This is a genomic window from Bradyrhizobium sp. 195, assembly GCF_023101665.1.
GTDB lineage: Bacteria > Pseudomonadota > Alphaproteobacteria > Rhizobiales > Xanthobacteraceae > Bradyrhizobium.
The window spans coordinates 7,329,969-7,385,782 of sequence record NZ_CP082161.1 but is presented as its reverse complement, the minus strand read 5'-3'; the positions used below and the strand labels follow the sequence as shown (position 1 = coordinate 7,385,782).

General features: G+C 64.2%; 53 protein-coding genes (2 of these 53 cut by a window edge). 32 read left to right on the top strand and 21 right to left on the bottom strand.

Annotated elements, in window-relative coordinates; genetic code table 11:
* From IVB26_RS34420 to IVB26_RS34390, 7 genes are all read left to right on the top strand, one after another.
* Positions 1-254 carry the 3' portion of a DUF3551 domain-containing protein gene (locus tag IVB26_RS34420; RefSeq protein WP_247969396.1) on the top strand. Its footprint begins 25 nt before the window's first position, so 254 of the gene's 279 nt are visible here — the last part of the coding sequence; its start codon lies off the left edge, out of view; its stop codon occupies positions 252-254.
* 33 nt (positions 255-287) lie between these two features.
* Complete coding sequence (locus tag IVB26_RS34415) at positions 288-557, top strand: DUF3551 domain-containing protein (RefSeq protein WP_247969395.1); 270 nt, start codon at positions 288-290, stop codon at positions 555-557.
* A 233-nt stretch (positions 558-790) separates the two neighbouring features.
* Positions 791-2,596, top strand: coding sequence for a long-chain-acyl-CoA synthetase (locus tag IVB26_RS34410; RefSeq protein ID WP_247969394.1), 1,806 nt, complete (start codon positions 791-793; stop codon positions 2,594-2,596).
* Between the two features lie 141 nt (positions 2,597-2,737).
* Positions 2,738-2,983 carry an acyl carrier protein gene (locus IVB26_RS34405; protein WP_247969393.1) on the top strand — a complete coding sequence of 82 codons (246 nt, stop codon included), beginning with the start codon at positions 2,738-2,740 and terminating at the stop codon, positions 2,981-2,983.
* Complete coding sequence (locus tag IVB26_RS34400; protein ID WP_247969392.1) at positions 2,970-4,352, top strand: class I adenylate-forming enzyme family protein; 1,383 nt, start codon at positions 2,970-2,972, stop codon at positions 4,350-4,352. The genes IVB26_RS34405 and IVB26_RS34400 overlap by 14 nt, the downstream gene beginning before the upstream one ends.
* Complete coding sequence (locus IVB26_RS34395; RefSeq protein ID WP_247969391.1) at positions 4,345-5,070, top strand: SDR family NAD(P)-dependent oxidoreductase; 726 nt, start codon at positions 4,345-4,347, stop codon at positions 5,068-5,070. Before IVB26_RS34400 ends, IVB26_RS34395 begins: the two co-directional genes overlap by 8 nt.
* Positions 5,071-5,196: 126 nt before the next feature.
* On the top strand, positions 5,197-5,406 hold the full coding sequence (locus IVB26_RS34390; RefSeq protein ID WP_246919012.1) for a hypothetical protein: 210 nt from the start codon (positions 5,197-5,199) through the stop codon (positions 5,404-5,406).
* Positions 5,407-5,411: 5 nt separating this feature from the next.
* Here the strand turns inward: IVB26_RS34390 and IVB26_RS34385 are convergent, their stop codons facing one another.
* Positions 5,412-5,810 carry a hypothetical protein gene (locus IVB26_RS34385; protein WP_247969390.1) on the bottom strand — a complete coding sequence of 133 codons (399 nt, stop codon included), beginning with the start codon at positions 5,808-5,810 and terminating at the stop codon, positions 5,412-5,414.
* 213 nt (positions 5,811-6,023) lie between these two features.
* On the opposite strand from IVB26_RS34385, the gene IVB26_RS34380 reads away from it, so the two are divergent.
* The gene (locus IVB26_RS34380; RefSeq protein ID WP_247969389.1) at positions 6,024-7,169 is read left to right on the top strand and encodes a DUF3095 domain-containing protein; all 1,146 of its coding nucleotides are present in this window, start codon (positions 6,024-6,026) and stop codon (positions 7,167-7,169) included.
* A gap of 146 nt (positions 7,170-7,315) precedes the next feature.
* On the opposite strand, the gene IVB26_RS34375 is transcribed toward IVB26_RS34380, so the two are convergent.
* The 3 genes from IVB26_RS34375 to IVB26_RS34365 form a co-directional block, all read right to left on the bottom strand.
* Positions 7,316-7,753, bottom strand: coding sequence for a DUF2147 domain-containing protein (locus IVB26_RS34375; protein ID WP_247969388.1), 438 nt, complete (start codon positions 7,751-7,753; stop codon positions 7,316-7,318).
* Between the two features lie 110 nt (positions 7,754-7,863).
* Positions 7,864-9,249, bottom strand: a complete 1,386-nt coding sequence (locus tag IVB26_RS34370) for an MATE family efflux transporter (RefSeq protein ID WP_247969387.1) — start codon at positions 9,247-9,249, stop codon at positions 7,864-7,866.
* 84 nt (positions 9,250-9,333) lie between these two features.
* Positions 9,334-9,861, bottom strand: a complete 528-nt coding sequence (locus IVB26_RS34365; protein ID WP_247969386.1) for a GNAT family N-acetyltransferase — start codon at positions 9,859-9,861, stop codon at positions 9,334-9,336.
* Positions 9,862-10,104: 243 nt separating this feature from the next.
* Between IVB26_RS34365 and IVB26_RS34360 the strand changes: the two genes are divergently transcribed.
* From IVB26_RS34360 to IVB26_RS34310, 11 genes are all read left to right on the top strand, one after another.
* The gene (locus IVB26_RS34360; RefSeq protein WP_028139981.1) at positions 10,105-10,701 is read left to right on the top strand and encodes a superoxide dismutase; all 597 of its coding nucleotides are present in this window, start codon (positions 10,105-10,107) and stop codon (positions 10,699-10,701) included.
* 260 nt (positions 10,702-10,961) lie between these two features.
* Positions 10,962-11,573, top strand: coding sequence for a permease (locus IVB26_RS34355; protein ID WP_247969385.1), 612 nt, complete (start codon positions 10,962-10,964; stop codon positions 11,571-11,573).
* Positions 11,570-12,070 (top strand): hypothetical protein, encoded by a 501-nt coding sequence (locus IVB26_RS34350; RefSeq protein ID WP_247969384.1) that lies wholly within the window; start codon positions 11,570-11,572, stop codon positions 12,068-12,070. Before IVB26_RS34355 ends, IVB26_RS34350 begins: the two co-directional genes overlap by 4 nt.
* A 42-nt stretch (positions 12,071-12,112) precedes the next feature.
* Positions 12,113-12,361 carry a hypothetical protein gene (locus IVB26_RS34345; protein ID WP_247969383.1) on the top strand — a complete coding sequence of 83 codons (249 nt, stop codon included), beginning with the start codon at positions 12,113-12,115 and terminating at the stop codon, positions 12,359-12,361.
* 2 nt (positions 12,362-12,363) lie between these two features.
* Positions 12,364-13,116, top strand: coding sequence for a metal ABC transporter ATP-binding protein (locus IVB26_RS34340; protein ID WP_246926909.1), 753 nt, complete (start codon positions 12,364-12,366; stop codon positions 13,114-13,116).
* A 6-nt stretch (positions 13,117-13,122) separates the two neighbouring features.
* On the top strand, positions 13,123-13,992 hold the full coding sequence (locus IVB26_RS34335; protein ID WP_247969382.1) for a metal ABC transporter permease: 870 nt from the start codon (positions 13,123-13,125) through the stop codon (positions 13,990-13,992).
* Between the two features lie 2 nt (positions 13,993-13,994).
* Positions 13,995-14,858, top strand: coding sequence for a metal ABC transporter substrate-binding protein (locus tag IVB26_RS34330; RefSeq protein ID WP_247969381.1), 864 nt, complete (start codon positions 13,995-13,997; stop codon positions 14,856-14,858).
* Positions 14,859-14,911: 53 nt separating this feature from the next.
* Entirely contained in the window at positions 14,912-15,958 is a 1,047-nt protein-coding gene (locus IVB26_RS34325; protein WP_247969380.1) for a CobW family GTP-binding protein, read from the top strand.
* Complete coding sequence (locus IVB26_RS34320; RefSeq protein WP_247969379.1) at positions 15,958-16,977, top strand: WD40 repeat domain-containing protein; 1,020 nt, start codon at positions 15,958-15,960, stop codon at positions 16,975-16,977. Before IVB26_RS34325 ends, IVB26_RS34320 begins: the two co-directional genes overlap by 1 nt.
* Before the next feature lie 154 nt (positions 16,978-17,131).
* Positions 17,132-17,848: an MgtC/SapB family protein gene (locus tag IVB26_RS34315; RefSeq protein WP_247969378.1), complete on the top strand. Its 717-nt coding sequence runs from the start codon at positions 17,132-17,134 to the stop codon at positions 17,846-17,848.
* Positions 17,849-17,950: 102 nt separating this feature from the next.
* Positions 17,951-18,283: a hypothetical protein gene (locus IVB26_RS34310; protein WP_247973345.1), complete on the top strand. Its 333-nt coding sequence runs from the start codon at positions 17,951-17,953 to the stop codon at positions 18,281-18,283.
* Between the two features lie 162 nt (positions 18,284-18,445).
* Here the strand turns inward: IVB26_RS34310 and IVB26_RS34305 are convergent, their stop codons facing one another.
* From IVB26_RS34305 to IVB26_RS34285, 5 genes are all read right to left on the bottom strand, one after another.
* Entirely contained in the window at positions 18,446-19,888 is a 1,443-nt protein-coding gene (locus tag IVB26_RS34305; protein ID WP_247969377.1) for a homospermidine synthase, read from the bottom strand.
* Between the two features lie 49 nt (positions 19,889-19,937).
* Positions 19,938-20,327 carry a RidA family protein gene (locus IVB26_RS34300; protein WP_247969376.1) on the bottom strand — a complete coding sequence of 130 codons (390 nt, stop codon included), beginning with the start codon at positions 20,325-20,327 and terminating at the stop codon, positions 19,938-19,940.
* A 145-nt stretch (positions 20,328-20,472) separates the two neighbouring features.
* A complete protein-coding gene (locus IVB26_RS34295) occupies positions 20,473-21,060 on the bottom strand; it encodes a GNAT family N-acetyltransferase (protein WP_247969375.1) in 588 nt (195 codons plus the stop codon).
* 132 nt (positions 21,061-21,192) lie between these two features.
* Positions 21,193-22,335, bottom strand: coding sequence for a type III PLP-dependent enzyme (locus IVB26_RS34290; protein WP_247969374.1), 1,143 nt, complete (start codon positions 22,333-22,335; stop codon positions 21,193-21,195).
* Between the two features lie 672 nt (positions 22,336-23,007).
* Positions 23,008-23,262, bottom strand: a complete 255-nt coding sequence (locus IVB26_RS34285) for a hypothetical protein (RefSeq protein ID WP_247321349.1) — start codon at positions 23,260-23,262, stop codon at positions 23,008-23,010.
* Between the two features lie 139 nt (positions 23,263-23,401).
* Here IVB26_RS34285 and IVB26_RS34280 point away from each other — a divergent pair, with 139 nt between their 5' ends.
* The 4 genes from IVB26_RS34280 to IVB26_RS34265 all read left to right on the top strand — a co-directional run bounded on the left by IVB26_RS34280 (position 23,402) and on the right by IVB26_RS34265 (position 27,851).
* On the top strand, positions 23,402-25,483 hold the full coding sequence (locus IVB26_RS34280; protein WP_247969373.1) for a M3 family metallopeptidase: 2,082 nt from the start codon (positions 23,402-23,404) through the stop codon (positions 25,481-25,483).
* Positions 25,483-26,121 carry a DUF1007 family protein gene (locus IVB26_RS34275; RefSeq protein WP_247969372.1) on the top strand — a complete coding sequence of 213 codons (639 nt, stop codon included), beginning with the start codon at positions 25,483-25,485 and terminating at the stop codon, positions 26,119-26,121. The genes IVB26_RS34280 and IVB26_RS34275 overlap by 1 nt, the downstream gene beginning before the upstream one ends.
* Positions 26,112-27,242, top strand: coding sequence for a nickel/cobalt transporter (locus IVB26_RS34270; protein WP_247969371.1), 1,131 nt, complete (start codon positions 26,112-26,114; stop codon positions 27,240-27,242). Before IVB26_RS34275 ends, IVB26_RS34270 begins: the two co-directional genes overlap by 10 nt.
* A gap of 171 nt (positions 27,243-27,413) precedes the next feature.
* Positions 27,414-27,851, top strand: coding sequence for an acyl-CoA thioesterase (locus IVB26_RS34265; RefSeq protein WP_247969370.1), 438 nt, complete (start codon positions 27,414-27,416; stop codon positions 27,849-27,851).
* A 7-nt stretch (positions 27,852-27,858) separates the two neighbouring features.
* Here IVB26_RS34265 and IVB26_RS34260 read toward each other — a convergent pair whose 3' ends face one another.
* The gene (locus IVB26_RS34260) at positions 27,859-28,257 is read right to left on the bottom strand and encodes an MAPEG family protein (protein ID WP_246931184.1); all 399 of its coding nucleotides are present in this window, start codon (positions 28,255-28,257) and stop codon (positions 27,859-27,861) included.
* A gap of 81 nt (positions 28,258-28,338) precedes the next feature.
* Between IVB26_RS34260 and hemH the strand changes: the two genes are divergently transcribed.
* From hemH to IVB26_RS34240, 4 genes are all read left to right on the top strand, one after another.
* The gene (gene hemH, locus IVB26_RS34255) at positions 28,339-29,376 is read left to right on the top strand and encodes a ferrochelatase (RefSeq protein WP_247969369.1); all 1,038 of its coding nucleotides are present in this window, start codon (positions 28,339-28,341) and stop codon (positions 29,374-29,376) included.
* A 10-nt stretch (positions 29,377-29,386) separates the two neighbouring features.
* Complete coding sequence (locus tag IVB26_RS34250) at positions 29,387-30,364, top strand: ABC transporter substrate-binding protein (RefSeq protein ID WP_247969368.1); 978 nt, start codon at positions 29,387-29,389, stop codon at positions 30,362-30,364.
* 228 nt (positions 30,365-30,592) lie between these two features.
* Positions 30,593-31,597, top strand: a complete 1,005-nt coding sequence (locus tag IVB26_RS34245) for an SPFH domain-containing protein (RefSeq protein WP_247969367.1) — start codon at positions 30,593-30,595, stop codon at positions 31,595-31,597.
* Between the two features lie 54 nt (positions 31,598-31,651).
* Positions 31,652-32,095 (top strand): NfeD family protein, encoded by a 444-nt coding sequence (locus IVB26_RS34240; RefSeq protein WP_247969366.1) that lies wholly within the window; start codon positions 31,652-31,654, stop codon positions 32,093-32,095.
* Between the two features lie 114 nt (positions 32,096-32,209).
* Here the strand turns inward: IVB26_RS34240 and IVB26_RS34235 are convergent, their stop codons facing one another.
* The gene (locus IVB26_RS34235) at positions 32,210-32,551 is read right to left on the bottom strand and encodes a winged helix-turn-helix transcriptional regulator (protein ID WP_247969365.1); all 342 of its coding nucleotides are present in this window, start codon (positions 32,549-32,551) and stop codon (positions 32,210-32,212) included.
* A 71-nt stretch (positions 32,552-32,622) separates the two neighbouring features.
* On the opposite strand from IVB26_RS34235, the gene IVB26_RS34230 reads away from it, so the two are divergent.
* Positions 32,623-33,174: a carboxymuconolactone decarboxylase family protein gene (locus tag IVB26_RS34230; RefSeq protein ID WP_247969364.1), complete on the top strand. Its 552-nt coding sequence runs from the start codon at positions 32,623-32,625 to the stop codon at positions 33,172-33,174.
* A 249-nt stretch (positions 33,175-33,423) separates the two neighbouring features.
* Here the strand turns inward: IVB26_RS34230 and IVB26_RS34225 are convergent, their stop codons facing one another.
* Positions 33,424-34,431: a KpsF/GutQ family sugar-phosphate isomerase gene (locus tag IVB26_RS34225; protein WP_247969363.1), complete on the bottom strand. Its 1,008-nt coding sequence runs from the start codon at positions 34,429-34,431 to the stop codon at positions 33,424-33,426.
* 192 nt (positions 34,432-34,623) lie between these two features.
* On the opposite strand from IVB26_RS34225, the gene IVB26_RS34220 reads away from it, so the two are divergent.
* Complete coding sequence (locus tag IVB26_RS34220; RefSeq protein WP_247969362.1) at positions 34,624-36,369, top strand: outer membrane beta-barrel protein; 1,746 nt, start codon at positions 34,624-34,626, stop codon at positions 36,367-36,369.
* A gap of 43 nt (positions 36,370-36,412) precedes the next feature.
* Here the strand turns inward: IVB26_RS34220 and IVB26_RS34215 are convergent, their stop codons facing one another.
* The 4 genes from IVB26_RS34215 to gltB form a co-directional block, all read right to left on the bottom strand.
* Positions 36,413-38,269, bottom strand: coding sequence for a caspase family protein (locus IVB26_RS34215; RefSeq protein WP_247969361.1), 1,857 nt, complete (start codon positions 38,267-38,269; stop codon positions 36,413-36,415).
* Between the two features lies 1 nt (position 38,270).
* Positions 38,271-38,903, bottom strand: coding sequence for a hypothetical protein (locus IVB26_RS34210; protein ID WP_247969360.1), 633 nt, complete (start codon positions 38,901-38,903; stop codon positions 38,271-38,273).
* Positions 38,904-39,126: 223 nt separating this feature from the next.
* A complete protein-coding gene (locus tag IVB26_RS34205) occupies positions 39,127-40,578 on the bottom strand; it encodes a glutamate synthase subunit beta (protein WP_247969359.1) in 1,452 nt (483 codons plus the stop codon).
* A 144-nt stretch (positions 40,579-40,722) separates the two neighbouring features.
* Positions 40,723-45,468, bottom strand: coding sequence for a glutamate synthase large subunit (gene gltB / locus IVB26_RS34200; protein WP_247969358.1), 4,746 nt, complete (start codon positions 45,466-45,468; stop codon positions 40,723-40,725).
* Between the two features lie 491 nt (positions 45,469-45,959).
* Between gltB and IVB26_RS34195 the strand changes: the two genes are divergently transcribed.
* Positions 45,960-46,754: a hypothetical protein gene (locus IVB26_RS34195; protein ID WP_247969357.1), complete on the top strand. Its 795-nt coding sequence runs from the start codon at positions 45,960-45,962 to the stop codon at positions 46,752-46,754.
* A gap of 244 nt (positions 46,755-46,998) precedes the next feature.
* Here the strand turns inward: IVB26_RS34195 and IVB26_RS34190 are convergent, their stop codons facing one another.
* Both IVB26_RS34190 and IVB26_RS34185 read right to left on the bottom strand, forming a co-directional pair.
* A complete protein-coding gene (locus IVB26_RS34190) occupies positions 46,999-47,769 on the bottom strand; it encodes an alpha/beta fold hydrolase (RefSeq protein WP_247969356.1) in 771 nt (256 codons plus the stop codon).
* A 281-nt stretch (positions 47,770-48,050) separates the two neighbouring features.
* Positions 48,051-48,518, bottom strand: a complete 468-nt coding sequence (locus tag IVB26_RS34185) for an Hsp20 family protein (protein ID WP_246926073.1) — start codon at positions 48,516-48,518, stop codon at positions 48,051-48,053.
* A 219-nt stretch (positions 48,519-48,737) separates the two neighbouring features.
* Between IVB26_RS34185 and IVB26_RS34180 the strand changes: the two genes are divergently transcribed.
* Positions 48,738-49,685: an alpha/beta fold hydrolase gene (locus IVB26_RS34180; RefSeq protein WP_247969355.1), complete on the top strand. Its 948-nt coding sequence runs from the start codon at positions 48,738-48,740 to the stop codon at positions 49,683-49,685.
* 136 nt (positions 49,686-49,821) lie between these two features.
* On the opposite strand, the gene IVB26_RS34175 is transcribed toward IVB26_RS34180, so the two are convergent.
* Complete coding sequence (locus IVB26_RS34175; protein WP_247969354.1) at positions 49,822-52,593, bottom strand: di-heme-cytochrome C peroxidase; 2,772 nt, start codon at positions 52,591-52,593, stop codon at positions 49,822-49,824.
* 230 nt (positions 52,594-52,823) lie between these two features.
* Complete coding sequence (locus IVB26_RS34170; RefSeq protein ID WP_247969353.1) at positions 52,824-54,620, bottom strand: adenylate/guanylate cyclase domain-containing protein; 1,797 nt, start codon at positions 54,618-54,620, stop codon at positions 52,824-52,826.
* Positions 54,621-54,842: 222 nt separating this feature from the next.
* On the opposite strand from IVB26_RS34170, the gene IVB26_RS34165 reads away from it, so the two are divergent.
* Positions 54,843-55,475 carry a LysE family translocator gene (locus tag IVB26_RS34165; RefSeq protein ID WP_247969352.1) on the top strand — a complete coding sequence of 211 codons (633 nt, stop codon included), beginning with the start codon at positions 54,843-54,845 and terminating at the stop codon, positions 55,473-55,475.
* A 118-nt stretch (positions 55,476-55,593) separates the two neighbouring features.
* On the opposite strand, the gene IVB26_RS34160 is transcribed toward IVB26_RS34165, so the two are convergent.
* Positions 55,594-55,814: the end of a sulfite exporter TauE/SafE family protein gene (locus tag IVB26_RS34160; RefSeq protein ID WP_247969351.1), read on the bottom strand. It continues 532 nt past the right edge of the window; the window shows 221 of its 753 coding nt (coding positions 533-753); the start codon falls outside the window, past its right edge — the gene reads right to left on this strand; its stop codon occupies positions 55,594-55,596.

The following is a 55,814-nucleotide window of genomic DNA, read 5'->3' as shown; positions in this document are numbered from 1 at the left end:
CCGCGATTGCGACGCTGTTCGTCGCGGCAGATGCCGGCGCCCAAACCTATGATCCGCGCTACCCGGTGTGCATGCACGTTTACACGCCCGGCGGTGGCTTCGGCGGTGGTGGCGGCGACTATTTCGACTGCTCTTTCACCTCGCTGCCGCAGTGCCGCGCGACCGCATCGGGCCGCTCGGCGAGCTGCGACCTCAACCCCTATTACGCCTTCGACCAGCCGCCGCCGCGCCGGCGCCACAAGAAGGTGCAATAGCGATCCGCGGCGCAGCGTAAAGGAATACTGCTCATGCGCTTCTCGTTCGGCCTGATCATGACTGCTGGCGCACTGCTGACGGCCGCGCCGTCGCATGCGCAGACCTTTGATCCGCGTTACCCCGTCTGCATGCACGTTTATTCAGGTGCGAACGGGGGAGGTGGGGAGTGGTACGACTGCTCCTTCACCTCGTTGCCGCAGTGCCGCGCCACCGCTTTCGGCCGTTCCGCGATCTGTGACCTCAATCCGTATTATCCGCTCAATGCAGCGCCGCCGCGCTTCCGTCACAGGCAAACCGGCTAGCGCGGAAGGCGCGGCACACTCCTGCTTCAGTGCAGTGCTGCCGCCGCTCTCCCGATCTCCGCGATTCCATCACCTTGGGCCAGAGATTTTCGCGCACGATCCCCTTGGACTGGTAAGGGATGACTAGCGTTAATCGCGCGCTAACCGTGTTTTACCCCACCTCTTAACACCTGGGCAGGGCGCGCCGGCTAAGCTTGGAGGAACAGCAGCCACGGCCCGAAAGAACGAACGGCATGACGACCGGTGTCATCGAGCAACCGAAAACCGCGCGCGCGCCGTCGGCTTCAAAGATCTGGCTGAAGGCCATTGAGCTCACCGCGCGCATCGAGACACTGCCAGGCCGCCTGTTCGCCGACGTCGTCGATGACTGGGCGCAGCGCCAGCCCGACCGGGTCGCGCTGGTCACCGATGACAGAAGTCTCGACTATTCAGGTCTGTCGAAGCGCATCAATCGCTACGCGCGCTGGGCGCGCTCGCTCGGCGTGGCCAAGGGTGATACCGTCGCGTTGATCATGCCGAACGGCATCGACTATGTCGCGGCATGGCTCGGCATCAGCCGGGTTGGCGGGGTGATCGCGCTCCTCAACACCAAGCTGGTCGGGCAATCGCTCGCGCATTGCATTGACGTCGCCCGGCCCGCTCATATCATCGTGGCGCATGAGCTGACGGGGGTGTTGGAGAGCGCTACGCCGCATCTGAAAACGCAGGCCAAGGTGTGGACGCATGGCGATGCCCGTGGCGATCGCGCGATCGACGTCGCGCTGGCGGCGCTGGACGAGGCGCCGCTGTCGCCGGAGGAGCACGGCGAGGTCACCATCGATGACCGTGCGCTGCTGATCTACACCTCAGGCACCACCGGCCTGCCGAAAGCCGCCAGCATCAGTCACCGCCGCATTCTCAATTGGGGTTTCTGGTTCGCCGGCCTCACCGGCGCGACGCCTCAGGATCGGCTCTATGACTGCCTGCCGTTGTTCCACTCGGTCGGCGGCATCGTCGCGCCGTGCAGCATGCTTGCTGCCGGTGGCTCGGTGGTGATCGCTGAGAAATTCTCCGCCTCGCATTTCTGGTCCGACATTGTGCGCCACGACTGCACGCTGTTTCAGTATATCGGCGAGCTCTGCCGTTATCTGCTCAAGGCGCCGCCGTCGGAATACGAGAATCGTCATCGTCTCCGGCTCGTCTGCGGCAACGGCCTGCGCGGCGACATCTGGGGCGACTTTCAGGATCGTTTCGCCATTCCCCGTATCCTCGAATTCTATGCGGCGACGGAAGGCAATTTCTCGCTGTTCAACGTCGAGGGCCAGCGAGGGGCGATTGGTCGCATCCCGCCGCTGCTCGCGCATCGCTTCCCTGCCAATCTCGTCAAGCTCGACCCGGACAGCGGCATGCCGCTGCGCAACGAAGAGGGATTGTGCCTCGCCTGCGACCGCGGCGAGGCCGGCGAAGCCATCGGCCGCATCGGTACCGCCGATGAGGGCGGCGGCCGCTTCGAGGGCTACACCGACACCGGCGAGACCGAAAAGAAGATTCTTCGCGATGTGTTTGCCAGGGGCGATGCCTGGTTCCGCACCGGCGATCTGATGCGGATTGACGACAAGGGCTTCTTCCATTTCGTCGATCGCATCGGGGACACTTTCCGCTGGAAAGGCGAGAACGTCGCGACCTCGGAGGTGAATGACGCAATGCGCGACTTCACCGGCGTGGTCGATGCGACCACCTACGGCGTCAGCATTTCCGGCACCGACGGCCGCGCCGGCATGAGTGCGATCGTCGTCAACGAGGGTTTTGACATTGCCGCGTTGCCCGCACATCTCGCGCAGCGGCTGCCGGCCTATGCATGCCCGGTTTTCATCCGCATCTCCTGCGAGATCGATGCGACCGAGACGTTCAAGCAGAAGAAGGGCGATCTCGCGCGGGAAGGCTTCGATCCAGCCGCGATCTCCGATCCGTTGTTCATGGCAGACCCGGAATCCGGGGCCTATGTGGCGTTGGACGCGGAGGCCTATGCGCGGATCCTGGACGGCTCGATCAGGCTGTAGATCCCGCCAAAATCCGCAGATAGGTCCAATTTTACCTGAATTGTCCAAGAAGGCATTTACTTCTGTCGGGTAAACAAGCGGCCATGGGGAGGCGGCCAGCAAGAGCCGCCGCAACACCAACGATAACAAAGCGAGCCAGCCATGTCGGTAAGGTCTAAGGTCATTGAGGCGATCCAGCAGATCGCCAGAGAGCAGCACGTCACGCTTCCCGCTCTTTCGGACGATCTGTCCCTGCACGAGACGGGCTTCGACTCGCTCGCCTTCGCCATTCTGGTCGCGCGTCTCGAGGACGACACCGGCGTCGACCCCTTCACCATTTCCGAGGACGCAGCATTCCCCGCCACGGTGGGCGATTTCGTGCGGGCCTACGAAAATGTCCCCGCGTGAGATCTTTGCGCTCCGCGACCATCTCGGCGCGGAGCTGAAGGGCCGCACGATCTCCGATGCGCACGATGTCGTGTCGCTGACCGAGATCCTGTCGCAGACGGTTCTGGGCGGCCGCCTTCGCGAGCTGTCGGGTCGCGCCGTGCTGCTCAAACTATCCGACCAGCTTCGCTCCGGCCTTGCCATGATCGAGCTCGATGGCATCGCCCGTCGCATGCTGCTGTGTCCACCCGATCTCAACCCGGCACATCTCGACGCGCTGATCGCGGATGCCGAGATTGACGCCGTCGTCACCGACGAGCCCGACCGCTGGGCCGACACGGGCATCGCGCTCGTCGTCACCGCACACTTGCCGCTTGAAGCCACCGCGCCGGTCAGGTCCGAACGCGCCACGGAATGGCTGATGCTCACCTCGGGCACGTCGGGCGTACCGAAAATCGCGGGCCATACACTGGAGGCGCTCACCGGTGCGATCGTCGCCGAAGGTCCCGCGCGCGGACCGGCGCCGGTGTGGGCGACATTCTACGACATTCGCCGCTACGGCGGCCTGCAAATCTTCCTTCGCGCCGTTCTCTCCGGCGGCTCGATGGTGTTGTCGGACCCGCATGAGGCGCTCGGTGATCACGTGACGCGGCTGAAGGCGCGTGGCGTCTCGCACATCTCCGGCACGCCTTCGCATTGGCGCAAGCTCCTGATGAGCGGTTCGGCCACGCAATTCGCGCCTCGCTACGTCCGCCTCTCCGGTGAAATCGCCGACCAGGCGGTGCTCGACGGCCTGAAGGCGGCATTTCCAAATTCCTCCGTCGGTCATGCCTATGCCTCCACCGAAGCCGGTGTCGGCTTCGCCGTGAATGACGGGCTGGAAGGTTTTCCGGCCGACTATCTCGGCAATCGCAACGGTGTCGAGATGAAAGTGGTCGACGGCTCGCTCCGTATCCGTTCGACGCGCACCGCGCATGCCTATGTCGGCCGCAATGCCGCCCCGCTTACCGATGACGACGGATTTGTCGACAGCGGCGACATCGTCGAGCTGCGCGGTGAGCGCTACTATTTTGTCGGCCGCCGCGGCGGCATCATCAATATCGGTGGGCTGAAGGTCCATCCCGAAGAGATCGAGGCGGTGATCAACCGCCATCCCGACGTGCGGATGTCTCGGGCCAAGTCGCGGAAGAGCCCGATCACCGGCGGCATCGTGGTCGCCGACGTGATCCTCACTGAGGGCACTGATCCGGCGCGCGCGAAAGAGATCCGCGACCAGATCCTGGAGCGGTGCCGCGCCCAGCTTGCCTCGCACAAGGTGCCGGCGGTGATCCGCTTCGTCGAGGCGCTCGATGTCACCCCGGCCGGAAAATTGGCGCGAACCGATGCATAATAACGTTCTCGTCACTGGCGGCAGTCGCGGCATTGGTCTTTCGATCGGCAGACGCCTCGCTGGCGCCGGCTACAACGTGATCGCGGCGGCGCGGCGTGAGAGCGAAGAGCTCAAGGCTGCGATTGCCGGGTCTGACGGGCGCCTGCATTTCCGCGCCTGCGACCTCGCCGTGATCGACGCGATTCCGGCTTTTGCAAAACTGGTGCGCAACGAATTCGGCCCGGTCTACGGCCTCGTCAACAATGCCGGCCTCGGTACCGAAGGCCTGCTCGCCACCATGCATAATTCCGAGATCGAAGCGCTGGTGCAGCTCAACGTGCTGTCGCCGATCATCCTCACCAAATATGTGGCGCGGCAGATGATGGCGGACGGCGCCGGCCGCATCATCAACATCTCCTCGATCATCGCGACCACCGGCTATAACGGCCTGTCCGTCTATGGCGCGACCAAGGCCGCGGCCACCGGCTTCACCCGCTCGCTGGCGCGCGAGGTCGGCAAGGTCGGCATCACCGTGAACGCGATCGCGCCGGGCTTCATCGACACCGAACTCACGCACAATCTTTCCGACGAGGGGCGCAAACGCATCGCCAGCCGCAGCGCGCTGCGCCGCCTGCCGGAGACGGACGACGTCGCGCGCATGGTGGAATACCTGCTCGGCGAGGGCGGCCGCAATGTCACCGGGACCGTGTTCACGGTCGACGCCGGGAATACGGCGTAAGCGGAACCCTGCGATCATAATTGCGTTGATCCGGCACAATGACATTCAGCCGGATTTGGTCGTAAGATGCCTCGCAATCGATTGGGTTACGTCAATCGATCTGCCCTAATCGACAGAGAGCAGTCCATGGCCATCCCAAACATGACCGCTTCAAATCAGGGCCGGACGGAGCAATCCTGCGCGAAGCTGGATGATGTCCATTGCCCGCCGATGACGCATCAGAATTCCGGCGGTCACGGCCATGAAATGTACCCGCAGCAATTCGTGCGCCTGGTCGGCTGCCACGACGCCTCTCTCGATAGCTTGCGCAAGCGTCAGGACGAGAAGCTGCACTAGCTTGCTCAGGTCCGGCGCTTCGGCAAGTCCCTCGGCAGGTCAACTCGTTCGTGTGAAAACTCCGGCGGCCCTTCGGTGAGCCGGCGGATGCGGCGCTCGCGTTCGTCGGCCGGCAATGCGGGATCGAGCAGTGCCTCGATCTCGTGGACTGCGATCTCTTCGATCCTGGTGGCGTCCGAGGCGATCGAGTGCCCCGTTGCGGGGACCGGCGGCGCGATCTTCAGACCCAGCTCGATCAGTTTGCAGATTGCATCCGAGCGGGTGAGGCGGTGGGCTTCGGCCCAGGCATCGACGGCCTGCGTCAGTCTTTCGGGCAGCCTAACTGCGCTGACCGGGTCGATGCCGGTGCGCCGGCCGACCGGAGAGGTGGAGTCCTTGTTGCCGAAATTGGACACCGCGATCATCCCATGCAACCCTTGGAGCTGGAGCAACGATAGCCGCACTCCCCGGCCGGTCGTTTGATGCCGATCAATGACCTCCGCTGCGGCATTGCAACGCGGTCGCATCTTGTTGTTCGGGCCTGTTTCGGCCAATGATCGAAAGGGGGGCGCCGGCCGGCGAACCCGGATCGATTCTGTCCCGTATCTGTTTCGCATTCCAACAATCCAGCATCCCCGATGACCTCAGGCGAATCCTTCTATGGCGGCATTCCCGTCTTCCGCGGCTTCACCAGCCTGATGGACCCTGCCCTCTATGCGCCGCTGCCGGACGACTGGAGTATCGGCGTTGCCGATATCGTCGATTCCACCAAGGCGATCGCGGCACAGCGCTACAAGGCGGTGAATATGGCCGGCGCCGCCGTGATCGCGGCGGTGACGAACGCGCTGGAGGGACGCGAATTCCCCTTCGTGTTCGGCGGCGACGGCGCCAGCTTTGCTGTGGCGCCTCGCGATCTCGAACCTGCCCGCGAGGCGCTGGCTGCAACCGCGACCTGGGTGCGGGAGGATCTCGATTTGACGATGCGCGTCGCGCTGGTGCCGGTCAGCGCCATTCGAGCGCATGGCCTCGACGTGCGCGTCGCGCGCTTCGGCCCCTCGGCAAACCTGTCCTACGCAATGTTCTCCGGCGGCGGCCTCGCCTGGGCCGACGCTGCGATGAAGCGCGGGGAGTTTGCCGTCCCCGAAGCGCCGGCGGGCACGCAGCCCGATCTCTCGGGCCTGTCCTGCCGCTTCGAGGTGATCCCGGCCTCACGTGGGCTGATCCTGTCGGTGCTGGTGATGCCCGCTCGCGGCGTCGATCCGCATGCTTTTCGCAAGGTGATCGAGGACATCATCCACCTCGTCGAACGCAGCCCGGACGGTGCACGCCCGGTGCCGCCGCAGGGGCCGCCGCTGAAATGGCCGCCGCAAGGGCTGGACTTCGAGGCCCGCACCAAGCGCGGTGGTCCGCTGCTCGCGCGCCGCGCCAGCGTGCTGGCCTATACGCTGTTCGTTTACCTGATCATGCGCTTCGACCTTAACGTCGGCGGCTTCGTGCCACACGTCTACAAACGTCAGGTGGTCGAGAACTCGGACTTCAGGAAGTATGACGATGGCCTGCGCATGATCCTCGACTGTACGCCGGAGCTCGAACGCGCCCTCAACGATCGTCTGACAGCGGCCGCGCGCGAGGGCATCGTGCGCTATGGCCTCTATCAGCAGGACGCCGCCATGATGACCTGCTTCACGCCCTCGGCGCTGCGCAGCGATCACGTCCACTTCATCGATGGCGCGCGGGGCGGCTACGCCTCGGCGGCGACCGCGCTGAAGGCGATGATGGCGTGAGGGCACTCTCGTGCCTCGGACGCAGCGATGCGCTGCTGAGCCGAGGTGCATAGTTTCCGGGTCCCGGCTCTGCGAAGCAGCGCCATAGCGTCGAAGACGCGCGTGAACGCGCTTATGGGCGCCGCATCGCGTCCGGGACAAGAAGATCACTTACCTCCCGCGCGCGTCCAGGTCTCGCCGCCGCAGAGCGCGCCGACGCAGCCTTCGACCCGCAGCGAATCCGCTGACATCACCGTGACGCTGCTGGCATAGCTGCTGCCATCGTCGGCGTTGTAGATCTGGCCCGACCATTTGTTCGGACCCGATGACTGCATGCCGCTGAACAATGGCAGGCCGATCATCGCTCGCCTGGCGAGCGCCGGATTGGGATTCTTGCTGTCGGTGGCGGGCTGGCCGGTCGCGGTGTCGTAGGGTTCGCGCAGCCAGACGATGTGGCCACAGATGCCGTCGCCGCATTTGCTGACCTTCACGCGCGCATCGCCCGCCTGGGTCAGCCATGTCCCGTCGGCGTTCTGCGCACAGGCGGCAGATGCGCCAAGCAGCGCAGCGAGGAGGACGATGAGAGCAGCGAATCTGGAAGTCATGGAGAGGGATTCCGAAAAATGGAGCGCCTCCATAGCAGGCCGGCGGGATAGTGCAACGCTAGTTGGAATCACATTCCTGCGTTTATTTGTCTGCGTTTACTTACCTGCGCTCATTTGCCCCAGCGCGCGACGGCGACGGAGGCCGCAGTCGACAGGCCGAACACGACCATGGCACCGCCGACCAGCGCGAACAACGTCCAGGCGGGCGCCTGCGCCATCATCAGGCCGATGCCGCCGATCGCAACGATCAGAAGCCGCGCGGTGGAAGCGAGCACGGGGCCGCCGACGTGCGTCGCGCCTTGCGAGGAGAAGTAGAGCGACACACCTATGCCGAAGAACACGAAGGCCGGGCCGGCCCAATGGAAATAGCTGTAGGCGGCGGCGGTGACGGCGGGATCCCGCGTAAAGAGCGCGACCCATAGCGAGGGATAGATCGCGATGACAAGCCCGACCAGGCCAACCGTAAGTCCGGAGGCCGCAGCTGCAGTCCAGGCCACGCGCCGCGCGCGCTTCACATGTCCAGCGCCCATCGCCACGCCGACCATCGGCACCGAGGCGATGCCAAAGGCGAAGGTGATCGGGATCAACAGAAATTCCAGCCGAGAGCCGATGCCGTAACCGGCCAGCATCTCGGTGCCGAAGGTCGCGAGGATCTTCGTGAAGACCAGAATGGTGAGCACGGTTTGCAGCGGCGACAAACAAGCCACCGCGCCGACTTTGAGAATGTCCAGGAACATCGCGCGCTCGAAATGAAACGCGCGAAGGTTCAGCGGCAGTCGGCTGCGGCCGGACGCGAGATACCAGAGGAGGAAGATCGAAGCGAAGCTGAACGCGATCAACTGGCCGCTCGCGACGCCGGGCATGCCGAACTGCTTCACGCCGAACAGACCGAGCCCCAGCGTGCCGCCGAGCGCGATCTGGAGCACGCCCGCCGCAATCAGCGTCATCGAGGGCAAGCGCATGTCGCCGGTGCCGCGGATCACCGAGGCCAGCGTGTTGACGAGCCAGATCGCGACCGCCCCGGAGAACAGCACCTGCGAATAGCCGCTGGCCTCCTCGAGCACCCGCCCGTGGCCGCCGAGCAGGGCGAAGAATGAGCGGCCGAAGACGAGCATCATGACCGTGAAGAAAAGCCCGCCGCCGAAGCCGATGATGGCGGCATGCAGCGCCAGCGTCGCGGCGCGGTCCCGATCGCCTGCGCCGAGCGCGCGGCTGATCGCGGAGGAGACGCCGCCGCCCATCGCGCCCGCGCTCATCATTTGCGTCAGCATCGCGAACGGAAACACCAGCGCGATCGCGGCGAGCGGAATGGTGCCGAGCCGGCCGATATAGGAGGTCTCGGCGATCGAAACCAGCGTGCTGCCGACCATCGCGATCATGTTGGGAATCGCGAGCCGCAGCAGCGTTGGCAGGATGGGCGCCGTTAGCAGGCTGGCGATGGATGAGGCAACCGGGGCACGCGGCGGCACGGCGTCTAGAGTGGCGTCGATCGTCATTTGTCACCGGACGGAATTTTAGATGATGATCGACATGTTATAAGGGCAGGTAGGCCCCGGCGGCAGCCTCACCTCACGCAGGGGTCACCATGGCAGGCCGCATAGGTCGATGGTCCCCAACGTCGGCGCCCGGACGATGTTGAAGACATAGGGCGCCATGTGGGTGAACCGGATCCGCCCCTCCGGCTGCTCGCAATAAACCTCGCCTTCGAATGGCAGCCAGCTCCGGGCCGCGTAGAACGCGGTGTTGTGCGGCTCGCAGACCAGCAATGCGAAGCGGACCGCCTCGTTGGCGCGCATGGTGTGCACAGCCGCGTCGATCGCCAGGGTCGCGTAGCCGCGGCCGCGCCGGTCTTCGCGGGTGCAGACCCCGCCGATGCCGCCGATATGCGTCTTCTGGCCGTTCCAGGTGACGGTGCGGAAGTAGATGCCGACATGGCAGACCAGGCCGTCCTCCGGCGTCTCGATCAGCACGCGCAGATCCGCATTGGCCCATTTGACGTGAGCCCAGGGCTTGCCGGCGACCATATGCGGTCCCCAAACGGCCTGATGCAGCGGCTCCGCGATCGGCCACGAGGCGTCGCCGTTCAGGATGTCGATCTCAACGCTCATGGCTTCGTCTCTTGCATCTTCGGTTCGCGGTGCATTCGTTCTGTCATAACCGCTTCAAAGGCAATGATATTTTGCGGCGACCGGCCTGGCCTGGGTGACCGTCCGCCACCTGCGCCGATTCTATGCAATCGTGCCAAGCGGTCGCATCACGCGTTTTCGCAAATTGGCGGTATTTAACGGCTCTGGAACCTTCTATAAGAGTCCCCGTTAAGCCAGTTCCCCATCAGTCGCGGACAACAACCCATGACCTTTACGCTGCCCCCACTCCCTTACGCCTATGACGCCCTCGGCCAGTTCATGTCGAAGGAGACGCTGGAATTCCACCACGACAAGCATCATCAGGCCTACGTCACCAACGGCAACAATGCGCTCAAGGGGACCGAATGGGAAGGCAAGTCCCTTGAAGAGATCGTCAAGGGCTCGTTCGGCAAGAACCCCGCGGTGTTCAACAATGCCGGCCAGCACTATAACCACATCCACTTCTGGAGCTGGATGAAGCCCAATGGCGGCGGCACCAAGCTGCCGGGCAAGATCGAGAAGAAGATCAACGAGGACCTCGGCGGCTTCGAGAAGTTCAAGACCGACTTCCAGGCGGCCGGCGTCGGCCAGTTCGGCTCCGGCTGGTGCTGGCTCCAGGTCAAGAATGGCAAGCTCGAGATCTCCAAGACCCCGAACGGCGAGAATCCGCTGGTGCATGGCGCCACCCCGATCCTCGGCTGCGACGTCTGGGAGCACTCCTACTACATCGATTATCGCAACCGCCGCCCGGACTATCTCAAGGCGTTCGTCGAGAACCTCGTGAACTGGGAATACGTCGAGTCCCTGTTCGAGAAGGCGTGAGCTGGTCCCGTCATTCCGGGGCGCGCGAAGCGCGAACCCGGAATCCATCTATCCACTCGGGCTGACGCTCGATGGATTCCGGACTCGGCGCTGACACGCCGCCCCGGAATGACAAAGAGGCGGGCGCATCAGCGGCCGCCTTTTTGCTGTGCGGAATTGCCCTGCGCGGCGCGCGCACGGGTCTGTCGTTGAACTGTTTGCATGGTGTCGGTGGTGCCCTTAATCAGGATGGGCATCACCCTCGAGCCGACCCACACCCGTTGTCAGAACCTTCCCCGAAGAACCCGGCGCCTGCCGAGGACGCGGAGTCCGAGCCACGGCCGGGACGAGTCCGCAAGCCGATCGGTTGGTCGACCATCATCATTGCCGCGCTGGTGGCGGTGAGCGCGGCGCTGGTCTGGCGGCGCGACGGTACCGACGGCGTTCTCGACATCCTGACCCACGATCTCTCGCTGTTCTCAGGCATCCTGCCGCGCGTGCTGGCCGGCTGCCTGCTCGGAGCTTTCATCTCCGAGATCCTGCCGCACGAAAAGGTTTCGCGCTCGCTCGGGCCGAAATCCGGGCTGATGGGTCTACTGATCGGCACCGCCTTCGGCGCGATCCTGCCCGGCGGTCCCTTCACCGCTTATCCCGTGGCGAGCGCGCTGCTCGCCGTCGGTGCCGATTTCGGCGCCACCATTGCCATGGTCGTGAGCTGGACCCTGATCGGCTATGGCCGGGCGGTGGCCTGGGAAATCCCGATCATGGGGACCGATTTCACGCTGTGGCGGATCCTCATCTCGCTGCCGCTGCCGGTGCTGGCCGGCGCGCTCGGCCGCTTCGTCTACGTCAGGATGTATCCGAAGCCGGCCGCGAAGGACGACGAGACGTGAGCGCCGCGCTTCTCATCGATATCCTGCTGTGGGGCTCCGTCTTCGGCGTCGGCCTGATCGCCTTCCGCCGCGGCCCGGCCGTGTTCAAGGCCTCGCTGCGCGAAGGCTCAATGGATTTCATCAACATCGTGCCGCGGATCGCGCTGGGCGTGATCGGCTCCGGCTACATCGCCGCCGTCATCCCGCAGGAGGTGATCACAGGCTGGCTCGGGCCGGACAGCGGCTGGCTCGGGGTCGCATCCGCCGTGGTCGCCGGTGCCGCCACGCCAGGCGGACCTGTCATCGGCTTCTCGATCGGCACCGTGGCGCTGAAATCGGGCGGCGGGGTGCCCCAGGTGGTCGCCTACGTCGTCGCATGGGCCCTGTTCGCCTTCCAGCGGGTGATCCTGTGGGAAATCCCGTTCATGCCGGCCCGTTTCGTCTGGTTCCGCTGCGCCGTATCGGTGCCATTCCCCTTCGTGGCGGCCGGCATCGCGATGTTGATCGGCAAGCCGTGACCCGACGTGGACAGGCGTAATGTTATAATATAACGTCTTAGCATGGTTCCCGCCGCGTCCCACGCCCACCATCAAGACCATGTTCATGGCCATTCCCAAGGTCATTCCCATGACCACGGGCATTCGCACGGGCACGACCACACCCACGCCCATGTCCACGATGCAGCCTCGCCGCATCCTGCCCAGGCGGCGCCCTGGTCGATCCTGCGCATGACCATGGCCGCGCGCCTTGCGGCCGCGCTCGCCGTCTGTGCCGTGCTCTGGGGCGTGGTCTTCCTGGCGATGAGGTGACCGTGGCACAGCTGGCATTCCGCAACGTCACGCTTGGTTACGACCGGCACCCGGCCGTGCACCATCTCAATGGCGAAGTCGCACGAGGCGCGCTGGTCGCCGTGATCGGCCCGAACGGCGCGGGCAAGTCGACCCTGCTGCGCGGCATCGTCGGTATCCTCAAGCCGCTCGACGGCAGCATCCATCTCGGCGGGCTTGATAGCAGGGACATCGCCTATCTGCCGCAGAGCGCGGAGATCGACCGCAGCTTTCCGATCTCGGTGTTCGATTTCGTCGGCACCGGGTTGTGGCGCGACGCCGGCCTGTTTGGCGGCATCGGCAAGGCCGCGCGAGGGAAGATTCTGCGCGCGATCGCGTCCGTTGGCCTCAATGGTTTCGAGAACCGCCCGATCGGCACCCTCTCGGGCGGTCAGATGCAGCGCGTGCTGTTCGCACGCGTGCTGCTTCAGGATGCTGCGCTCATCGTGCTCGACGAGCCCTTCAACGCCATCGACAGCAAAACCACAACCGATCTGCTCGCGCTCGTGAAGCAGTGGCAAGGAGAGGGCCGCACCGTGCTGGCCGCGCTGCACGACATGGAGATGGTGCGCAACCATTTCAGCCAGACCCTGGTGCTGGCGCGTGGCCCCGTGGCATGGGGACCGACGGCGGAGGTGTTGACGCCGGAGAACCTGCTGGTCGCGATGCGCATGTGCGAGGCTTTTGACGACAGTGCCACGGCCTGCGCCGAGGACGGACGCTCGCGGGCGGCGTGATCACAGATGGTCTATGACGCGCTGATCGGCCCGTTCACCGAATTCGAGTTCATGCGGCGGGCGCTTGCCGCCGTGATCGCCCTGTCGCTGGCCGGCGCGCCGATTGGCGTGTTCCTGATGCTGCGGCGGATGAGCCTCGTTGGCGACGCCATGGCGCATGCGATCCTGCCCGGCGCCGCGGTCGGTTTCCTGCTCTCCGGCCTCAATCTGTTTGCGATGACGGCGGGCGGCCTGATCGCCGGCTTTGCGGTCGCGATCCTTGCCGGCGTGGTCGCGCGCTCGACGGGGCTGAAGGAGGACGCTTCGCTCGCGACCTTCTATCTGGCCTCGTTGGCACTCGGCGTCACCATTGTCTCGATCAAGGGCACCAATATCGATTTGCTGCACGTGCTGTTCGGCAACATCCTCGCGATGGACGACCAGACGCTGCTGGTGGTGGCTTTCAACGCCACCGTGACGCTGCTGGTGCTCGCCGTGATCTACCGCCCGCTGGTGATCGAGAGCGTCGACCCCCTGTTCCTGCGGACCGTCAGCCGTGCCGGCGGTCCTGCGCATCTCGCCTTCCTCGCGCTCGTCGTGATCAACCTCGTCAACGGCTTTCAAGCCCTCGGCACCTTGCTTGCGGTCGGGCTGATGATCCTGCCGGCTGGTATCGCGCGGTTCTGGTCGCGTGATCTCACCGTCATGATCTGCATCGCTGTCGTGGCTGCCGCGGTCTCGGGCTATGCGGGCCTCGTGCTGTCGTTCCAGACCCGTGTGCCGTCAGGTCCCGCGGTCATTCTGGTGGCGACGGTGCTCTACATCATCTCCGTCCTGTTCGGCCGCGTCGGCGGTATCGTCCGGCAATTGTTTCCCGGCCGGCATCTGGAAGCATGACGATGCGGATCATCCTGCTTTGTGCGCTGTTGCTGATCGCCTCGCCGCTCCACGCCGCGGAGCGGCTCAACGTCGTCGCGAGCTTCTCGATCCTCGGCGACTTCGTCCGCAATGTCGGGGGGGATCGGGTCAGTGTTACGACGCTGGTCGGTGCCGACGGCGACGTCCACGTCTACACGGCGGCGCCAGCCGATGCGAAGCGGGTCGCGGAGGCGAAGCTCGTCATCGTCAATGGGCTTGGGCTGGAGGGCTGGCTGCCGCGTCTCGTGCAATCTGCGGGCAGCAAGGCGAAGGTCGTGACTGCGAGCGCCGGCATCACGCCCCTGAAGTTGGGGTCGGCCGCCGATCCCCACGCCTGGCAATCGATCCCCAACGCCAAGGTCTACGTCACTGATATCGCCAATGCGCTGGCTGCCGCCAGTCCGGATGACGCGCCATTCTTCGGTGCCCAGACCAAGGCCTATCTGGAAAAGCTCGAAACGCTGGACCGCGAGGTCCGGGACGCCATCGCCAAAATCCCGCCGGAACGGCGCAAGGTGATCTCGACCCATGACGCCTTCGGCTATTTTTCAGCCGAATACGGTATCCAGTTCATCGCCCCCCTGGGCGTCTCCACCGAAACCGAGCCCAGCGCGCGGGACATCGCTGCCATCATCGGCCAGATCAAGGCCCAAAAAATCCCGGCCGTGTTCCTGGAGAATATCAGCGACGACCGCCTGATCCGGCGGATCGCGGCGGAGACCGGCGCAAAGGTCGGCGGGACCCTGATTTCGGACGGTTTAACGGGCGAAAAGGGGCCTGCACCCACTTACATTGACATGGTCAGGCACAATATAAAGGCGCTGACCAGCGCGCTTGACCACTAGGGCAGGGGCCACCCGCCTCGCGTCGCGCGAACAAGCCTGATGTCGGAGTTCTTATGTCTGAAGCGACCTCCTCCAAAATTCCCGTGACCGTCCTGACCGGCTATCTCGGTGCCGGCAAGACCACGCTCTTGAACCGTATCCTGTCGGAAAACCACGGTAAGAAATACGCCGTCATCGTCAACGAATTCGGCGAGATCGGCATCGACAACGACCTCATCATCGGCGCCGATGAGGAAGTGTTCGAGATGAACAACGGCTGCATCTGCTGCACGGTGCGCGGCGACCTCGTCCGCATCATGGACGGCCTGATGAAGCGCAAGGGCAAGTTCGACGCCATCATCGTCGAGACCACCGGCCTTGCCGATCCCGCGCCTGTCGCTCAGACCTTCTTCGTCGACGAGGACGTGCAGAAGAACGCCCGCCTCGATGCGGTCGTGACGGTCGCCGACGCCAAATGGCTGTCCGACCGGCTCAAGGATGCGCCCGAGGCCAAGAACCAGATCGCCTTTGCCGACGTCATCGTTCTGAACAAGACCGATCTCGTGAACAAGGGCGAGCTCGCCGAGGTCGAGGCCCGCATCCGCGGCATCAATCCTTACGCGAAACTGCACCGCACCGAGCGCTGCTCGGTGGCGTTGGCCGACGTGCTCGATCGCGGCGCGTTCGACCTCGACCGCATCCTCGACATCGAGCCCGATTTTCTCGAGGCCGACGATCATGACCACGACCATGATCATCACCACCATGGCCACGACCATCACCACCATGATCACGGCCACGGCCTGAAGCACTATCACGACGAGGACATGCAGTCGCTGTCGCTCAAGACCGACAAGCCGCTCGATCCCAACGTGTTCATGCCCTGGCTCCAGAACCTGGTGCAGGTCGAGGGCGGCAAGATCCTGCGCTCCAAGGGCATCCTCGCCTTCCACGACGATGACGACCGCTACGTCTTCCAGGGCGTCCACATGATGCTGGAGGGCAACCATCAGCGGAAGTGGAAGGAGGGCGAGCCGCGCGAGAGCCGCCTCGTCTTCATCGGCCGCGAATTGCCGGAAGAGGCGATCCGCAAGGGTTTTGAGAGCTGCATCGTCTCGTGATGAAAGAGTTTACGCCGGCCCCCGATTCCGCCTCGATCGTCTCCGTCACCGACCGCGTCAAGCCTGTTACGCTCGGCATGGGCGTGACCTCGGTGCATTTCCTTGGCCCTCGCGCTGCCTTCGTCGGCGGCGAGGAGAACGTCGTGTTCGTCGACGCCAAGGGCGAGATCACCAATGTCGCCGTGCACAGTGGCGGCATTCTCTCGACCGCAAGTGACGGCAAGCGTCTCGTCCTGGGCGGCGACGACGGCAAGGTTGTTTCGCTCGACGCCAAGGGCGAGGTGACGCTGCTCGCCACGGATCCGAAGCGGCGCTGGATCGACGCCGTGGCGGTGCATCCCGACGGCGCCTTCGCCTGGTCGGCCGGCAAGATCGCGACCGTCAAGAGCGGCAAGGCCGAGGAGAAGTCGCTCGAGGTGCCCTCGACCGTCGGCGGGCTTGCGTTTGCGCCGAAGGGGCTGCGGCTTGCGATCGCGCATTACAACGGCGCGACGCTGTGGTTTCCGAACATGGAGGGATCAGCCGAATTCCTGCCCTGGGCTGGCTCGCATCTCGGCGTCACCTTCAGCCCGGACAACAAGTTCCTGGTCACCACGATGCACGAGGCGGCGCTGCACGGCTGGCGGCTCGCCGACAACAGGCACATGCGCATGACCGGCTATCCCGGTCGCGTCCGCTCGATGTCGTGGAGCGCGGGCGGCAAGGGGTTAGCGACCTCGGGTGCCGACACTGTCATCGTCTGGCCGTTCGGCAGCAAGGACGGTCCGATGGGCAAGGAGCCCGCGATGCTCGCACCGCTTCAGGCGCGCGTGGCGGCGGTCGCCTGCCATCCGAAGAACGACATCCTCGCCGCCGGCTACAGCGACGGCACCGTGCTGATGGTGCGGCTGGAGGACGGCGCGGAGATCCTGGTCCGCCGCAACGGCACCCCGCCGGTGGCCGCGATGGCCTGGAATGCGAAAGGCACGCTGCTGGCGTTTGCCGATGAAAATGGGGACGGCGGCCTGCTGGAGCTTTAATCTGTCATGGTTCCGGCCGTAGGGTGGGCAAAGGCGCACTTGCGCCGTGCCCACCATCTTTTTGTTTTGACGGGAGCCGTGGGCACGCTTCCGCCTTCGCTCTTCGAGCTACGGCGGACAAGTCGCTTTGCCCACCCTACGGCAGCTCACATTCATGCGATTTCTCACCACCTTCCAGCTTGCTGACTTCGCGGACACGCTGGTCAGCCTGACCACGGCCTTCGTGCTGGGCACGCTGATCGGCGCCGAGCGGCAATATCGCCAGCGCACCGCGGGCCTGCGCACCAATGTGCTGGTCGCGGTCGGCGCCGCCGCGTTCGTCGATCTCGCCATGCAGCTGGACGGTGCCGATGGCGCGGTGCGGGTGATTGCCTATGTCGTCTCCGGCATCGGCTTCTTAGGGGCCGGCGTCATCATGAAGCAGGGCATGGACGTCCGGGGCCTCAACACCGCTGCGACGCTGTGGGCCTCGGCCGCGGTCGGCTCTTGCGCTGGGGCCGACATGATCGCGCAGGCCGCGGCGCTGACCGTGTTCGTCATCGCCGGCAACACGATGCTGCGCCCGCTGGTCAATGCCATCAACCGCATCCCGCTGAACGAGAAGGCGCTGGAGGCGACCTATTATTTCAAGCTCGCGGTTGCCGCCGACGCCTTGCCCGACATGCGCGACCGTCTCGTCGAAAAGCTCGAGGCCGCGAAATATCCGGTGGCCGATATCGACGTGGTCGAGACCGGGGACGATCTGATCGAGGTCGTCGCAAAGTTGGTCGCGACAGCAGTCGATCCGAACGAACTGAACGCGGTGGCGACGGATCTCCAGCATCTGCCCGGCGTGCGCCACGCCACCTGGGAAGTCAGCACCACCGAGTGAGCGCGGCGTTTTGGCGCGCAGGGGGTTCGGTTCCCGTCTTGCCGGCCACGGAACTGCAACTGGCCAAACTCGTTGATCCCGCGGACAAAGGCGGTGATCGACATGCCCGGCCAATATGACAAGCGCAGACTGAAACGCGACCTGATGATCGCCTGTTCGCTGTTCGCAGCAGGCGTCGTGGTGTCGGGGATGTCGCTGGCGCAAATCCGAGCCCAGAGCCGGATGGAACTGGCGCAGGCAACGCCGCCGCTCCAAGGCACACCATCCGACGATCAGGGAAAGACGCCCGCGGAATCCAAGCCCGGCGGCGACCGGCCGACCACGCCGGCGCCCGAGCCCGCGCGCCCCGATCCGCAGACGCAGGGCGCGGCGACCAAGTCGGCACTGCCTCCGGCTCCGGCCGAGAAGATCGCGCCGCCGATCGAGAAGAAGTAGCTGGGCTACGCTCGCAGCCACAAACTCGGTGTCATCACCCGCGAAAGCGGGTGATCCAGTATTCCAGAGGCTGCAGTGATTGAACTGAGGCGCCGCGGCGTACTGGATGCCCCGCCTTCGCGGGGCATGACAGCAGAGGGTGAGCGGGACGCGCCGCGTCCCTCACCGCACCAGAATATTCCGGAACTGCCACGGATCAGACGTGTCGATGTCCTCCGGGAACAGGCCGGGACGATCCGTCAGCGGCGTCCAGTCGGTGTAGAAGCCCTTCACCGGACCGAGATAGGGCAGCTGGATTTCCAGGAGACGATCGAAATCCATCTCGTCGGCTTCGACGATGCCTTCGTTCGGGTTTTCCAGCGCCCACACCATGCCGCCGAGCACGGCGGAGGTCACTTGTAGACCGGTAGCGTTCTGGTAGGGGGCGAGCCTGCGGGTCTCCTCGATGGAGAGCTGCGAGCCGTACCAATAGGCGTTGTTGTCGTGGCCGAACAGCAGCACGCCGAGTTCGTCGATGCCGTCGACGATCTCGTTCTCGTCGAGGATGTGGTGCTTTTCCTGCATCTTCGCGGCGCGGCCGAACATCTCGTGCAGCGACAGCACGGCATCGTCGGCCGGATGATAGGCGTAGTGGCAGGTCGGCCGATAGACCGCCGTGCCCGAGGCGTCACGCACCGTGAAGTAGTCGGCGATCGAGATCGACTCGTTGTGGGTGACGAGGAAGCCATATTGCGCGCCGCGGGTCGGACACCAAGTGCGCACGCGCGTGTTGGCGCCGGGCTGCATCAGGTAGATGGCGGCGCCGCAGCCGGCTTCGTGGGTGCGCGCATTCTCGGGCATCCATTTTTCATGGGTGCCCCAGCCGAGCTCGGACGGCTGCACGCCCTCCGACAGAAAACCTTCCACCGACCAGGTGTTGACGAAGACATCCGGCTCTTTCGGCTTCTTGGAGCGCTGGGTGTCGCGTTCGGCGATGTGGATGCCCTTGATGCCGGCTTGCCGCATCAGGTCGGCCCATTCGGCCTTGGTCTTCGGCTTGGGCGCATTGAGCTTCAGATCGGCGGCAACATTGAGCAGCGCCTGCTTGACGAAAAACGAGACCATGCCGGGATTGGCGCCACAGCAGGAGACGGCGGTCGTCGAGCCTGCGGGGAGCGCCCTCTTGGCGGCCAGCGTCGCTTCGCGAAGCGCGTAGTTGGAGCGCGCTTCCGGGCCCTTCGACGAATCGAAATAGAAGCCAAGCCAGGGCTCGTTGACGGTGTCGATGTAGAGCGCGCCGAGCTCGTTGCAGAGCTCCATGATGTCGGTGGAGCCGGTATCGACCGAGAGATTGACGCAAAAGCCCTGGCCGCCGCCTTCGGTCAGCAGCGGGGTCAGCAACTCCCGATAATTGTCTTTGGTCACGGCCTTCTGGACGAAGCGCACATTGTGCTTCTCGCAATGCGCCTTGCGGCCCTCGTCCTTGGGATCGATCACGGTGACGCGCGACTTGTCGTAGTCGAGATGCCGCTCGATCAGCGGCAACGTGCCTTTGCCGATGGAGCCGAAGCCGACCATGACGATGGGACCGGTGATCTTCGCGTAGATCTGCGAGGCGGGGCTCATGGGATGGTTTCTCCGGAACGTTCTGACGGACAAAGGGTGAGGGGGTGGATCAGGCGCTGCGGCGCTTGGCGGTGGCTTCGATCTCGACCTTCATCTCGGGCTTGTAGAGCGCCGATACAACGAGAAGCGTTGCGGCTGGGCGGATGTCGCCGAGGACTTCGCCGCAGACGGCGAAATGCGCATCTGCGTCCTTGATGTCGGTGAGGTAGTAGGTCGCGCGGACGATGTCGGCCATCTCGAAACCGCCCTCCTTCAGGGCAGCTTCGATGGTCTTGAAGCAGTTGCGTGACTGGCTCGTGACATCGGCCGGCATCGTCATCGTGGTGTAGTCATAGCCCGTGGTTCCCGCGACGAAGGCGAACTCGCCGTCGATCACGGCGCGGCTGTAGCCGGCGGTTTTCTCGAACGGTGAGCCGGTGGAAATCAGGCGACGGGACATGTCTTGGGCCTCGACGGAAGGGAGGATTTCGCGGGTTAAAGGGCGTTTCCGGCGCCTGCGCAACCCCCAACGAACAGGCTTAGTGCAGGCGCGGCCGGCCCGCGCCGCGGAACGCGGCTTCGGTCGTCGCCATCATGGCAAGACCTTAGGCCGCGTGCGCATGGAGGGCGCGAACTACCCTCCGTTTGGACAGGGGCGCGCCGGTCGGAACGATCATCCCCTCAGCACCGTCGAGCGCGCCTTCCGCGAACTCGATCGCCAGCAGGCGGTCGCGCTCGAACGGGCCGGGCAGCGATAGCGCGCCGGTCTTCTCGCCTGAGAAGCCGAAGCGCGCGTAATAGGGGGCGTCGCCGAGCAGGATCACAGCGGCATGGCCACGCGCCCGGGCGGCGGCCAGCGCTTGATGCATCAGCGCGGCGCCGATCCCGAGCTCGCGGCAGGCAGGGTCGACCGCCAGCGGTCCGAGGACCAGAGCGGGCCTGCCTCCGGCGCTGACGTGCCACAGCCGCACGGTTCCCACGAGCTTGCCCTCGCGCACCGCCGACAGGGCAAGGCCTGTGGCGGGCGCACGTCCGTCGCGCAGGCGCTGGCAGGTGCGACCATGGCGGTTCTCGCCAAAGCAGGCATCGAGCAGCGATTCACGCGTTGTGACGTCGGCAGCACGTTCCGCACGGATCACGAACGGAGCGGCTTTCGAGGTGAGGGCGATCTGTGGCTTCCGAAAAGCAGTCATGGCGCGTCAGTCCCCGCTTGAACGGACGTGCGAGCGGCACGCCAGTCCAAGACGTCGTCAGAAATCGAGATGTGAGGGAGGAGCCGGCAAGCCGGCTCCCGGGGTTCGTCAGGCCTCAGACCAAGAGGCGGATCAGATGTGGTACGTCCTCAACGGCGGGATGCCGTTGAACGCCACCGACGAGTAGGTCGACGTATAGGCCCCGGTGCCTTCGATCAGCACCTTGTCGCCGATCTCGAGCGTCACAGGGAGCGGATACGGACTCTTCTCGTACAGCACGTCGGCGCTGTCGCAGGTCGGGCCTGCGAGCACGCATGGCGTCATGTCCGCGCCGTCGTGACGGGTGCGGATGGCGTAGCGGATCGACTCGTCCATCGTCTCGGCGAGGCCGCCGAACTTGCCGATGTCGAGATAGACCCAGCGTACCTCGTCCTCGTCGCTCTTCTTCGAGATCAGCACGACCTCGGATTCGATGATGCCGGCATTGCCCACCATGCCGCGGCCCGGCTCGATGATGGTCTCCGGAATCTGGTTGCCGAAGTGCTTGCGCAGCGCGCGGAAGATCGAGCGGCCGTAGGTGACGACCGGCGGCACGTCCTTCAGGTACTTGGTCGGGAAGCCGCCGCCCATGTTGACCATGGACAGGTTGATGCCGCGCTCGGCGCAGTCGCGGAACACCTGCGAGGCCATCGCCAGCGCACGGTCCCACGCCTTCACCTTGCGCTGCTGCGAGCCGACATGGAACGAGATGCCGCACGGCTCCAGGCCCAGGCGCTTGGCGACGTCGAGCACGTCGACGGCCATCTCCGGGTCGCAGCCGAACTTGCGCGACAGCGGCCATTCGGCGCCGGCGCAATCATAGAGGATGCGGCAGAACACTTTTGCGCCGGGCGCGGCACGGGCGACCTTCTCGACCTCGGCGGTGCAGTCTACGGCGAAAAGCCGGATGCCGAGCGCGAAGGCGCGCGCGATGTCGCGCTCCTTCTTGATCGTGTTGCCGAAGGAGATGCGGTCGGGCGTAGCTCCAGCGGCCAGCGCCATCTCGATCTCGGCGACCGTCGCGGTGTCGAAGCAGGAGCCCATGGACGCCAGCAGGGCCAGCACTTCCGGCGCGGGGTTCGCCTTGACGGCGTAGAACACGCGGCTGTCGGGCAGCGCCTTGGCGAAGGTCTGGTAATTGTCGCGCACGACCTCGAGGTCGACGACGAGGCACGGCTCGGTGTCGAGGCCATCCTTGCGGCGGTTGCGCAGGAATTCCTGGATACGTTCGGTCATAGCACTCTCCAAAGCGGCCCCAGCGACGGAGCTCGTTCAAAGCGGTTCTCGGACGAGGGTGCTTCGCCGCTGCCGCACGATGGAGACGCGACAGGGCTAAAACCCTAGACCGAATTGTGCTGCCGTGGATTGGTTGGGAGAGTTTCCCGCCCGCACACCTGGCAATGAAGGACAAGCCTTTTCAGTAGCCCGCGCCGGCGTTGGAATGCCGGTAGAGACCAAAAAAGCCCGATCCGTCGTTGCTTTAAGTCGCGTCCCCCGTTGAGAGCGGGGTGCGCCGGTTCGCCTCCGGCTGCCAGTCACGGTTGCAAAAAGTGAAGTCACCTTCGACAAGGCATCTCTTGAGAGAGATGCTGGACGCTCCGGGTTTGCTGTCGTCTTCCGGCTATGAGCCTTCCGACTTCCGCACTTCCGAAGAGCCCCTCGGCTTCTTCACCCCTTGGCGGCTGTCCGGCCTCTTGTCCGGATACCTACCGACTGACACACGACCACAGGCACGTGCGAAATTGGGCAAGTCCGCAAATAAGCGTTTTGACTCTGGTTCGCAAGAATTTTTTTAGGCTGCGGACAGAATTGCCTAACATCTGCTTGCGCAGTGTTGCGCGAGCGACGCGGAAGATGAACGCGCGTTAAGTTTTCTGCGCGCGCGTGTCTCTCGCGCGCGAGGACGCGTCAGCGGCGCTTCGTGAACGGCTCGACGCGCTGAGCCGCGCGGATGAAGGCGGTCATCACCAGCACGCCGAGTGTGAACAGCACAGCCTGGAGAATGTGCGTGCCCTGATCGCCGAGCCCGAACAGGATCGCGAGCGCCCAGCCGCCGGCGAAGGCCGCGCCGAACACTTCGGCACCGATCAGGATAGCGGCGCTGATGACGGTGATGACGCTTGGCCAGGCGATCTGACGAGAAGACGAGGAAGGCGCGTTCATGAGCTCAGGGGTCCGGGGTCCATCGAGGGCCGCAATCTCCCCGAAAAGGCGGCCGGGAGCAAGGCCAAATGGCCCAAAAAAGCCCCATCGCGTGCTATAGCTGGCCGCAACAATCGACCCATGAAAATCGGGACTTGCGATGTCAGAACCCCGCCAAACTACGGACTCCGAGACCAATCCGCTGCTGAAGGCCTGGGTGACGCCGTTTGCGACCCCGCCCTTCGATGAGATCAACCCGGAGCACTTCCTCCCGGCGTTCGAGCAGGCCTTCGCCGACCACTCCGCCGAGATCGCGGCGATTACCAATGATCCAGCCGCGCCCGACTTCGCCAACACCATCACGGCGCTGGAGCGCTCGGGCAAGCTGTTGAGCAAGGTCGCCGCGGTCTTCTACGACCTCGTCTCGGCGCATTCCAACCCGGCCATCCTGGAGATCGACAAGGAGGTCTCCTTGCGGATGGCGCGGCACTGGAATCCGATCATGATGAATGCCGTGCTGTTTGGTCGCATCGCCCAGCTGCATGAAAACCGCGCCGATCTCGGTCTCACACGCGAGCAGCTCCGCCTGCTGGAGCGCACCTACACCCGATTCCACCGCGCCGGCGCCGGCCTCTCCGAGGAGGCCAAGACGCGGATGGCCGAAATCAATGAGAAGCTGGCCCAGCTCGGCACCGGCTTCAGCCATCATCTGCTCGGCGACGAGCAGGACTGGTTCATGGAGCTTGGCGAGGCCGATCGCCAGGGCCTGCCGGAGAGCTTCGTCGCCAGCGCCAAGGCCGCGGCGGAAGAGCGCGGCATGGAAGGCAAGGCCATCGTCACGCTGTCGCGCTCCTCGGTCGAACAGTTCCTGAAGAGCTCAGCCCGGCGCGACCTGCGCGAGAAGGTCTACAAGGCTTTCATCGCGCGGGGCGACAATGGCAATGCCAACGACAACAACGGAACCATCGTCGAAATCCTGAAGCTGCGCGAAGAGAGCGCGAACCTCCTCGGCTATCCGACCTACGCCGCCTACCGGCTCGAGGATTCCATGGCCAAGACGCCGGACGCGGTGCGGGGCCTGCTGGAGCGGGTCTGGAAGCCGGCGCGCGCCCGGGCGCTCGCCGACCGCGACGAGATGCAGGTGCTGATCACGGAGGAGGGCGGCAATTTCAAGCTCGCTCCCTGGGACTGGCGCTTCTACGCCGAGAAGCTGCGCCTGCAGCGCGCCAATTTCGATGACGCGGCGATCAAGCCGTATCTTTCGCTCGACCACATGATCGAAGCTGCCTTCGACTGCGCCACGCGCCTGTTCGGGATCACCTTCGAGGAGCGCAAGGACGTTCCGGTCTGGCACCCCGACGTCCGGGTCTGGGAGGTCAAGGGTCCCGACGGCAAGCACAAGGCGCTGTTCTATGGCGACTACTTCGCCCGGCCGTCGAAGCGCTCCGGCGCCTGGATGACCTCGCTGCGTGATCAGCAGAAGCTCGACGGCGACGTCGCGCCGCTCGTCCTCAATATCTGCAATTTTGCCAAGGGAGCCGGCGGCGAGCCCTCGCTGCTGTCGCCCGACGACGCCCGCACCCTGTTCCACGAGTTCGGCCACGGCCTGCACGGCATGCTCTCCAACGTGACCTATCCGTCGCTGTCGGGCACCTCGGTATTCACCGACTTCGTCGAGCTGCCCTCGCAGCTCTATGAGCACTGGCAGGAGCGGCCCGAGGTGCTGCAGAAGTTCGCCCGCCATTACCAGACCGGCGAGCCGCTGCCGGACGAGCTGCTGCAACGGTTCCTCGCCGCGCGAAAATTCAACCAGGGCTTTGCCACGGTCGAGTTCGTCTCCTCGGCCCTGGTCGACCTCGAATTCCACACCCAGCCAGCTTCCGCTGCGCAGGATGTCCGTGGCTTCGAAAAGAAGGAGCTGGAGAAGATCGGCATGCCCGAGGAGATCGCGCTGCGTCACCGTCCCACGCAGTTCGGTCACATCTTCACCGGTGACCACTATGCCGCCGGCTATTACAGCTACATGTGGTCCGAGGTCATGGACGCCGACGCCTTCGGCGCGTTCGAGGAGGCCGGCAACATCTTCGATCCTGCCGTGGCAAAACGCCTGCACGACGATATCTACTCGAGTGGCGGATCGGTCGATCCGGAGGCGGCCTACGAGGCCTTCCGCGGCCGGCCGCCCGAGCCGGACGCGCTGCTGCGCCGCCGCGGTCTGCTCGACGCCCCGAAGGCGGCCTGATGGGCATGCGCCGCCTGTTCGGATGGCTGCTCGCCGCCGCGATGACGCTCGCGGCGGGTGCGGCGACCGCGCATCCGCATGTCTGGATCACCGCGACCAGCGAGCTGCTCTACGCCGAGGATGGCACGATCACCGGCGTGCGCCATGCCTGGACCTTCGACGACATGTTCTCGGCCTATGCGGTGCAGGGGCTCGAGAGCAAGACCAAGGGAGCCTATACGCGCGAGGAGCTCGGGCCGCTGGCGCAGACCAATGTCGAGTCGCTGAAGGAATATGCCTATTTCACCTTTGCGCGAGCCGACGGCAAGAAGGAGCGATTCCAGGAGCCGGTCGACTATTTCCTCGACTACAAGGATACGGTGCTGACCCTGCACTTCACGCTGCCGCTAAAGAACCCGGTCAAGCCCAAGCAGCTGGTGCTCGAAGTGTTCGATCGCTCCTTCTTCATCGACTTCAAGATGGCCAAGGACGATCCGGTCAAGCTGGTCGGCGCGCCCGCCGGCTGTCAGACGAAGCTCGAGCGGCCGAATGACGGCACCGCCAGCGCGCAGAAGCTCAACGAGCAGACCTTCCTGAACGGCGAGAACACCAATTTCGGCATGATGTTCGCCAACAAGATCACGGTGGATTGCCCTTGATCGGTCGTCTGCATTCCCCGCTTGTCCGCGGGCTGCTCGCCTGCGCCGCGGCTATCGTCGTGCTCGGCGTCGCTGATGGCGCGCTTCATGATCTCCTGGCCCAAAACCCCTTTGGCGGGCCGCGCCCTGCGCAGGCGGCCGAACCCGAAGCGAGCGGGCTCATCGGCTGGCTGTTGGCAAAACAGTCGGAATTCTATCGCCAGATGTCGGTGACCATCCGTGCCGCGAAATCCGACGGCTCGGCGGTGTGGACGCTGCTCTTCATCTCGTTTGCCTATGGCATCTTCCACGCTGCCGGCCCCGGCCATGGCAAGGCGGTGATTGCCTCCTATCTCGTCGCCAACCGTGAGACCGCGCGGCGGGGTATTGCGCTGTCGTTTGCCTCGGCGCTGATGCAGTCGCTGGTGGCGATCCTGATCGTCGGCATTTCGGCCTGGGTCCTAAATGCGACCGCCAAGACCATGTGCAAGGCGGAAGGCGCAATCGAGATCGCGAGTTACGCCTTGATCGCGCTGTTCGGGCTGCGCCTCGTCTGGGTCAAGGGCCGCACCTTCATCCGCGCGCTGCAGGCGGCCCAGCCGGTGCCGGCAATCGCCGGCGTGCCGCATCACCACCATGATCACGGCCATCACCATCATCACGACGCGCATGATGATCATCATGGTCACAACCATGGTCATGATCATCATCACCACGACCATGGTCACGCGCATCACCATCACGTCCACGACGAGCATTGCGGCCATTCCCACGGCCCCACACCGAGCGAGCTCGCCGGCCCCGGTGGCTGGCGGCGTGGCTTTGCCGCGATCCTCACCGTCGGCATCCGCCCCTGTTCGGGTGCGATCCTGGTGCTGGTGTTCGCGCTCGCTCAGGGCCTGTTCTGGGCCGGTATTGCCGCGACCTTCCTGATGGGGCTCGGCACCGCGATCACAGTCGCGGCCATCGCGGTCGTCGCCGTCTCCGCCAAGGACATTGCCGCCCGCCTCAGCGCCGGGCACGATGGCGGCGGTGCGCTGTTCATGCGCGGCATTGAGTTTGCGGCCGCGGGCGTCGTGCTGCTGTTCGGCGCAGGTCTGTTATTCGGCTACATCGCCGCCGAACGGACGACGTGTTTTTGAGTAGTCTGCGCGGCTCGCTGCGCTCAGTCAGCCATGACGCTCGTGCACCTGTTCCGTCATTGCGAGCGCAGCGAAGCAATCCAGAGTGTCTCCGTGGCGGCAGTCTGGATTGCTTCGTCGCAAAGGGCTCCTCGCAATGACGAGCTGGAATGATCTCGGCCGGGGGATTTCATGTCGCGCGAAAATTTCTGGTTCTTTCATCCGTTCAGGGTGCGCTATTCCGAGATCGACGGGCAGGGCGTCGTCTTCAACGCGCATTATCTGACTTATTTCGACACTGCCATCACCGAATATTTCCGCGCGCTCGGCTTCGACCAATATGCCGACGCGCAGGCGAGCGGCATCGATTTCCACGTCGTCAAGTCCGTCATCGAGTACAAGGCGCCGGTCCGCTTCGACTGGGAGCTCGACGTCGGCGTGCGTGTGGCCCGGATCGGCAATTCGAGCCTCGTCTTCGAGCTCGCCATCTTCCTGAAAGGCGGCCCGGAGGCGCTGGTGACCGGCGAGATCGTCTGGGTCTACACCGACCAGGAGACTCATCGTCCGGTCACGATCCCGGCCTCGATGCGGGGGCTGATCGCGATACGGGAGCGTCACCTGGCGGCATGAGGCCGCCTCACACCGGCAGAAACCGCTTCAATGCCGGCATGAAGAAGATCCCGAGATTGATCGCAAAGCCGACGGTCCAGAGGATCGAGCGCAGTGTCGGGCGGTTGCCGAGATAGGTCAGCACGTAGGCGATCCGGACGATCAGGAACAACGCCGCGAGCTCGTCGATCAGCCGCTGCGGCGAATCCCTGTATTCGGCAAGCAGCACTGCGAAGGCGAAGAACGGGAACGTCTCGATGCCGTTCTGGTGCGCGCCGAGCGCGCGCTGCGAGAGCGCGTCCTCGTAGAAGGCGGGGTCGCGCGGCCGGGAATTGTCGAAGCGGCGAAACCTGATCCATTTGACCGAGGCGATCGTAGACAGATAGAGCAGCAGCGCTCCAAAGACGCACCATTCCGCGAGTGTCATGAGCCCCTCCCGCCTGGGTGCGACCCTAGCGATGCCGGGCTCACCTTGACAAGTTCGGACCAACGCGCGACCCACAGGGCCATGACCAGTGTCGTCCCGATCGAGGCCGCGAGACCGGCCGCCCAAACCGCCTTGCCGCGCGTTGGCGTGCTCCTGATCAATCTCGGAACACCGGATACGGCCGACGCGCCGGGCGTGCGGGTCTATCTCAAGGAATTTCTCTCGGACGCCCGCGTCATCGAGGACCAGGGGCTGATCTGGAAAGCCGTGCTGAACGGGATCATCTTGCGCAGCCGTCCCCGCACCAAGGCGCTGGATTACCAGAAGATCTGGAACACCGAGAAGAACGAGTCGCCGCTGAAGACCATCACGCGGTCGCAAGCCGACAAGCTCGCCGCCGCACTGTCCGATCGCAGCCACGTCGTCGTGAACTGGGCGATGCGCTACGGCAATCCCTCGATCAAGTCGGGCATCGACGCCCTGATCGCGAAAGGCTGCGAGCGCATCCTGGCCGTCCCGCTCTATCCGCAATATTCCGCCTCGACCTCGGCGACCGTCTGCGACGAGGTGTTCCGCGTGCTGGCCCGCCTGCGCAACCAGCCGACGCTGCGGGTGACGCCGCCCTATTACGAGGACGCGGCCTATATCGAGGCGCTCGCGACCTCGATCGAGACCCATCTGGCGAGCCTGCCGTTCAAGCCCGAACTGATCGTGGCATCCTTCCACGGCATGCCGAAATCCTATGTCGACAACGGCGATCCCTATCAGCGGCACTGCATCGCCACCACCGAGGCACTTCGTCGCCGGCTCGGCATGGACGAGACAAAACTGCTGCTGACCTTCCAGTCGCGCTTCGGCAATGCAGAGTGGCTCCAGCCCTACACCGACAAGACCATGGAGCGGCTCGCGAAGGAAGGCCTGCGCCGCATCGCGGTGGTGACGCCGGGCTTTTCTGCCGATTGTCTGGAGACGCTGGAGGAGATCGCGCAGGAGAACGCCGAGATCTTCAAGCACAATGGCGGCGAGCAGTTTTCCGCGATCCCCTGCCTCAACGACAGCGAGCCGGGCATGGACGTGATCCGCACCCTGGTCCTGCGCGAGCTTCAGGGCTGGATCTGATGAGCGCCCCATGAACCGCCGCCGGTGCCTGGCGCTTCTTGGGATGATCGCGGCGCTGCCGACCGCGGCGCTGGCGCAGCAGCCGAACGCGACGCGGCGGCTCGGCGTACTCTCGGTCACGGCTGCCGATGATGCGATCGGACAGACGCGCAGCATGGTCCTGGTCGAGGCCCTTGCCGGCCACGGCTGGAAGGAGCGCGACAACCTCAAGATCGACTGGCGCAGCGGTGGCGGCGACCGCGCGCGCATCGCTCAGCTCGCGGACGAGTTGATCGCGCTCAAGCCCGACATCCTGCTCGCGGTCGGCACGCCCTCGGTCGAGGAGTTGCGCCGGCGCACCACGACGATCCCGATTGTGTTCGCCGTCGTCACCGATCCCGTCAGCCAGGGCTTTGTCGAAAACCTCGCGCATCCCGGCGGCAACGTCACCGGCTTCACCGATTACGACGGCCCGCTCGCCGGCAAATGGCTGGAGATGCTGACGCAGGTGGCGCCACCCGTTCGCCGCGTCTTCGTCGTCTACAATCCCGAGACCGCGCCGTTCGCGCCCCTGATGCTGCGCACGGTCGAAGACGCCGCGCGGACGCTTCACGTGGCCGTCGAGCCTGCGCCCGTGAACGACGCCGGCTCGATCGCGGCACTGGCTACGCGCAAGGACGGCGGCTTCTTGGTCCTGCCTGATTTCTTCACCATGGCCAATCGCGCACAACTGCTGGCGACGATCGGCGAGGCTCGCTTGCCGGCGGTGTTCTGGAGCCGGACCTTCGTCGAGGAAGGCGGGCTGATGTCCTACAGCACCGACAGCGCCGAGCAACTGCGCCGCGCCGCCTCCTACATCGACCGCATCCTCAGGGGCGCGCAGGCGGCCGATCTGCCGGTCCAGAATCCGACCAGGTTCGAGCTGACGATCAACCTGAAGACGGCCAAGGCGCTTGCCGTCACGCTTCCCGCGGGCCTGCTCGCCATCGCGAACGATGTCATCGAATGATGCCGCCCCCAGCGGGACCCATGGCCGGATGTGTTAAGTTTGTCGCTAGGTCTGAGCCTGCGCGCTTTCAAGGGCCTTCCGCAAATACATATCGAGACCGCTCACTCTCCATCCGTCTTGTCCAGAATTGCGCCGGTACCGACGTTACTTGCGACCGCTGAACCGGTAGGGTTGCGATCCCGACCAATGACAGCGCGGGAAGGGTCTTTTTCCTGCCTTGGAGGATATATGAGCGGTTTCGACATTTTCGCGATTGTTCTGGTGTTGCTCGTCATCGTCACGCTGGTGGCCGGTGTGAAGACGGTGCCGCAGGGCTATGACTGGACCATCGAGCGGTTCGGCAAATACACCCAGACGCTCAGCCCCGGGCTCAATCTGATCGTGCCCTATTTCGACCGCGTCGGGCGCAAGATCAACATGATGGAGCAGGTGATCGACATTCCCGAGCAGGAGGTCATCACCAAGGACAACGCTACCGTGACGGTGGACGGCGTTGCCTTCTATCAGGTGTTCGATGCCGCGAAGGCGAGCTACGAGGTCGCCAATCTGACGCAGGCCATCACGGTTCTGACCATGACCAACATCCGCTCGGTGATGGGCTCGATGGATCTCGACCAGGTGCTATCGCATCGCGACGAGATCAACGAGCGCCTGCTCCGCGTCGTCGACGCCGCGGTCTCGCCCTGGGGCGTCAAGGTCAATCGCATCGAGATCAAGGACATCGTGCCGCCGGCCGATCTCGTCGAAGCGATGGGACGGCAGATGAAGGCCGAGCGCGTCAAGCGCGCCGACATTCTCGCCGCCGAAGGCCAGCGCCAGTCGGAGATCCTGCGCGCCGAGGGCGCCAAGCAGGGCCAGATCCTGCAGGCCGAGGGCCGCAAGGAAGCCGCGTTCCGCGACGCCGAGGCACGCGAGCGTTCGGCGGAGGCCGAGGCGAAGGCCACTCAGATGGTGAGCGAAGCCATTTCCAAGGGCGACGTCGCCGCGTTGAACTATTTCATCGCCGACAAATATATCAAGGCGTTCGGCCAGTTCGCGGAGGCGCCGAACCAGAAGATCATCATGCTGCCGATGGAAGCGACGAGCATGCTCGGTTCGCTCGCCGGCATCGGCGAGATTGCCAAGGCGACGTTCGGCGAGAGCGCCGCCTCTGCAGCGGCCGCCGCTCGGCGCCCCGGCTCAGTGCCGCCGACCGGCAGCACGCCGCCGGCGGTGCCGCCGCGGCAGGGATAGTCACCGGCGCATGTCCTTCGATAGGGGCATGCGCCAATGATGGAAGGTCGTGTCATGACCGACATGTTCGTATCGCTCGGCAGCTGGAACTGGCTGATCTTCGGCTTCATCCTGATGGCGCTGGAGGTGCTGGCGCCGGGCATCTTCCTGTTCTGGCTCGGGCTCGCCGCGCTGCTGGTGGGGTTGATCTCGTTCACCGTTGCCGTGTCCTGGCAGATCCAGCTCGTGATGTTTGCGGTTTTCGCCGCGGCCGCCGTGCCGGTGTGGCGCCGCCTCGCCCGGCCGAAGAGCGATGCGAGCGCCAGTCCCTTCCTCAACAGGCGTACCGAGGCGCTGCTCGGGCGCGAGTTCACCCTGGAGAAGCCGATCGTCGACGGCAGCGGCACCGTGCGCATCGGGGACACGGTGTGGCGCGTCGCGGGCCCCGACACGCCGGCCGGAACGCGGGTGAAGGTGGTGCGGGTGGATGGTGCAAATCTGACGGTCGCCGCGGCGTAGGGCGCCGTCATTGCGAGGAGCTCTTGCGACGAAGCAACCCAGAATTTCTCCGCGGAAAGATTCTGGATCGCTTCGCTGCGCTCGCAATGACGAGGTTGTTGGCGCAGCGTCGTTTCAATAGGCATTGGTCTTGCTGCGCCACCTTTCCGCAAACCGGTGCAGCGGCATGAACGTCTCGCACAATTCTCGCCCCAGCGGCGTCAGTCCATAACCTCCGCCTTCGCCGAGCTCGACGAATCCTGCTTCGCGCAACTCCGTCAGCCGCGCTTGCAGCACTGTCGGTGAGGCCTCGTCGCAGGCGGTGCGTAATACGCGGGAGGTGAGGGGCTCGCCGCGCAATTCCCACAATATTCGCAGGCTCCAACGCCGGCCGAGCAGGTCCAGCAGCGCCATGATCGGCCGTCCGGTGCGCGATCCCCGCGCCGGACGCGTTTTCATGTTTGCCCGTTTCGACATCGTCGCCCCTTGCGCATTGCTACAAATAATGTAGCGTATTGCTACGATAAGTGTAGCAAGAGAGGCGGCCAATGTCCCAATTCACGCCGCGCATCGCCCCCCTCACCCCGCCTTATCCCCCGGCGATCCAGGCGCAGTTCGACCGCATCATGCGCGGCGCGCCGCCGCTGATGCTGTTCCGGGTGATGGCGGGGCACAGCCGCGCCTGGGACAAGTTTCGTGCCGGCGGCCTGCTCGATCCCGGTCCGCTGTCGCTCCGCCAGCGCGAGATCGTCATCGACCGCACCTGTGCGCTGACCAAATGCGAATATGAATGGGGCGTGCATGTCGCGATCTTTGCCGGGCCTGCGCGGCTCAGCGAGCAAGAGATCCGCGCCACCGTGCAAGGCGATGCAGCTTCATCCTGCTGGTCGCCGGCAGAGCAGGCCCTGATTGCAGCGGTCGACGCGCTGCACGCGCACGCGACGTTGACCGACGAGGAGTTCGCGGCGCTGTCGGCACACTACGACGAGGCACAAATTCTGGAGATTATGCTGCTGTGCGGCTTCTACCGCACGGTGTCCTATCTGGCGAACGGGCTGCGGCTGCCTCTGGAGGAGAGCGCCGCGCGGTTTCCGGCGTAGCTCTCACCGCGTCATTGCGAGGAGCGAAGCGACGAAGCAATCCAGACTGCATCTGCGGAGGCAGCCTGGATTGCTTCGCTACGCTCGCAATGACGGAGGAGGGAGGCGCGCCACGCTCTCGCTGTCATTCCGGGGCACGCGAAGCGTGAACCCGGAATCCACCGAGCGGCAACCTCGGAGATGAATGGATTCCGGGTTCGCGCCCAAGCGGCGCGCCCCGGAATGACGGCGCGGAGAGAAACCGCGTGCTTACGCCACGCCCGCCCGCAGCAGATCGTGCAGATGCACGATGCCCACCACCTTGCCCGCTTCGGTCACGACCAGCGTCGTGATCTTGCTTGTGTTCAGCACCTCGATCATCTCGGTGGCGAGCATCGAGGGCGGCACCGTTTTCGGCTGCTTCGTCATGATGTCGTCGACCGATGCCGTCAGCAGGTCGGGGCGCATGTGGCGGCGCAAATCACCGTCGGTGATGATGCCCGCGACCTCGTTCGCTTCGTTGACGATGCAGACGCAGCCGAGGCCCTTGGCCGACATCTCGACCACGGCCTCCGACATCTTGGTGCCTTCAGGCTTGAGCGGGATCTCGGCGCCCGTGCGCATGTAGTCGCGGACGAATTTCAGCATCGCGCCCAGCTTGCCGCCGGGGTGGAAATGCGCGAACTCCAGCGCGGTGAAGCCGCGGCCTTCGAGCAGCGCGATCGCGATGGCGTCGCCGACCGCGACCTGCATCATGGTCGAGGTGGTCGGCGCCAGATTGTGCGGGCAGGCCTCGCGCGCCTTCGGCAGCTCGATCACGATGTCGGCGGCTTGTCCGAGCGAGGAGGCTGCGTTCGAGGTCACCGCGATCATGGGAATGGCGAAGCGCGCGGAATAGTTCACGACGTTCTTCATCTCCGGCTGCTCGCCGGACCAGGACAGCGCCATGATGACGTCGTCGGTGGTGATCATGCCGAGGTCGCCATGACCGGCCTCGGCGGCGTGCACGAAGAAGGCGGGGGTGCCGGTCGAGGCCAGCGTCGCGGCGATCTTGCGCCCCATGTGGCCGGATTTGCCGAGCCCAGTGACGATGACGCGGCCCTTGGCGTTGCGGATCAGGTCGACAGCCCTCGCAAACGTCCCGCCCAGCGGGCCGCGCAGGGCAGCTGCGAGCGCGTTGATGCCGCCGCTCTCCGTCTCCAGCGTGCGGAGCGCGGATTCGATGCTGTCAGGGATGAGGCCGGATGATGCGGTCATCAGCGGTTTCGAACTCGGCATGCTCTGTCCAGGGAGGAGGGCGCGTTCGCCCGGTCGGCGCCTCATTAGCACGCCGCGGTGCTGGAGGCGACGAGCGCGCGAAGAGCCTCAACGGGTCATTAACCATAATTGTTTTAACTCCATTAACGATGGTTCCCGCCAGCCGGCGGGGACGATCGCGAAAGTGTTTGATTTCGTTGGAGTTATTCGATCGTGGGGTCGTCTCCAGGCACCAGCCGGAGCAAACGCGCGCAATTCCTGCGCGCTGCTTTGCCGTGCCTTGCACTGACGACCCTTGGAAGCGCGCCCACGGCCGCCCAGAGCCTCACGCCCGATCTGTTCAACCCTAACCGGGGCGGCTTCGCCTCGCCCGAGACGCTGCCGACCCGCCGCACGGCGGGCGTGCCGCAGGCGCCGTCGGATGCGCTGCCGGCGCTACCCGATCCCAGTGCCGATCCGCGCAAGCGCCAGCAAACGCCGGCGACCTCGCGCATCGGCCAGGTCCCGACCTATGGCCTTCCGGCCGCCACCGGCGCGAGCGGCTCCGGCTACGACTCGCTCAACCGCAAGCGACAGCAGCCCAAGCTCTATCCCGGTCAGCCGAAGCCGAAGCGCGCGGCTGGTCCCGGCTCGCCGGTTCCGACGACAGCGCCGCCGCCATCCACGCTCGGCCTGCCGCGGATCGCGCCGCCGCCATCTGCCTCCGCGAACAAGGCGCCCGTGCCGGCGGCGATGGCGGGCACCGTGCCCGGCCAGCCGCAGCGCCGCCGCCTCAAGGCGGATGACGATGCCTTCGGAGCCGTCGGCGACTATGCCGGCAGCTTCCTGATCAAGGGCGGGCTCGAGCTATCCACTGGCTATGACACCAATCCTGCGCGTCTCAACAAGCCGATCGGCTCGCCGCTCTACGTCGTCGCACCCGATCTTGTGGTGATGTCCGACTGGGAGCGTCACGCGCTGGTCGCCGATTTGCGCGGCTCGTTCTCCGGCTACACCAACAACATGCCGGCAACGATCGGCGGTTTTGCCTCGCCTTCGCCGGTCGAGATCGACCGTCCGGATTTCAACGGCCATGTCGACGGTCGCCTCGACGTCGACCGCGATCTCAAGCTGACCACGCAACTGCGGCTGCGGCTCGCCACCGACAATCCCGGCAGCCCGAACGTGCAGGCCGGCCTGCAGAAATATCCGGTGTACGCCGCCTACGGCACGACGGTCGGCTTCGACCAGTCCTTCAACCGCTTCCAGGTCGCCGCCGGCGCCACCGTCGATCGCACCGCCTACACGGACTCCAAGCTCACCGACGGCTCGACCTTCAGCAACAACGACCGCGACTTCAACCAATATGGCGGCATCGGGCGCTTCTCCTACGATCTCAAGCCCGGCCTCAAGCCATTCGTCGAGATCCAGGGCGACACCCGCGTCCACGATTTGGCCGCCGACCGCAACGGCTACTTCCGCGATTCCAACGGCGGCTATGCCAAGGTCGGCTCGTCCTTTGAGTTCTCGCGCATCCTCACCGGCGAAATCTCGGTCGGCTATTCCGCCCGCAACTATACCGACCCGCGCCTCAGCCAGCTGGCAGGGTTCTTGACCTCGGGCTCGCTGATCTGGAACGCGAGCGGCCTCACCACGGTGAAATTCTTCACCGACACGCAGATCGCCGAGACCACCATCCCCGGCTCCTCAGGCGTCCTGGTCCGCACCTATTCGGCCGAGGTCGACCACGATTTCCGCCGCTGGCTCACCGCCGTCGGCAAATTCACCTACGGCACGCTCGACTACCAGGGCCAGAACCGCAACGACAAGACCTACTCGTTCGAAAGCAATTTGATCTACAAGCTCAACCGCAACATCTGGGTCAAGGGCACGCTGCGGCACGACATCCTGGATTCGAATCAGGCGGGCTCGAGCTCGCAGGGGACGGTGGTGATGGTCGGGGTGAGGCTGCAGAATTAGGGGAATTCTCACCAAGGTAGTTCTTTAGCGCGCCGTAGCATTCTTAGGTGCGCACAACAAACCAAGGCAGGCGGTCTCTTAGTGCGAGCGAGCCAGCGGCAGCGCAGAAACGTGCTTCCCAAGAAAGTAGAGAGGCAGACGATTGGAGCTTTGGAAATATATCTCCATGAAGAATCCTTCGCAGATCGATGCAGCGCCAGAAATCATGCCCGAGAGCAAGCGTGTAGTTCGTTCCTTCCATGTCCCCGCACAAGCCGAATTGCTCGATCTGTGTCGGAACAAAATAGTTTATCGGAGTATGATCGATTTCAATTAGAGTTTCGTCGATCGCTTCGTCGAGATTTAGCAGCGCGCAGAAACTGACGATCACGGTTGTTAGATCGGACGGCGCGCTGTAGACGTCGCGCGTCAAAGTGTAGGATTCCTTGTACCGCTCACCAATGACTCTGAACTGGCTTTCTGCGTTAAGTGAGTAGTCGGCGCATCTTGCGAAGTTTTCGTGCAGATCATGGTACAACCGACCAGCGATTTCTTCTCCAAGATTTGTCCACTTGTTCGCTCTGCATGTTTCCAAGAAAAGTAAGTAGCCGGTAGCCTGCTCGTCAGTTAGAGCGACAACCGAGTTTCCGTACCTCTGAAGGATTTTTTCGGCAGTATCAAAGACCAAGTTGCTGAGTTGTATTGATGGGGTCCGTTGTCCCATTAAGAATAGCGCGCAATATCCGAAAATGTCCGAGATTCGGATAGGTAGCTCGTACAGGTCTGAGAAACCCGCATCCAAGAGTGCATTTCGATCTGCATCTAATGCTTCGTTAAGCCTCAGTAGGGCTCGACTGTTTGCCTCAGTGTGCCAATCGATAATCTCCGTAACAATGGGCGATTGTGTGATCGGAGAACAAAGCCCGAGTAGCTGCCCGAGTAGGACTGAGTGAACCCGAGCTTCAAGAAAAACATCCTGCGCTTCGGCCAACTCGAGCTTCAACCCGGCCGCTAGGCCGTATATCAAGGAAGGTCGTTGTTCGGTCTTGATTTCCGAGAACACATTCTCCAGTCGTCTTGCAAGCGTGCGCTCGCTTATTCCGGTTATTATTTTGGCGAGCTCGGACTTGAAGTCCGCGGCGTGTTTTCCGATTTCAATTTTTTGATTTTTGAATCTGGAGGCGATGTCGTCCACTGCATATGCAGGGCCTGAAAAATTTGCGTTAGTTGCGAAGAGATTTGGGCCTTGCAAGTTGAGTGACCAATAAGAAATGGCCTGAGAATCTAGCTTTGTCGTGCTTTGGATCTGCTGCGCTATCTCAGCTAAGCTAAGAAATGGACTGGCTTGCTGGACGAACGTCTCGCCGCGCAAGATTTTCGTGAACTCGATCGTGAATCTGCCTCCTTCAGGTGATTCCTGGGCCGATTGCTCAGCGGCAGACGATGCAAGGAATGAGATTCCCATCGTGTCTGAGTTGCCCACGATGGTACGCTTCAGAATTGTCCCTATATCGAAGCCAAGACCGGCTGCATTGCAGGCGTCGATCACAAAATTTGCTTGTTTGGGTCTAGCTCCCGCGGTGGTCCGAAGAACATCAGGAAATCCAATAGCGCTAGCAGGGATGCGGTCAACCGCTGTGTCCACCGGAGCCAGATAGAGAGTTTCGTCAAAAACAACGGCGTGCCCCGCGAAGTATAATGTGAAAACAGTGATCTCGCGGTTCTCATAGAGAATCGATGAAATGGTTTGACGAAATTGTTCGCCCGTAGGGGAGATCAGAAGTTTCGACCGATCGGGATCGTATTGATGATGCTCTCTCCCGACGAGTGTGGAGAAGACAGACGTGGCGTCGTTTACGGCGCCCCGAAGAGGGGGAGCTGATCGGTAATCGTCGCAGCCAATTGCTAGCAGAACTCTCACTCTAACGAGGTCTCCAGCGATAGCGCGAAAGCCGGTGTGCTTCCCGTGTTATTGCGTCTGTCTCCTTTTCTCGCGCAATCACCTCGAATTCTAAGTGAAACTCTGGCGGCTTTTCGTTTAGAGCCTTGATCAGCTCCTCTCCGGCTTGCGGAGCTACGTGCAATGATGGACGAGTGGGGCGGCCGTAGCGGTCTACTCCAAATTGAATCCTCTTCATCATCGCTAGGAATCCGGCGGGCTTATCTCCGTTGTGATCGCTGATCGAGAGGGCGTTCCCTGTAGACTCTGCCGCATCGCCGATTGTCTCGTAGAGATGGGTCATGAGCGATCTATAGAGCTGTTCGACCATGCTCTCGATATAATTTTCGAGAGTGGACGTTTCGTGATTGATTATGTCTACGGCGTAGATCGTTGCTTCCGCCGACATTTTGCTTATTTCGGGCGCGGTTTCGTCGGTCAGTTCGTTCGTCCAACGATTTCCGTGTCGGTATGTATGGATGTTCCGCTCGTCGAACAAACTCATGCGTCGTTGAGCTAGACGAACATGGACCTGCCGATGGACGTACTGATCTAGCTTGTCCAGATCGTCCCGAAGGTAGCTAAAGAACCTTGGTCGTTGCGAATGATTCGGCATGGCACTATCCGAGCATTATAAATCCCCTGTCAGCAGGCTATCATGGTTGCTGGACGGGGCATGCATCCTAAGATTGAGCTTTTCTTCGTAAAATGCGATATGGGCGCCCGTTTGGTTGGTCGACTATCGGATTCGCCGCCCTAAGCGCCGTTTATTAGACAGAACATCGCCCGCTTTCGCGGGCGATGACACCCTGTGCTGATGTGACCGAGGCTTGAAAGGTTCAGCGCGGCAGATCCGTCTTCCCCATCAAAAACGTATCGATCGACCGCGCACACAGCCGGCCCTCGCGGATCGCCCAGACCACCAGCGACTGCCCACGGCGCATGTCGCCTGCCGTGAACACGTTCGGGCGCGAGGTCTGGTAGTCGAGGGTGTTGGCCTTGACGTTGCCGCGCGGGTCAAGCTCGACCGCGAGCATCTTGAGCAGGCCCTCGTGCACGGGATGCACGAAGCCCATGGCGAGCAGGACGAGCTCGGCGTCGAGCTCGAACTCGGTGCCGGCAATCGGCTTGAACTTGTCGTCGACGTGCACGCAGTGCAGCTTCTTGACTTGGCCGTTCTCGCCGGAAAACTTCTGCGTCAGCACGGCGTACTCGCGCACCGCGCCTTCGGCCTGGCTGGAGGAGGTCCGCATCTTCAAGGGCCAGTTCGGCCAGGTCAGGCCCTTGTTCTCGCGCTCGGGCGGGGCGGGCATGATCTCGAGCTGGGTCACCGACAGCGCACCCTGGCGCAGCGAGGTGCCGATGCAGTCGCTTCCGGTGTCGCCGCCGCCGATGACGACGACGTGCTTGCCGCCGGCCAGAATCTCCTGGACGCCGTTCAGGGGCTCGCTGGAGACGCGGCGGTTCTGCTGCGGCAGGAAGTCCATGGCGTAGTGGATGCCTGACAGCTCGCGGCCGGGGATCGGCAGGTCGCGCGGGGCTTCGGCGCCGCCGGTCAGCGCCACGGCGTCGTACTCGTTGAGCATCTCGCGCGGATCGACGTTGCCGTCCGCGCCGACGTGACTGTTGTAGTGGAAAGTGACGCCTTCGCCTTCCATCTGCTTGACGCGGCGGTCGATGACGCCCTTCTCCATCTTGAAGTCGGGGATGCCGTAGCGCAGCAGGCCGCCGGCCTTGGCGAACTTCTCGAACAGATGCACGTCGTGGCCGGCGCGCGCGAGCTGCTGCGCGCAGGCCATGCCGGCCGGGCCCGAGCCGATCACCGCGACCTTCTTGCCGGTCTTGACGGACGCGACCTCAGGCTTGAGCCAGCCATTGTCCCAGGCGCGGTCGACGATCGCGCATTCGATGGTCTTGATGGTGACGGGGTTGTCGTCGATGTTGAGCGTGCAAGAGGCTTCACATGGCGCAGGACAAATGCGCCCTGTGAACTCCGGAAAATTGTTGGTCGAATGCAGGTTGCGCGAGGCTTCTTCCCAATTGCCCTGATAGACGAGGTCGTTCCAGTCGGGAATCTGGTTGTTGACCGGGCAGCCCGGCGTGCCCGGCGCGACCGAGCCGGTGCCGTGGCAATAGGGAATGCCGCAGTTCATGCAGCGCGCGGCCTGGTCGCGCACTTCCTTCTCGGTCAAGGGAACGACGAACTCGTTGTAATGCTTCACGCGCTCGGCGACCGGGGTGTACTTGCGGTCGTGCCGTTCGATTTCGAGAAAACCCGTGATCTTGCCCATTAAACCCGAAGTCCCTGCCGCTTAGTTCGTTTGTTGCTTCCTCACCGTCATTGCGAGGAGCGAAGCGACGAAGCAATCCAGTCTGTCGCTGAGGAGAAAGTCTGGATTGCTTCGCTACGCTCGCAATGACGGGCGCTGATGTTGCTACGCCCCGATCGCGATTTTCGGCTCGGCGTCCGCGTTGGCGGCCATTTCGCGCAGCGCACGCCGGTACTCGACCGGCATCACCTTGCGGAATTTGGGCAGCCAGTCCTTCCAATTGGCAAGGATGTCGGCGGCGCGCTTGGAGCCGGTGGCTTTCGCATGGCGCGAGATCAGGACGTGCAGCCGCTCGACGTCGGAGGCGAGCAGGTTCTTGAACACGTCGACCCGGCCGTGCGCCTCGAGGTCACCGGAATGGTGATAAGTGCCGGCGTTGATCAACTCTTCCGACAGCACCGGCTCGAGCTCGACCATGGCCATGTTGCACAGCCTGTCGAAGTCGCCGGTCTCGTCGAGCACATAGGCGATGCCGCCGGACATGCCGGCCGCGAAGTTGCGCCCGGTCTTGCCGAGCACGACCACGATGCCGCCGGTCATGTATTCGCAGCAATGATCGCCCGCGCCCTCGACCACTGCGACCGCACCCGAGTTACGCACGGCAAAGCGTTCGCCGGCGATGCCGCGGAAATAGCACTCGCCTTGAATGGCGCCGTACATCACGGTGTTGCCGACGATGATGCTCTCCTCCGGCACGATGGCGGAGTTCTTCGGCGGCTTGACGATGATCTTGCCGCCCGAGAGGCCCTTGCCGACATAATCGTTGCCTTCGCCCTCGAGCTCGAAGGTGACGCCGTGGGCGAGCCACGCGCCAAAGGCCTGGCCAGCGGTGCCCTTGAGGCTGACATGGATGGTGTCGTGCGGCAGGCCGGCATGGCCGTAGATCTTGGCGACAGCACCGGACAGCATGGCACCGGCGGAACGGTTGGTGCTGTTGATATTGGCCTCGATCTTCACCGGCGCGCCGCGATCGAGCGCGGGCGTCGCCTTCTCGATCAGCGAGCGGTCGAGCACCGCCTCAAGATGATGGTTCTGGCGCTCGGAGTGATAGATCTTCTGGCCCTTCTCTTCCTTCTGCTTGACGAACAGCTTCGAGAAGTCGAGGCCCTTGGCCTTCCAGTGCGCGACCAGCTTGGTCTGGTCGAGCAGCTGAACCTGGCCGACCATCTCGTTGAAGGTGCGGAAGCCGAGCGAAGCCATGATCTCGCGGACTTCTTCCGCGACGAAGAAGAAGTAGTTGATGACGTGCTCGGGCTGGCCGGTGAAGCGCTTGCGCAGGACGGGGTCCTGGGTCGCGACCCCGACCGGGCAGGTGTTGAGATGGCACTTGCGCATCATGATGCAGCCGGCCGCGATCAGCGGCGCGGTGGCAAAGCCGAACTCGTCGGCCCCCAGCAGCGCGCCGATCACGACGTCACGGCCGGTGCGGAAGCCGCCGTCGACCTGGACCACGATGCGGCTGCGCAGCCGCTCGCGCACCAGCGTCTGGTGGGTTTCGGCGAGGCCGATCTCCCAGGGGGAGCCGGCGTGCTTGATCGAGGTCAGCGGCGATGCGCCGGTGCCGCCCTCGAAGCCTGCGATGGTGACGTGGTCGGCGCGCGCCTTGGCGACGCCCGCGGCAACCGTGCCGACCCCGATCTCGGAGACGAGCTTGACCGAGACGTCACCGGTGGGGTTGACGTTCTTGAGGTCGTAGATGAGCTGCGCCAGATCCTCGATCGAGTAGATGTCGTGGTGCGGCGGCGGCGAGATCAGGCCGACGCCCGGCGTGGAATGCCGGACCTTTGCGATGGTCGCGTCGACCTTGTGGCCAGGCAGCTGGCCGCCTTCGCCGGGCTTGGCGCCCTGCGCCATCTTGATCTGCATCATGTCGGAGTTGACGAGATACTCCGTGGTGACGCCGAAGCGGCCCGAGGCGACCTGCTTGATCGCCGAGCGCATGGAATCGCCGTTCGGCATCGGCTTGAAGCGGTCGGATTCCTCGCCGCCTTCGCCGGTGTTCGACTTGCCGCCGATCCGGTTCATGGCGATCGCGAGCGTGGTGTGCGCCTCGCGCGAGATCGAGCCGAAGCTCATCGCACCCGTGGCGAAGCGCCTGACGATGTCCTTGGCCGGCTCGACCTGGTCGAGCGGGATCGGCTTGCGCTTCTCTTCGTCCGCGTTCTTGATCCGGAACAGGCCGCGCAGCGTCAGCAGGCGCTCGGACTGCTCGTTGAGGATCTTTGCGAAGGCGCGATAGCGCTCCTGCGAGTTGCCGCGCGCGGCGTGCTGCAGCAACGACACCGACTCCGCGGTCCATGCGTGATCCTCGCCGCGGCTGCGATAGGCATATTCGCCGCCGACATCGAGCGAGGTCTTGTAGACCTGAGCCTCGCCGAACGCGTCGGCATGACGGCGCACGGCTTCTTCGGCGATCTCGCCAAGGCCGACGCCCTCGACGCGGGTGTGCGTGCCCGCGAAGAACTTTGCGACGAAATCGGCCTTGAGGCCGACCGCGTCGAAGATCTGCGCGCCGCAATAGGACTGGTAGGTCGAGATGCCCATCTTGGACATCACCTTCAGGAGCCCCTTGCCGATCGACTTGATGTAACGCTTGACGATCTCGTAATCGTCGAGCGAGCCGGGCAGGCGGTCCTTCATCGCGATGATGGTCTCGAACGCGAGGTAGGGGTTGATTGCTTCGGCGCCGTAGCCTGCGAGACAGGCGAAGTGATGCACTTCGCGCGGCTCACCGGATTCGACGACGAGGCCGACCGAGGTACGCAGGCCGACGCGGATCAGATGATGATGCACGGCGGCGCAGGCCAGCAGTGCCGGGATCGGCACCCGGTCGGTGCCGACCATGCGGTCGGACAGGATGATGATGTTGACACCCTCGCGCACCGCGCTTTCCGCGCGCGCGCAGAGCTCGTCGAGAACCTGGTCCATGCCCGCCGCGCCGAGGCCGGCGTGGAAGGTGGTGTCCAGCGTGCGCGACTTGAAGTGCGACTCGGCGACATCGGAGATCGAGCGGATCTTTTCCAGATCCGCGTCGGTCAGGATCGGCTGGCGCACTTCGAGACGCTTGGTGGTGGCAAGGCCCTGCAGGTCGAACAGGTTCGGCCGCGGCCCGATGATGGAGACGAGGCTCATCACCAGCTCCTCGCGGATCGGGTCGATCGGCGGGTTGGTGACCTGCGCGAAGTTCTGCTTGAAGTAGGTGAACAGCGGCTTGGCCTTGTCCGACAGCGCCGAGATCGGCGTGTCGTTGCCCATCGAGCCCGCGGCTTCCTCGCCCGTGGCCGCCATCGGCGTCATCAGGATGGCGATGTCTTCCTGGCTGTAGCCGAACGCCTGCTGGCGATCGAGCAGCGACAAATTGGAGCGCACGCCGGTGGTCGGAACCTTCGGCAGCTCTTCCAGCACGATCTGGGTCCGCTCCAGCCACTCCTTGTAGGGATGGCTCTTGGCGAGTTCGGCCTTGATCTCGTCGTCCGGAATCAGCCGGCCCTGCTCGAGGTCGACCAGCAGCATCTTGCCGGGCTGCAGGCGCCACTTCGTGATGATCTGGTCCTCGGGGATCGTCAGCACGCCCATCTCGGACGCCATCACGATGCGGTCGTCCTTGGTGACGAGATAGCGCGCCGGCCGCAGGCCGTTGCGGTCGAGGGTGGCGCCGATCTGGCGGCCGTCGGTGAAGGCGATCGCGGCGGGGCCGTCCCACGGCTCCATCAGCGCGGCATGATATTCGTAGAAGGCGCGGCGCTTCTCATCCATCAAGGGATTGCCGGCCCACGCCTCCGGAATCATCATCATGACGGCGTGCGGCAGCGAGTAGCCGCCCTGCACCAGGAATTCGAGCGCGTTGTCGAAGCAGGCGGTGTCCGACTGTCCCTCATAAGAGATCGGCCAGAGCCGGTTGATGTCCTTGCCGTAGAGCTCGGAGCTCACCGAGGCCTGGCGCGCCGCCATCCAGTTGGTGTTGCCGCGCAGCGTGTTGATCTCGCCGTTATGCGCGATCATGCGGTAGGGATGCGCCAGCGACCAGGCGGGGAAGGTATTGGTCGAGAAGCGCTGGTGAACCAGCGCAAGCGCGCTCTCGAAATCCTTCTCGTGCAGGTCGGGATAGTACTTGCCGAGCTGGTCGGCGAGGAACATGCCCTTGTAGATCACGGTGCGGCAGGACATCGAGCAGGGGTAATAGCCTGCAAGGCCGCGGTCGCGACGCTGGTAGATCGCCTGCGAGATCGACTTGCGCAGGATGTAGAGCCGACGCTCGAAATCGTCCTCGGTCTTGGCGGTACCGTTGCGGCCGATGAACACCTGCATGCAGGCGGGCTCGGTCGGCTTCACGGTCACGCCGAGCGAGGAATTGTCGGTCGGCACGTCGCGCCAGCCGAGCAGGGTCAGCCCCTCTTCCTTGATCTGGTCGGCGATGATGCTCTTGATGACGTTGCGCCAGGCGGTGTCGCGCGGCATGAACAGCGCGCCGATGGCGTATTCGCCGGGCTGAGGCAGCGCGAAGCCGAGCTCTCCGGCCTTGCGGCTGAAGAAGGCGTGCGGGATCTGCACCAGGATGCCGGCGCCGTCACCGGCGCGCGGGTCGGCGCCGACGGCGCCGCGGTGCTCGAGATTGCAGAGGATGTTCAGCGCGTCCGCGACGATCTCGTGCGACTTCTGGCCCTTGATGTTGGCGATGAAGCCGACGCCGCAGGAGTCCTTCTCCAAGCTCGGATCGTAGAGGCCTTCGGCCGGCGGGCGCGAATTGTGCTCTTGAATCGGATTGGTAATCGGATCGGTCGTTTTCGAGGCGACCGTCGCCGACAGCTCTTCTGCCACGATGCTTGCGCGCTCGAATTGCGACCCGTTCATTGTTCCAATCCTCTCCATGCGGCAAGCTGCCTCACCGCCATCTTCGGCGCACCTTCGGCGTTCCGCGGCACCCGCCTCTGGGTCACCGCTCGTCCGCTGCGAGCCGCATTTTCTTAAATTCAGGCCTAGGCGTTCTTCGTCCCCGAGAACGGCTTTGCCTGGTACCTTGCCGGCGCTCGAAAGTGCCAGTTTTCGCTGCAATCCCTGTGCCGGAACCGCAGGTAAAATTGAGACAGTCTTCCTGTCCTAACCATCACATTGCCAAATTTTTGTCTAGCACACAAGCGCGCGGAAGTCCCGATTCCCGATATGTCAATCAATCGCTTTCCAAAAGTTGCGCAGCCCCTGTTTTGAAGCAAACGCGCCCTGATCCGGCCCTGCGGGCGCCGAAATCCCAAATGAAGCTTCGGATCAACCCTTCGGAAGGCGCGCCACGCCGCAAGAAGCGAAAGAGCGCAAGTCATCCAGGGCCTGACAGGAGCGTGTCGACCATGAAGTTTTTCACAGGATGTGTGGCTGCTGCCACGCTGGCGCTGGCTGCAACCACTGCCGAGGCGCAGGTTCCGGCGAGCGGTATTGCGGGAGGGGCCACGATCGCGGTGTCGGATTTCGACGGACCCTATGCGCCCTCGGAAGTCGCGCCGCCACCGCCGCCGCGTTACGGCCAAGGCTACGGTTACGGCTACGAAGAGCGGGCGCCGGCACCGGCGCTGCTGCCGGCCACCGAGGTCTACGCAGTGCTGCGCGACAACGGCTTCTCGCCGCTCGGCATCCCGCGCCTGCGCGGCAGCGTCTACACCATCGCGGTGATCGACCGCCGCGGCGACGACGGCCGGCTCGTGATCGATGCCCGCGACGGGCGGATCATCCGTTTTATGCCGGCCGCTGACGCCTATGGCATGGCGCCGACCTTCGAGGAGCCCGCGGTGGCGCCTTACCGCCCGCAAAGCGCGTTGCCGGCGCCGACGATGGTCCGAGGCGGCCCGCCGCGCCCGCCGGCCCCGATCCCGCATGTCGCCAGTCGCACCGTGCCGCTGCCGAAGGCCGCTCCGCACCGCGCCGAGACGCCGGCCGCGACTGCGAAGCCGGCCGAGCCTGCGACGCAGCAGGCCCAAGCACCGCAGGCTCAAGCACCGCAGGCTCAACCAGCGCAGCAGACCGCTGCCGCGCAGGCGAAGCCGGTGGAGGCGGCACCTCAGGCCGCCGCACCGACCGTCGGCCAAGCCAAGCCGGCTCCGACGATCCTGCCGACGCAGGACATGCCGGCGGCACAGGGGCTGGATTAGCGAGGCGAGTTTGGAGCGACGGCGCCAGCCACACCCAACGCTGTCATCCCTGTGAACGCAGGGATCGATACCGCGTGATCTATCGGTGGGGATGAGGAGCTAGTACCGGACCACTAGCCTTCGCCAAACTGCTCCCTGGGGTTATGGGTCCCCGCGTTCGCGGGGACGACCTAGGGGAGAAAGTAGAGCACAACAAAAAGCGCCCGAAAATCTCGGGCGCCTTTTGCACGAAAGCGATCGCCGCTCAGCTCCGCGGATACCCCGCCGCTTCCAGGATCAAATTCGCCACCTCCTTCGGATGCGACACCAGCGAGAGGTGGCCGGCATCGAGCTCGATGGTGGTGGCGTTCATGCGCTTGGCGAGGAAGCGTTCGAGGTCGGGATTGATGGTGTAGTCGTTCTTCGACACCGCGTACCAGTTCGGCTTGGCGTGCCACGCCGCCTCTGTGGTGCGGCCGGCGAAGATCGAGGTCGCCGTCGGCCATTGCACTGCGTAGAGCTCCTTCGCCTGCTCCGGCTTCACGCCATTGGCAAAGTACTTCAGGAAGGCGTCCTCCGAGAGCTTGGTGGTGCCGTCGCGCTCGACGATACCGGCGCGGGCCGGGCCTGCGGGAAACTGCTTGGACAGTGCGACGAAATCCTCGTTCGCATCGGGCGCGCGGGCGGCGATATAGACAAGGCCGGTGACCTTCGGGTCGGTGCCGACCTGGCTTATCACGGTGCCGCCCCAGGAATGCGCGACCAGCACCGTGGGACCATCCTGCTCGGCCAGCGCGCGCTTGGTTGCCTCGACGGAGTCGGCAAGCGACGACAGCGGATTCTGCACGGCCGTCACATGCAGGCCCGCGGCCTGGAGGATCGGGATCACCTCCGACCAGCTCGAGCCGTCGGCCCAGGCGCCGTGCACCAGCACGACGTTGGTCGCCTTCACGGTCTGCGGCGTCTGTGCGTGAGCGAGGCTGAGAGGGGCCACCAGCAGGCTCGCGGCGACGAAAAGGCTGCGCCAAAGTGTCATGATCGTTCTCCGTCTCATTTTGTGTTCGATGTCCAAAGGACGGTGCCCGGGGCGGCGGCGTTACGCTTGGTCACTCATCCGTGACAAACGTCCTGATCGGGCGCGCACGAGACGCGTAAGCAAGGTCCGAGTGTGGGCGGTAACGTAGAACGACAGACTCAACCCTGTATTTCCAGTTCAACCGAAAACCAGCCGGCTGCTCGCGGGCGTTTTCGCGAGGCAACGACAAAAAACGCCCCGGGGCACCGGGGCGTTTTCTCAACCTGGAAGTCGCGTGCTGCTTAGGCGGCTTGGGCGGCCGAGTTCTCGATCACCTGCGCCTTCGGTGCGCCGGTGTTGATCGCAATCTGGCGGGGTTTCTTCGCCTCGGGAATCTCGCGGACGAGATCGACGTGAAGCAACCCGTTCTCGAGCGAGGCGTCCTTCACCTGCACGAAGTCGGCGAGCTGGAAGGCGCGCTCGAAAGCACGCGCGGCGATGCCGCGGTAGAGCACTTCGGACTTCGAGTTCTCGTTGGCGACCTTCTCGCCCTTGATCGTCAGCGTATTTTCCTTCGCGACGATGGAGAGCTCATCCCTGGCGAACCCCGAGACCGCAACGGTGATGCGGTAGGCGTTCTCGCCGGTACGCTCGATGTTGTAGGGGGGATAACCGGGGCTGCCGTCCGAACCGGCCTGGTCGAGCAGGCTGAAGAGGCGGTCGAAGCCGACGGTGGAACGATAGAACGGAGTGAGATCGTAGCTACGCATGGTCAAGTCCTCCATTGAGCGACTGTTGGTAACCCGCCCGCCAATCGGGCCGGGCTTTAGTCTGTGTGCAGCCTGATGTTCCGGTTCCGAAACACTGGTAGCGGCCTGCACGAAGATGATATGGGTGGAACGAGACGGCGTTCAAGAGGGCGGCATTTGCGCCTTTTCGGCGCTTTGGCCCCTTGTTTTGCAGCACTTCGCGCCCAAGCACCTCCAATCATGACGCTGGTCTCGATCCCGTCCAATCCCGTTCCCGAAAACGTCGTCAGCGGCACCATCAAGACGCCCGATGGCGCCGAGCTGCGCTTTGCGCGCTGGGCGCCGCCGGCGGGCCGCAAGGGCACCGTCTGCGTCTTCACCGGACGCAGCGAGCAGATCGAGAAATATTTCGAGACCGTGCGCGATCTGCGCGACCGCGGCTTTGCGGTGGCGATGATCGACTGGCGCGGGCAGGGCCATTCCTCGCGCCGCCTGCGCGATCCGCGCAAGGGCTATGTGCGCGATTTCTCCGATTTCGAGGTCGACGTCGAGGCCTTCGTGCAGCAGGTGGTGCTGCCGGATTGCCCGCCACCGTTCTTCGCACTGGCCCACTCCATGGGCGGCACGGTGATGCTGCGGGTGGCGCATGCGGGCAAGCGCTGGTTCGACCGTATGGTGCTGTCGGCGCCGATGATCGACCTGCCCGGCCGCACCACCTCGTTTCCGGTGCGTGCATTGCTGAAGACGATGCGTCTGCTCGGGCAGGGCGGCCGTTACGTCCCCGGGGGCAGCGACCGGCTCACCGGGCTCGATCCCTTCATCAACAATCCCGTGACCAGCGATCCGGTGCGCTATGCACGCAATGCCGCGATCCTGGAGGAGGATCCGACGCTCGGGCTGGCGTCACCGACCGTGGCCTGGGCCGATACCGCGTTCCGCGCGATGAATACGTTCAAGGGCGTGAACTACCCCTCGCAGATCCGCCAACCGATCCTGATGCTGGCGGCCTCCAACGACGCCGTGGTCTCCACCGCGGCGATCGAGGAATTCGCCTATCACTTGCGCGCCGGCTCCCATCTAGTGATCGCCGGCGCCAAGCACGAGATCCTCCAGGAACAGGATCGCTACCGCTTCCAGTTCTGGGCCGCCTTCGACGCCTTCGTGCCGGGCACGCCGCTGTTCAAGTGAGAGGGCAGTGACGACGAGAGAGTCCTCGTTCCCCGTCATTGCGAGGAGCCCTGGCGACGAAGTAATCCAGGCTGCTTCCGCGGAGACAGTCCGGATTGCTTCGCTTCGCTCGCAATGACGAAGTACGGGTCGCGAGCTACAGCGTCTTCAGATATTCGATCAAATCGTAGCGCTCGGCATCGTCCTTGAACACGCGGCCGATCACGCCGGGGCGTTTCGGCTCGCCGTCCTTGCGCTCGAATGAATGGCCGAGCACGCTGTTGCCCTGGATCGGATCCTTCTCTGACCCCGCCGAGAACTGCGTTTCGCCCGTCTTGCATTTCTCGTCCGCGGTCACCGCAAAGCCTACGGTGTCAGGGTCATAGTCGCGGCGGCCCATGCAGAATTTTTGCGGGCGCTCACTCGCCGGCTTCAGCAGCCAATACAACGAGGGCACCGAACCGTTGTGCAGGTAAGGCGCCGTGGCCCAGATGCCGTTCAGCGGCCGCGCGCGATAGCGCGGATCAGGCGCCGGATTGAGACAGTTCTTGCGCGCGAGATTCCACAGTTTCGCTCGTTCGGCGTCCGAGACCTTCTCGTCGTCCATCCATTTGCGGGCGACGAGGTCGACCACCGTCATGAGGCCGAGCGCATAGACCATCTCGTTGGGCGAGGTGCTCGCGGTCGGAATGTCGCATTGCCACCATGTCTGGAGATCAGCCGTATTCACCTTCAGGAAGCCGGGCACATCGACGATCCTCTTGCTGAGAACGAGCGACTGTTCGGGGTCCGTCTTGATCTCGTCGAGGGGGATCGTCACCGCGTTCAGGACCTTGCTGTCGCCGTTCGGCTCCCAATGCTTCGATGACCAGAAGGCGGGAGTGTCGATGGCCGGCAGGTGGCATCCGGAGCACATCTCGGCGTAGATGGTGCGGCCGCGCTCGACGCGATCGGGCTTCAGCCGCCATGCATCGCCGAGGATCTGCGAAGGCCATTTCGGCGCGAGCAGGCCGCCGAACTTCGGACCGGTGGAAGGATCGGCCGGCTTGAACGGATCGGGGCCTCTCAGCATGTCCTCGATCCAGCCGAGTGTCCTGACGTGGACCGAGGACCGCCACAGCCTTTCCTCCGGATAGGCGTCGGACAGGTTGAGGAGCGCGGTCACGCCGAGCGCTTCGCCGGCATTGCGGATCAACGGCTGCTCGATCGAGGCGTCGTATTGGGCGAACTTGAACCAGGGCACGGTCCAGATCGGGGGGTAGCTGACCGGGGCGTCCTGGGCGTGCAGATTCTTCTCGAATCCCTTGACCCCGCTGAGCGCGAGATCCTGCGAGAAGACCTGGTTGCCGATACGGTTGAGCGCGTCGAGGCGGCCGAAACCTTCCTCTGTGTCCTGCTGCTGCCTGCCGTTCCAGGTCTTCTTGCCTTCAATCGTCTGTTGCTGGGTTTTCGCCCAGTCGATCAGGAACGTGCCGATCGCACTGAGCTTCTGCTTGAGCGCGGCGCGGTCCGTCTTGCTGGCCTCGGGGCCGAGCACGCGATCGGCGAAGCGCTGGAAGCGGAACGGCACGTACAGCGTGTAGGCGATCGAGAGGCCGGTGGAGAGCTCCAGCTTCTTCAGGTCGGTCATGGCCGGACCGCCGTCGAAGCGGATGTCCACGCCCTGGTAATGGATTTGGCCGGTGTGGCAGGCCGCGCAGGTCAGCCCGATCTTGTCCTCCTCGCGACGGTCGGTCGCGGGTTCGACGACGCCGGTCATCCGCGCGAAGCCGACCGGCAGGCCGTCGACGTTCTCCGCCGGCGTCCACCTGGTCGACCAGTCCGGCACCTGCGTCGTCTCATAGACATTGGCGTAGCCGAAGCGGCGCAGTGTCGTCGTGTCGGTCTGGATCGACTGCGGGCTCGGGATGAAGCCGAAGCCTTCGAGATAGGCGCTGTCCTTCATCATGCCCGGCTTTGAGAGCAGATGAAGCCGCGGCTGCTCCAGCGCCATGAACCATTCGTAGGGCACCGGGAAGGTCGCGGTGCCCTGGCTGGCATGATGGAACCAGTGCCGGTCCTTCAGCGACCAGTTCTGCTCGAGCCAGAAGGCGGCCTTCGTCTCCGGGACCGCAGGCAAGGGCGGCGGCAGAAGATTCACGAGGATCCCCTTCTGCGGCAGCATGGCGCGGACCTGGTTGGGGAATTCGGCGACGGCCACCAGTGCGACGAGGCCAAGGCCGATGACGAACGCCGTCAGCGCGACTGCCCAGCGAAAGCGGAGGTGGCATGCCGACAGCAGCGGCTGCGACAATATCCGCTGGTTGATACGGTCGGGGAATCTGCGCTCGTTGAACAGCGTGCGCACGTCGGCCACGCTGAGATAACGCTCCTCGTCATTCTTGCCCTTGCCGATGATCTTCAAGAGGATGGGCCATTCGAACTTCATCAGCAGCTTGTAGTACCAGCGTGCGGCGTTGCCTGCGCGCTTGAGGTTGTCGCGGATGAAGGTCTTGATTTCCGCAGCGTTGAGGCCGGGCTCGCTGCTGCCGGTGTTCGGGTCGGTGTAGGTCCGGCCGAAGCTCGCGAGCCGCGCGATCTCGTCCTCGTTGACCTTGCCGTCGACGCTGAGGATGCGCGAGCCGGCGCCGCGCTTGTCGAGCGGACCACCGCGCAGCGCGTCGAGCTGCGCGCCCGACCAGATGCTCTTCAGAATGTGACCGATACCGTTGGCGATGAGCGCAACGCCGCGGACCTGGATGCGGGCCGAGATCTTCTTCAGCCCCGTCTCGCCGGTCGCATTCGCGATGGTCTGCGAGAGCGTGTTGAGCGGGACGGTCCCGCCCTCGACGAAACCTTCACCGACGAGGCCGCGCAGGAACGGACAGGGATTGTTCGGCGAGACCGGGATCGAGGGATCGAAGGGCGGCTTCGAAGCGGGATGATGCATGGCCCAAATCCTGAAAACAGCGAATCGAAATGCGCAGGCGCGCTGTTAGAGCGCGGAAAGTCCTAACAAACCGACAGCAGGTGATACTACTTCAGCGTGTAGCGAAGTGTGGCCGAATTCACTGTCGTGTCAACAATAGCCGGTGCGGATTTGCCAGGGGACCAATCAGGGGATGCCAAGAGCCCTGACTGCCAAGAGCCCTGGCTGCCAAGAGCGCCCACGGCCGCCGTTCAGGACTCGGCGGCGCGTTTGACGTCGCTCTGCACCAGGGTCAGCTTGCCGAGCGGCACGCCGGCCTTCAGCAGCCCCTCGCGGTAATGGGCGAGGTCCTCAGGCCGCTTCCAGTGGAAGTTGCGCAAGTGCCTGTCGACATTCAGCGTTGGATAGTTCCCCATCAGCACGCCGACGGCCTCGCTCGCCTCGCCACTCCGTCCCATCTGAGCCAATGCCGCGGCACGGATCGCCAGCGCCTGCATGTGGTTCGGGTTGATGTAGAGCTGTTCGCGGGCCCATGACAGGGTCGCGTCATATTGGCGTAACAGGTAGTGACTGAAGGCGTTCAGCGCCGCCCATTGGTAGCGCGGGTCGCTGTTGTCACGCTGCACCGCCATCGAGAACAGCTCGATCGCCTCGCGGTGCTCGCCGATGATGAAATGGCAGATGCCCAGCACGCCGCGCGCGCCGTTGTCGTAGGGGTTGAGCGCGACCGCACGCTTGGCGGCGTCCATCGCGGCCTCGTAGTGCCCCTCCATGCCGTGAGCCCAGGACAAGATCGAAAACGCGAAGGAGGAGCGCGGGTCGAGCCGGACGCTGGTTTCAGCGAGGTTCATCGCTTCGGCCCACATCTCCCGCGTGCCTTTGACCCAGCCGAACTGGATGCTCTGGATCTGGATCGTGGCGAGATAGGCATGCGCGATCGACAGTTTGGGATCGAGCCGGATGGCCTCCCGGAACAGGTCGACGGCGGCGGCCAGGTCTTCCTTGGTCTGCCGGTAATAATGCGACAGGCCCTTGAGGAAGCGGTCCCAGGCGCTCACGTCGGTGCTCAGGCGCGCCGGCGCCGAGGCCTCGGCCCGGACGATCTCGGTGGCGATGGCAGCGGACAGGTTGGTGGTGATCTCGTCCTGCATCGCGAAGAGGTCGCCGATGTCGCGATCGTAGCGGCCGGTCCAGAGCTGCTCGCCGGTCTCCGGTGCGATCAGCTCGGCGGTGACGCGGATCTTGGCGCCGGCGCGCCGCACCGAGCCCTGGATCAGATAGGTGGCGTCGATCTCGCGCGCGATCAGGCGCGTGCTGGTGTTCTTGCCCTTGAAGGCGAATGTGGAGTTGCGGCTCAGCACGCGATAGAAAGATTGCAGCGACAGCGCGTGGATCAGATCCTCGGTGAGGCCGTCGGAGAAATATTCGTCCTGGGCATCACTGAGATTGGCGAAGGGCAGCACGCCGACGATCGCGGTGCGATACTGTTGCGAGAGGGTGGATGCCTCTCTCAGCTCGGGTGCGAGCGCCGGTGCGCCCTCAGGCGTCCAGGTCCAGACCCCGACCGCATCCTTGATGTTCTTGAAGCGATGGTTGCCGGCATCGGTCAGCAGCGCGGTGAGATGCTTGCTCGCCTCGCGATAGGCCTTGGCCGAAATCGCGAAGCCGCCGGGGCTCGCCACCGATTCCAGGCGGACGGCAATGTTGACATCGTCACCGAAGACCTCGTCCTCGTCGGCGATGACGTCGCCCATGTGGATGCCGAGCCGGAATTGCATGGCGCGATCGGCCGGCAGATGGTGGTTACGCTCCGCCATCAGCGTCTGCATCGCGATCGCGGCCTCGGTGGCGCCGACGATCGAGGGGAACTCCAGCAGGAAGCCGTCGCCGGTGTTTTTGACGACGCGACCGCCGTGATTGAGGATAATGGGGTGGATCGCGCTGCGATGGGCCTTGAAGGCGGCATGGGTGCCGGCTTCGTCGCTGCCCATCATGCGCGAATAGCCGGCGACATCGGCGCAGACAATGGCGGCCAGACGTCTTTCCATATCCTCGGAGCTCCAAGGGAGGGCGGACCGGCCACGACGTGGCAGTCGCCTCGAATCCCGCATTTCAAGAACCCTGCCTTTATAAAGCAGATGAGGCCGAGCGGAAGTATGATCCGCATTGCAAATTCGAGGTAAATCCCAAGCAATCCTGACGGTGGACGGGGAGGGGCGAACCGATTAATCGGAATTGCGACCGCCCGGACGGCGGCAGGGGTACCTCGCATGCTGGGCATTCACGAAATCTGGCTCTTCATCCTGTCGGGTGTGTTGCTCAACATCACGCCGGGGCCTGATTCCGTCTACGTCATCGGCCGCAGCATGCAGATGGGCTGGCGGGGCGGTGCCGCGGCCGCATTCGGCATCAGTTGCGGCTGCTTTTTCCACGTCGCGGGCGCTGCGATCGGCCTTTCGGCCCTGCTGATGGCTTCCTCGACCGCGTTCTCGATCCTGAAGCTGGTCGGCGCGGCCTATCTCGTCGTGACCGGGCTCCAGATGCTGTGGTCGCGCCCGGTGCTGGCCTCAGCCATCGACGAGCCGGTGCGGAGCTCGCTGCGGCGGGTGTTCCTCCAGGGTGTCTTCACCAATGCGCTCAATCCCAAGGTCGCGCTGTTCTTCCTGGCCTTCCTGCCGCAATTCGTCGCAGCCGATTCCCCACACAAGCCGCTCGCCTTCCTGACGCTCGGCCTGATCTTCATCTCAACGGGAACGCTGTGGTGCCTGGTGCTGGCGGCGTTTGCGGCCAAAGCCGCGCACCGGCTGCGCAAGTCGGAGGGCGCGATCGCCTGGGTCAACCGCGCGCTCGGCGGCCTCTTCATCTATCTCGGTATCCGCGTCGCCATGCTGGAGACGCGGTAACTCATTCGAACGGATGACGGATGCGTAGGGTGGGAAGGCGCACTTGCGCCGTGCCCACCACCTCTCTCGGTCACAAAAAATGCGTGGGCACGCTTCGCTTTGCCCACCCTACGATTCTTCAGGCGAACTCCTTCACCAGCGCGCTGCCGGCGAGATAGAGGCCCAGCAAAATCATCGCGATCAGGAACCAGCGGCGGAACGCTTCGGCCGGCATCCGCGCCCGCACCGACTGGCCGATGAACATGCCGGCAAAGGCCATGGCAAGGCCCACGGCGCCCGGCACGGTATTGGCTGGCGTCAACAATCCGCCGGCGGTGAGGTTGAAGGCGAGTGCCAGCG

What these genes read in the sequence shown, in the direction of transcription:
- IVB26_RS34415 (WP_247969395.1), top strand. Translation starts at nt 288, where the DNA reads ATGCGCTTCTCGTTCGGCCTGATCATGACTGCTGGCGCACTGCTGACG.
- IVB26_RS34410 (WP_247969394.1), top strand. Translation starts at nt 791, where the DNA reads ATGACGACCGGTGTCATCGAGCAACCGAAAACCGCGCGCGCGCCGTCG.
- IVB26_RS34405 (WP_247969393.1), top strand. Translation starts at nt 2,738, where the DNA reads ATGTCGGTAAGGTCTAAGGTCATTGAGGCGATCCAGCAGATCGCCAGA.
- IVB26_RS34400 (WP_247969392.1), top strand. Translation starts at nt 2,970, where the DNA reads ATGTCCCCGCGTGAGATCTTTGCGCTCCGCGACCATCTCGGCGCGGAG.
- IVB26_RS34395 (WP_247969391.1), top strand. Translation starts at nt 4,345, where the DNA reads ATGCATAATAACGTTCTCGTCACTGGCGGCAGTCGCGGCATTGGTCTT.
- IVB26_RS34390 (WP_246919012.1), top strand. Translation starts at nt 5,197, where the DNA reads ATGGCCATCCCAAACATGACCGCTTCAAATCAGGGCCGGACGGAGCAA.
- IVB26_RS34385 (WP_247969390.1), bottom strand. Translation starts at nt 5,810, where the DNA reads ATGATCGCGGTGTCCAATTTCGGCAACAAGGACTCCACCTCTCCGGTC.
- IVB26_RS34380 (WP_247969389.1), top strand. Translation starts at nt 6,024, where the DNA reads ATGACCTCAGGCGAATCCTTCTATGGCGGCATTCCCGTCTTCCGCGGC.
- IVB26_RS34375 (WP_247969388.1), bottom strand. Translation starts at nt 7,753, where the DNA reads ATGACTTCCAGATTCGCTGCTCTCATCGTCCTCCTCGCTGCGCTGCTT.
- IVB26_RS34370 (WP_247969387.1), bottom strand. Translation starts at nt 9,249, where the DNA reads ATGACGATCGACGCCACTCTAGACGCCGTGCCGCCGCGTGCCCCGGTT.
- IVB26_RS34365 (WP_247969386.1), bottom strand. Translation starts at nt 9,861, where the DNA reads ATGAGCGTTGAGATCGACATCCTGAACGGCGACGCCTCGTGGCCGATC.
- IVB26_RS34360 (WP_028139981.1), top strand. Translation starts at nt 10,105, where the DNA reads ATGACCTTTACGCTGCCCCCACTCCCTTACGCCTATGACGCCCTCGGC.
- IVB26_RS34345 (WP_247969383.1), top strand. Translation starts at nt 12,113, where the DNA reads ATGGTTCCCGCCGCGTCCCACGCCCACCATCAAGACCATGTTCATGGC.
- IVB26_RS34335 (WP_247969382.1), top strand. Translation starts at nt 13,123, where the DNA reads ATGGTCTATGACGCGCTGATCGGCCCGTTCACCGAATTCGAGTTCATG.
- IVB26_RS34330 (WP_247969381.1), top strand. Translation starts at nt 13,995, where the DNA reads ATGCGGATCATCCTGCTTTGTGCGCTGTTGCTGATCGCCTCGCCGCTC.
- IVB26_RS34325 (WP_247969380.1), top strand. Translation starts at nt 14,912, where the DNA reads ATGTCTGAAGCGACCTCCTCCAAAATTCCCGTGACCGTCCTGACCGGC.
- IVB26_RS34320 (WP_247969379.1), top strand. Translation starts at nt 15,958, where the DNA reads ATGAAAGAGTTTACGCCGGCCCCCGATTCCGCCTCGATCGTCTCCGTC.
- IVB26_RS34315 (WP_247969378.1), top strand. Translation starts at nt 17,132, where the DNA reads ATGCGATTTCTCACCACCTTCCAGCTTGCTGACTTCGCGGACACGCTG.
- IVB26_RS34310 (WP_247973345.1), top strand. Translation starts at nt 17,951, where the DNA reads ATGCCCGGCCAATATGACAAGCGCAGACTGAAACGCGACCTGATGATC.
- IVB26_RS34305 (WP_247969377.1), bottom strand. Translation starts at nt 19,888, where the DNA reads ATGAGCCCCGCCTCGCAGATCTACGCGAAGATCACCGGTCCCATCGTC.
- IVB26_RS34300 (WP_247969376.1), bottom strand. Translation starts at nt 20,327, where the DNA reads ATGTCCCGTCGCCTGATTTCCACCGGCTCACCGTTCGAGAAAACCGCC.
- IVB26_RS34295 (WP_247969375.1), bottom strand. Translation starts at nt 21,060, where the DNA reads ATGACTGCTTTTCGGAAGCCACAGATCGCCCTCACCTCGAAAGCCGCT.
- IVB26_RS34290 (WP_247969374.1), bottom strand. Translation starts at nt 22,335, where the DNA reads ATGACCGAACGTATCCAGGAATTCCTGCGCAACCGCCGCAAGGATGGC.
- IVB26_RS34285 (WP_247321349.1), bottom strand. Translation starts at nt 23,262, where the DNA reads ATGAACGCGCCTTCCTCGTCTTCTCGTCAGATCGCCTGGCCAAGCGTC.
- IVB26_RS34280 (WP_247969373.1), top strand. Translation starts at nt 23,402, where the DNA reads ATGTCAGAACCCCGCCAAACTACGGACTCCGAGACCAATCCGCTGCTG.
- IVB26_RS34275 (WP_247969372.1), top strand. Translation starts at nt 25,483, where the DNA reads ATGGGCATGCGCCGCCTGTTCGGATGGCTGCTCGCCGCCGCGATGACG.
- IVB26_RS34265 (WP_247969370.1), top strand. Translation starts at nt 27,414, where the DNA reads ATGTCGCGCGAAAATTTCTGGTTCTTTCATCCGTTCAGGGTGCGCTAT.
- IVB26_RS34260 (WP_246931184.1), bottom strand. Translation starts at nt 28,257, where the DNA reads ATGACACTCGCGGAATGGTGCGTCTTTGGAGCGCTGCTGCTCTATCTG.
- hemH (WP_247969369.1), top strand. Translation starts at nt 28,339, where the DNA reads ATGACCAGTGTCGTCCCGATCGAGGCCGCGAGACCGGCCGCCCAAACC.
- IVB26_RS34250 (WP_247969368.1), top strand. Translation starts at nt 29,387, where the DNA reads ATGAACCGCCGCCGGTGCCTGGCGCTTCTTGGGATGATCGCGGCGCTG.
- IVB26_RS34245 (WP_247969367.1), top strand. Translation starts at nt 30,593, where the DNA reads ATGAGCGGTTTCGACATTTTCGCGATTGTTCTGGTGTTGCTCGTCATC.
- IVB26_RS34240 (WP_247969366.1), top strand. Translation starts at nt 31,652, where the DNA reads ATGACCGACATGTTCGTATCGCTCGGCAGCTGGAACTGGCTGATCTTC.
- IVB26_RS34235 (WP_247969365.1), bottom strand. Translation starts at nt 32,551, where the DNA reads ATGTCGAAACGGGCAAACATGAAAACGCGTCCGGCGCGGGGATCGCGC.
- IVB26_RS34230 (WP_247969364.1), top strand. Translation starts at nt 32,623, where the DNA reads ATGTCCCAATTCACGCCGCGCATCGCCCCCCTCACCCCGCCTTATCCC.
- IVB26_RS34225 (WP_247969363.1), bottom strand. Translation starts at nt 34,431, where the DNA reads ATGCCGAGTTCGAAACCGCTGATGACCGCATCATCCGGCCTCATCCCT.
- IVB26_RS34210 (WP_247969360.1), bottom strand. Translation starts at nt 38,903, where the DNA reads ATGCCGAATCATTCGCAACGACCAAGGTTCTTTAGCTACCTTCGGGAC.
- IVB26_RS34205 (WP_247969359.1), bottom strand. Translation starts at nt 40,578, where the DNA reads ATGGGCAAGATCACGGGTTTTCTCGAAATCGAACGGCACGACCGCAAG.
- gltB (WP_247969358.1), bottom strand. Translation starts at nt 45,468, where the DNA reads ATGAACGGGTCGCAATTCGAGCGCGCAAGCATCGTGGCAGAAGAGCTG.
- IVB26_RS34195 (WP_247969357.1), top strand. Translation starts at nt 45,960, where the DNA reads ATGAAGTTTTTCACAGGATGTGTGGCTGCTGCCACGCTGGCGCTGGCT.
- IVB26_RS34190 (WP_247969356.1), bottom strand. Translation starts at nt 47,769, where the DNA reads ATGACACTTTGGCGCAGCCTTTTCGTCGCCGCGAGCCTGCTGGTGGCC.
- IVB26_RS34185 (WP_246926073.1), bottom strand. Translation starts at nt 48,518, where the DNA reads ATGCGTAGCTACGATCTCACTCCGTTCTATCGTTCCACCGTCGGCTTC.
- IVB26_RS34180 (WP_247969355.1), top strand. Translation starts at nt 48,738, where the DNA reads ATGACGCTGGTCTCGATCCCGTCCAATCCCGTTCCCGAAAACGTCGTC.
- IVB26_RS34175 (WP_247969354.1), bottom strand. Translation starts at nt 52,593, where the DNA reads ATGCATCATCCCGCTTCGAAGCCGCCCTTCGATCCCTCGATCCCGGTC.
- IVB26_RS34170 (WP_247969353.1), bottom strand. Translation starts at nt 54,620, where the DNA reads ATGGAAAGACGTCTGGCCGCCATTGTCTGCGCCGATGTCGCCGGCTAT.
- IVB26_RS34165 (WP_247969352.1), top strand. Translation starts at nt 54,843, where the DNA reads ATGCTGGGCATTCACGAAATCTGGCTCTTCATCCTGTCGGGTGTGTTG.